The sequence below is a fragment of the Pleionea sp. CnH1-48 genome (assembly GCF_024124665.1).
Classification (GTDB): Bacteria; Pseudomonadota; Gammaproteobacteria; order Enterobacterales; family Kangiellaceae; genus JAMXSB01.
Genome location: NZ_JAMXSB010000001.1, coordinates 57,672 through 115,342, shown reverse-complemented (window position 1 = coordinate 115,342; position 57,671 = coordinate 57,672). Strand labels below are relative to the sequence as shown.

Genomic DNA, 57,671 nt, shown 5'->3' with positions numbered 1-57,671 from the left:
ATGCCTGTGCTGTCTTTTTTGCGGGCGTTTAAGAAGCCTTGCTCCTCGGCAATACGACGTACTTCAGGCTTGGCAATTTCACCAACCGGAAACAAAGTTTTTGCCAATTGCTCCTGTCCGAGAGTGTACAAAAAGTAGCTTTGATCTTTATTGTCATCCAGGCCGCGCAACATAAACTGTTGGCCTTCGATTTCTTGACGACGGGTATAGTGGCCTGTGGCGATGTAGTCTGCGCCCAGATGCATGGCGAAATCCAGAAACGCTTTAAACTTAATTTCTTTGTTGCACATAATATCGGGATTGGGGGTGCGACCCGCGCGATATTCCTGCAAAAAGTACTCGAAGACGCGATCCCAGTATTCTGCTGCAAAGTTAACCGTATGCAGCTCGATGCCCAAACGGTCACAAACGGCCTGAGCATCTTCCAGATCTTCGGCGGCCGAGCAATATTCGTCGGTATCGTCTTCTTCCCAGTTTTTCATAAACAGGCCTTCTACCTGATAGCCTTGCTGAAGCAGAAGATAGGCCGAGACGGAGGAGTCGACACCTCCAGACATACCGATAATAACTTTTTGTGATTGGCTCATTGAATGATGTACTACTTACCAATGACTGATTGAGGCAGGCGATTATAACACACTTCGGCCAGGTTCAACTCATCAGAACAAAAATGAAACTGGTCGAGAGAATAACGTTTGCCGCAGAGGTAGTCATCCAGACATTGCAGAACCAGTGCACTGCGCAGACTGCGTCCTAGCGCGCAAATGTCTTCGATGGTTTTCCAGTGAGTAGCGAGGATATCGCTATCAATCGGGGAGGGTTCTTGTTGGTCTGGGGTGGTCCCATAGAAACAGAAACGCAAATAATGTTTGCCGTTGGTGGCCGGGCTAAGAAAGTAATTACCAATCAAATATTCTGGCGTAAAGCTCAGGCCAGTTTCTTCGTGCACTTCGCGAATTACAGCGTCAATAATGGACTCATTGGGATCAACATGGCCAGCAGGCTGATTGTAGACAATATCGCCTCGACTGCTTTTTTCTTCGACGAGAAGGTACTTGCCATCGCGCTCAATAACGGCTGCAACGGTAACGTGAATATCCAGCATAAAGTATCCTAAATATCATAAGATCATTAAACTAATGAGTAATCGCCAGGCTGTAAATCACCCAGCGACCATTGGCCTATCTTGTAACGAATCAAACGTAGGGTAGGGTGACCTACGGCTGCGGTCATACGTCTCACCTGGCGGTTGCGGCCTTCGCGCAATGTGAGTTCCAGCCAACAGGTAGGAATGTTTTTGCGCTCGCGAATGGGAGGATGGCGGTCCCATACAGGAGGTTCATCCATAAGCCGTACTTTGGCAGGGCGGGTCATACCATCTTTAAGTTCTACGCCCTGTTCCAGCGCGGCCAGAGCCGCTGAGTCGGGGATGCGCTCAACTTGTACCCAGTAGACTTTGTCTTGTTTAAAATTGGGGTGAGCAATACGGTGTTGTAACTTACCGTCATTGGTCAAAACTAACAAACCTTCGGAGTCTTTATCTAGCCGTCCAGCTGCATAGACGCCTTTGATGTCAATATAGTCGGCTAGAGTAGAATCACCTGCTTCGCCAGTGAATTGGCAGAGGGTATTAAACGGCTTGTTAAAGAGAACTATCTTGCGTGATGATTGATGACTCATAAGAGTGTTGTCTAAAATTTAGTCTATACTTCAAACCCATCCAGAAGCGTTATTGTAACTCGCGTCATTCATTCACGTTAATAAAATCTTAACAAAACTCATAATGAAATGATGAGAGTCTTATATTCCAAATACATTAAGTGGTACTCAGTTAGAGAAATATGCTCAGTTAATAACCTTGTTGCTCAAAAGTGGGAGGATTACTCGCTTCAAGAGCCATAAAAAACGGTTTTTTGCAGCCGTTTGAGAGAGGGCTGAGTGCAGCCATGGGTTGTGCAGTGCAGAGTTCAGCATTTTAGCGTATAATGTGCGCCGCCCATTTAACCGGATGTGAAGGTTAAGGCCGCATACCTGTGTGACATACCAACTGATTTTCATCTTGTCTCACGCCGCTGTGCCGAAACCCTAAGATTATATTTCGTTGACTCGTTTAACTTAGGAAAAACAATGACAACATCAAAAATTATTTACACACTTACCGACGAAGCACCCGCGTTAGCTACGCAATCATTACTTCCTATCATCAAAGCTTTTACTCAAGCTGCTGGTATCGACGTTGAAACTCGCGATATCTCTTTAGCTGGCCGAATCATCGCTAACTTTCCTGAGAAATTAACCGACGACCAAAAGATTTCTGATGCCTTAGCAGAGTTAGGCGAAATGGCGAAAACGCCAGAAGCTAACATCATTAAGCTGCCTAACATCAGTGCATCGATTCCGCAAATGCAAGCGGCAATCAAAGAATTACAAGCGCAAGGTTTTGACTTACCTGATTACCCAGAAGAGCCAGCCACTGACGCTGAAGTAGACGCCAAAGCTCGCTACGACAAAATTAAAGGCAGCGCAGTAAACCCAGTATTGCGAGAGGGTAACTCTGATCGTCGAGCGCCTTCATCGGTTAAACAATATGCAAAGAAAAATCCTCACTCAATGGGTGAGTGGGTTGCTGACTCTAAGTCACACGTTGCGCACATGCCTTCTGGTGATTTTTACGGCAGCGAAAAGTCGATGACCGTTGCTGAAGCAGGTGATGCAAAGATCGAATTTGTTGCAGCCGACGGTGCCGTGACTGTATTAAAAGAAAAGACGCCATTACAAGCAGGTGAAGTGATTGACGCTGCGGTAATGAGTGCAAAAACATTACGTGAGTTTTTGGCGGCAGAAATTAAAGATGCGAAAGAGCAAGATGTGTTGTTCTCACTGCACTTAAAAGCCACCATGATGAAGGTGTCTGATCCAATTTTATTTGGACACGTTGTGAGTGTTTTCTACGCGCCTGTTTTAGAAAAACACGCTGCTGTTTTTGAAGAGCTTGGTGTTGATGTCAACAATGGTATCGGCGACGTTTACAGCAAAATCCAAAGCTTGCCACAAGCAAAGCGCGAAGAAATCGAAGCGGATATTAAAGCGGTTTATGCTGATCGTCCTCGTTTGGCGATGGTAGATTCTGATCGCGGTATCACTAACCTTCATGTTCCTAGTGACGTTATCATTGATGCGTCTATGCCTGCAGCTATTCGCTCATCAGGTAAAATGTGGGGCCCTGATGGTCAGTTGCATGATACAAAAGCGGTTATCCCTGATCGTTGTTACGCTGGTGTGTATCAAGAAACGATTAACTTCTGTAAAGAAAATGGTGCTTTTGATCCTCGCACCATGGGAACGATTCCTAACGTTGGCTTAATGGCTCAAAAAGCCGAAGAGTATGGCTCTCACGATAAAACCTTCCAGATGTCTGGAGCGGGTACTGTTCGTGTTGTGGATCACAAAGGCGATACTTTGTTGGAGCAAAACGTTGAAGCCGGCGATATCTTCAGAATGTGCCAGGTAAAAGACGCGCCGATTCAAGATTGGGTTAAGCTTGCCGTTTCACGTGCTCGCGCCACAGGTTCTCCTGCTGTGTTCTGGTTAGATGCAAATCGTGCACACGATGCGCAATTAATCGCAAAGGTAAACGCCTACTTGCCACAGCATGACACTGATGGCTTAGAGATCCACATCAAAGCACCTGTTGAAGCGACTCGCTTCTCTCTTGAGCGCATGAAAGCTGGTCAAGATACTATCTCTGTAACGGGTAACGTATTGCGTGATTACTTAACGGATCTATTCCCAATTCTTGAACTGGGAACCAGTGCAAAGATGCTGTCGGTTGTTCCATTGATGAACGGTGGCGGATTGTTTGAAACCGGTGCGGGTGGTTCTGCTCCTAAGCACGTTCAACAGTTCGAAAAAGAAACTCACTTGCGTTGGGATTCATTAGGCGAATTTTTAGCCTTGGCAGCGTCACTTGAGCATCTGAGTAATGTGACAAGTAATGCAAAAGCCTTAGTGTTATCAGAGACTTTAGATGCTGCAACAGGCAAATTCTTGGACAACAACAAGTCACCTTCACGTAAAGTGGGTGAATTAGATAACCGTGGTAGCCACTTCTATTTGGCAATGTATTGGGCACAAGCGTTAGCTGAGCAATCGAAAGATGCTGAGCTGCAATCACGCTTTGCTGGCTTGGCCAAAACCTTGACCGATAACGAAGACAAGATCGTTAACGAGTTAAACACGGCTCAGGGTCCTTCTGTGGATCTTGCGGGTTACTATCGTCCAGACTTGGCTTTAGTTGCTAAAGCGATGCGTCCAAGCGAAACATTCAATGTTGCGCTGGAAGCTATTGAAAAGTAATTCGGATTTACTTTTTAAACACAAACCCCAAGCTTTTCCTTGGGGTTTGTTGCTTTTCTAGGATAGTTTTACTCTTTTTCTCTCATATTCAGCGCAATCGAGCATACCTTCTTATTTTCTGCATATCTTAACTTTCCTTTTTTAAATTTATAAAAAACTGCAACTATTTAGTGCAGGCCGTTACCAATACTTAAATTGTGGTTAAATATAAGGAAACAAGACTATGCATACTGTTGGTACTCCTGTGCTTAATTCGTCTCAGGAAATTCAAGGAGTTAACATCGAAGAAGCTCAACCTTTGGTACTCGATGAAGTTGAACCCAAATATCACCACCTTGACGTAGAGACGGAATTACCTACCTTTACTCAGAAGCAAAAGTATCATTTGTTGGCTCAGAGCAATGTTCACTTGCGAAAAATGGAAAGCCTCTATTCTCGGGCGAATGAAAATCTTCAGAGAGCAGAGTCGACCTCGCAAGAAATATCTAAGTTGAAAAGCCAGATACAGCAAAACTTATCAACCATCAGCAGTTTGGAAAGCAAAAGCCCATCTGTTTCAAAGGAAACGGTTGGTACATCTCAGCAAAACTCCAATGAGTCAGAGTTGAAGGCTTCACAGTTAAAAAGCGAAAACATTCAGCTGGATAAAAAGATTCAGGAGTTAACCAAGTTAGAGAGTCAGCTGAGGAATGAAGCTGAATCCTTGTGCTCTTTAGCAAAAACAGAACAGCTAGCTATTAAAAAATTAGAGCAAGAAGTGGAAACGGGCTCTAACACTCCAAGATTAACCTTTCAGGGTATTGGACAAACGCAACTGAATCTTGCTGTTGATACGGAAGTGACACACGGAAATGATTTGCAGCAGCTGGTTGGGTTCCCACGTTCAGGGCATATGACTCCCAGAAGTCAGATTCCTATGTTTTCGTTGCTTCACAAAGAAAATGCAACGCTGGCCTTAAATGGATTAAGTGGAACCGAACTCAAACACTTTGAGACGTTACTAGAGAAGGCTGAGACTGCTGGTGGAAGTTCGGACGATATTAATGCTCGTAAAATGATCTTGTATAAAGGTCTTGCTTCGCAGTGTGCTTCATTCAATTCGATTAATGCATCATTACGTAATGAGGCAATGGAGCGAATGGATGCCCTGGCTGGAATGTTAGAAGGCATGAATAATTCCGAAATATGCGATCGTTTTTCTGTGATTAATCACGGTGGTTTGACCCGAGAGCCGATTGTAAAAATGGAAAATACATTAAAGGAAAATGTTGTTCCAAATTCTGGGCTTGGGAGCATGCAACAGTTTGAAGGGGGATGTGGACCAACATCACTGTTGACGTTATTAGCCGAGAATGATCCTTTTCTTGCGGCTCAGTTGACTGACCCCAAAACGGGACAAGAAACTTCGCTTAAATTCGAAAGTGATATGTGGGAAAAAGTGAAAGGCCCTGGGCTTGATGGATTAAAGATAGATGCCTTAAAAGTCGATGAAAGCGATTACAAGGTAATTAAGAATGCCTCGCAGAAAATCAGTGAAAGCAATTTAAAAGGCCATCAAGATTTGATGAAATATCTTGAAACCGCTCACAACACTGACATCGAGTTAAGTAACGAGGCTCTACAACAAATTGAATCTTTAAAACTGGTTGATGAGGGGGTATTAGAGCCCGTAATCGATCACTTATTAGATGTATTAGAGCAGAAGCGTCCTGTCAATGACGGAATGTCAATTGGTGGAGACATCGCTATCGCGACGTTGCTTTCTGATCATCAGCAGGAGATAGGCCTAACTCAATTTAAGAAAGAAGACATTTCTGGAGATTATTCAAAAACTGAAAAGTTCTACAAGAAATGTGAGTTAAGACAGGATATGAAACCTAAGCTTGAGTCTAGAATATCAGGGTTTAGTCCTTATAAGGCTGAGACTTTGGCTAGCCAGGCAGGAAAAGGTATCAACTCTATTTTTTCTACCAGCGGACACTATATGTGTGTGGTGGGTGTTTCAGATAGAATTTATCAAGCCCCTCTTAATGGAGTAGATACCAACCCTAATCGCTACAATTTTATGATTCATGATCCAGGAACTGGTAAGACAGCCCAGTTCTCGGAACAAGAACTCAGAGATTCCGACGGAATCGGCGCTCTGTTTGTTGAAAGATTTGGCTGGGAAGGAGGGCAGGATTTAGCCTCATTTATTTCTACAGACATTCAGTAGGGTTATTGTTTTGTTCTGTGTCAGAGAGTTTGAGCTTTTTGCCTAAACTCTCTGGCATTTATTTATACTTGGGATTTTTGATAACTTTTAGTTATTTAAATATTCTTAATTATTTTGTTTTGCAATTAGTAAAAAAGTCTTAATTATTTTTTCTGTAATTTAATAAATGATGCTGCGCACACAAAGCTACGATAACTTTTTTATAATCATGAAAATTTTGCTTTGCTTACAAAACGAACGGTGATGAAAGAATTATTCATTAAGAATTCAGGAGTAAAAAATCGATTGGAATTGTTTAGGCAAAAGAAGAGCAAAGCCCCTGATAAGGGGCTTCATGGGTTGTTAAACCTTTGTAAGCCGTTTTAGCTTTTTGAAATCAAGTGTCGGTTTGATTCTCCCTAGGAACCAACTCTGATGCATGGAGTCCTTTGGGTCCCTCTGTTATTTCAAAAGCAACTTCTTGACCTGCTTTTAAACTACGATATCCATCCATCTCAATGGTAGAGTAATGAACGAACACATCATCACCACCCGCTTCTGGGCGAATAAAACCATAACCTTTGGCGTTGTTAAACCATTTAACAGTTCCCGTAGGCATACGTCTTTTCCTCTGTCCACAATCAGTAATACATCTCGAATAGCGCTAACTTATTGTTGTAGAATACGCTTTCAAGAACCAAAACAATGTTTTGCACAAAAAATAGTCTCTGTCAAGTTTTCAACCAACTTCGACTTGAAATGACTATCAATCAACCCCAATAATGAAGATAATAGTCTCTGAGCCAGAATACTTGTGAGTCGATCACAAAATAGAGCAATTTTTGATTAATAAACTAAGATCAATAATATGAGTCACGAAAATGAGAGCGATTGGGACATCGATCACGGTGTCGCTACCCAGGAATCGGAACCTGAGGTAAAACCGCCGCCGATGTATAAAGTCGTATTACTAAATGACGACTTCACGCCGATGGACTTCGTAGTCGAGGTACTCATGAAGTTTTTCGGTAAGCATAAAGAACAAGCCACTAAAGTTATGCTACAAATACATTATGAAGGTAAAGGTATTTGTGGAGTGTTTCGCAGCGAAATTGCGGAAATGAAGGTGATGCAGGTGAACGAGTTTTCTCGCACGAACCAGCATCCATTACTCTGCATCATGGAAGAAGAGTGAGTTGTTTTGTCGTAGTTGAGTGGAAAAGTAAGGGGTTGTTATGTTGAGCAAAGATTTAGAGCTTACTTTGAATCAAGCGTTTAAAAAGGCACGTGAAAAACGTCATGAGTTTATGACCGTTGAACACCTGCTTCTCGCACTACTGGATAATACGATTGCAGCCAGCGTCTTGAAGGCTTGCGGTGCCGATTTGGAGCACCTAAAAAAACATTTGTCAGATTTTGTCGACGAAACTACTCCACTCATTCCGCAACACGATGAAGGCCGCGAAACACAGCCAACACTGGGTTTTCAGCGAGTTTTACAACGTGCTGTCTTCCACGTTCAGTCTTCAGGCAAAAAAGAAGTAACGGGAGCGAATGTTCTCGTCGCTATTTTTAGTGAGCAAGAAAGCCAGGCTGTTTACTTTTTGCAGCAACAAAAAATTTCTCGTTTGGACATCGTTAATTACATCTCACACGGCATTTCCAAAGTCGGTGAAGAAGAGCCAGACATAGGCAACCCCGAAGTGGAAGAAGAACCACTGCAAGAAGCGCCTGCCAAAACACCATTAGAGTCCTACGCAACCAACTTAAACGAACTGGCTAAAGAAGGTCGCATCGACCCGTTAGTTGGTCGAGCCGATGAGTTGGAACGTGTTGTTCAAGTGTTGTGCCGTCGCCGCAAAAACAATCCTTTATTTGTGGGTGATGCCGGTGTCGGTAAAACTGCTATTGCAGAAGGTTTAGCGAAACGTATCGTAGATAAAGAAGTACCCGAGGTCATTGAAGAAGGCGTTGTGTATTCTCTGGATTTGGGTGCATTGCTGGCCGGTACTAAATATCGTGGTGACTTTGAGAAGCGCCTGAAAGCACTGTTAGCGGACCTAAAAAAGCAGGATCATGCGATTCTGTTTATTGATGAAATTCACACCATTATTGGCGCCGGTGCTGCCTCTGGTGGCGTGATGGATGCATCGAATCTGATCAAACCCATGTTGGCCAACGGTGAACTGCGTTGCATGGGCTCGACGACTTTCCAGGAGTACCGCGGTATTTTTGAAAAAGATCGTGCATTGGCTCGTCGTTTCCAGAAAATCGACATTAACGAGCCAAGCATTGATGAGGCGGTTAAGATCCTGCAAGGGCTTAAAGAACGTTACGAAAGTCATCACTCTGTTAAATACTCCTCGCCATCGCTGAAAGCTGCGGTAGAACTTTCTGCGCGCTACATCAGTGACCGTCACTTGCCCGACAAAGCCATCGATGTGATTGACGAGGCAGGGGCAAATCAGCGCTTACAACCCGTTTCTAAGCGCAAAAAACTTATTGGTGTGCACGATATTGAAAACATTGTGGCAAAAATGGCCAAAGTGCCACCCAAAACCGTTTCGACTTCCGATAAAGAGTCGCTGCAAAATCTTGAGCGTAATCTTAAGATGGTCGTGTTTGGCCAAGATGAAGCCATCGACACCTTATCTGATGCCATCAAGTTAGCGCGTTCTGGTTTAGGAGTAGAAGAGAAACCTGTGGGTTCCTTCTTGTTTGCTGGCCCAACCGGGGTGGGTAAAACCGAAGTCACTCGTCAGTTGGCTAAGCAATTAGGTATTGAATTAATTCGTTTCGATATGTCGGAATATATGGAGCGTCATACGGTATCACGCCTGATCGGTGCGCCTCCTGGTTATGTTGGCTACGATCAAGGGGGATTGTTAACCGAAGCCGTTAATAAAAACCCTCATGCCGTGGTGCTTTTGGATGAGATTGAAAAAGCTCATCCGGATGTTTACAACCTGTTACTGCAAGTGATGGACCACGGAACGCTAACTGATAACAATGGCCGCAAAGCCGATTTCCGTAACGTGATTTTGGTCATGACCACCAATGCAGGTGCCGCTGAGTTGGTTAAGCCTTCTATCGGTTTCCAGCAGAATGATAAAGACCATGATAACTTTGAGGTTATCAACAAAACCTTCTCGCCGGAGTTTCGTAATCGTCTTGATACGATTGTTTGGTTTAAAGGGCTATCTGAAGAAGTTCTGCTGTATGTGGTGGATAAATTCATTGTCGAACTGCAAACGCAGCTCGATGACAAACATGTGAGTCTGGAAGTTGATCAGACCGCAAGAAAATGGCTATGCGATAAAGGTTATGATGCCAATATGGGCGCACGACCTATGGCCAGAGTGATTCGAGAGCATATCAAAAAGCCATTGGCAGACGAGTTGTTGTTTGGTCGCTTGTCACAAGGCGGGCAGGTTAAAGTGTCTGTTAATAAGACGGGTGATGCTTTGAGCTTTAATATTGTAGGCAAGAAAGAAGAAGTGTGTGTTGAGTAAGACTCAGAGTTACTCAATCTAGCGGCATAAAAAAAGCCCGAACATTGGTTCGGGCTTTTTTGTTATCGGATCCGGTATCTTAACGAGAGCGGAAGACGATACGCCCTTTAGACAGATCATAAGGGGTAATTTGTACGGTGACTTCATCGCCGGTTAAAATACGGATATAGTTCTTACGCATTTTTCCTGAGATGTGAGCTGTGACTTTGTGTCCATTTTCTAACTCAACACGGAACATGGTGTTTGGAAGGGTTTCCAAAACCGTGCCTTTCATCTCAATATGCTCTTCTTTTGCCATTTATCCGCTTTTCCTCGTTGTGTGTATCGTCTATAAAAATCAGCGCGTAATAATGCACTAAAGGCCGCCAATAATCAAAACAAATTGGCGTTAAATTACGCTTATCTGCATTTTCCTGGTCAAAATGTTTAAAAAAGACTCATTTCTAGCGTGCTATACACCTTGTTATGTAAGGCTATTCACACTGAGTGGCGGCTTTGGCAAAGGCAGCTCTTGAACGGTTCAGTTTAACTGAATCCAATGATTGCCGACAAAGCAGTCGAGGGGGCGGTATTCTGATTTATATTTCATTTTTTGGCAGTTGCGCACCAAAAAGCCTAGATAAACGTAGTCTAGCTCCCGCGTTTTAGCGATCTCTATCATGGTCAGTATGGCTAATCGACCAGGACTTAAATAGCTATAGTCGGGATTATAATAAGTATAGACCGCTGACAGTCCGCTGTTAAGCCAGTCAACCACAGCCGTAGCAATCAGCTCGCCCTTATCATAGAAACAGATAAACTCGGTTTGGCTCCAGTCACACAACAGGAAATCTTTAAACTGGCTTTCTGAAGGAGGGTACATATCACCGTCTGAATGACGTTCGTGGATATAACGTTCATACAGCTCGTATTGCTCTTGATTAAAAATGGCGGGCTGTATCTTAACCTCAAGGAAACTGCCGCGTTTTAAGCAACGTCGTTGATTGCGATTCGGTCGAAATTTTGCGGCTGGGATTCTAACGGGAACACAGGCTTCACATTGCTGGCAATAAGGCTTATAGACATGGGAGCCGCTGCGACGAAACCCTGACTCAGACAGGCGAGTATAAAGCTTCGAAGATATCTGTTTCTCTGGGTCCAAAAAAACCGTCGTTGCTTGCTGCTCTGTTAAATAAGAGCAGGTATGGGGAGGCGTTGCGTAAAACCTGAGTTTTAGTAATTCGTCGTTAGGATCTTGCTGCACATTGTATCCTCATCACCAACGATGTGTTGGCAACCATCTGGGCTGCCACATATCTGCGGGAACTGATTGGTCTCTCCATTGATAAAGATAGTCAAGAAATTCATTTCTTGAAACTGTCTCGGCACCCAGACTGCTGAGGTGAGGATTCGGCAGCTGACAATCAATCATCGGAAAGCCTGCACTACGGCATATACTGACGAGATAACACAAGGCGACTTTAGAAGCATCTGTTGCGGTATGAAACATGGATTCGCCAAAAAATAATCGGCCTAAGCTGACACCGTATAAGCCTCCCACTAGTTGTTCTTGTTGCCAGACTTCAACAGAATGAGCATAGCCAGCACGATGCAAATCAATGTAAGCTAATTGCATCTCTTCGGTGATCCAGGTGCCACTTTGATCTTTGCGAGGATCAGAGCAGCCTTTGATCACTGCAGCAAAGTTTTGATTGATGCTGACTTTAAAATCCGCTTTGCGTAATTGTTTGCGTAAGCTTTTGGACGGCGAAAATTGTTCGGTAAAAAACGCTGCTCGCGGATTGGGGCTCCACCATAAAACCGGATCACCATCGCTATACCAGGGAAAAATGCCTCGATAATAGGCGCCTAATAACAACTCAATGGACAGAGTAAAGCCATAGGCAAGCAGCCCATCTGGATCGTCCAATGCGGTTTCTACTGGCGGAAAATGTTCGGGGCTCTCAATTAATGGTAGAGATAACAAAATGATTTCTCTTGGCTTTCAACTACAATAAACACAAGAATATGAAATTTAGGAGTGCATGACTAGATGCGGTTTCAAGATTTGGGACTAAAAATGGGCGATGCCATGCAAGCGCAGCTCTCGTCTGATTCTGAAGCGCGTTATCCGGTCAAGTTATTAGGCTTTATCCCCGAACACAGTGTGATTATCTCTGCGCCCAAAACCAGCAAAGGCGGCATTGTTCTTGTGCGCGAAGCGCAAGTGATGACTTTGCGGTTTGTTGCCAACGGTGTTGCCAGTGGCTTCAGCTCAAAGATTCTGGCATCACGCGCCAGCCCTTATCCTTATCTTCATCTAGAAATTCCTGATGACATACAGACCGTTGATGTTAAGCAGGCAGTGAGTGTGCAAACCAACATTGCAGCCACCATGATTAACGAAACTCGCAAGAGCTCTTCACTTAAAGTCATGATGACCAGTTTAAGCGTATTAGGTTGTCAGATTGAATGCGAAAAGAAAATTGCATTGATTAACGACGAAATGAGTTTGACCATGACTTTGGAGCTTGAGCGTGCGCAACGGGTCGCGACTCTAGAAGGGAAAGTGGTAAAAAAACAACGACGATCACTCGATGATTCTGTTAGCGAAGAGGAGGATGAAGAAGGAGAGTTTATGAATATCTATCAGCTGGAGTTTCTTAACAGTGATGAAGAAGATGAACTCCTATTGCGAGCATTTGTTTATCAGGAAATATTACGCTCGCTGAATATGATTTGAGCACTGGCTAAGCAGTGCTCAAATCTATTTTCGCTTTTCAAAAATGCAGCCTGTCGGTTGCACTTTAAAATGCTTTTGGCATTACATCGATGTTAGTCTAGGTCATCCAGGTATTTTTCTGCGTCCAGAGCAGCCATACAGCCGGAGCCTGCAGAAGTAATTGCCTGACGATAAACATGATCCGCCACATCGCCCGCAGCATAAACCCCTTCGATACTGGTTTGTGTCGCGTTACCTTCCAGTCCGCCTTTAACAATGATGTAACCATTGTTCATTTCTAGCTGACCTTCAAAGATACCCGTGTTGGGCTGGTGACCAATAGCGATAAACACGCCGTGCACATCCAACTCTTCGGTGCTGTCATCTTGAGTGCTTTTGATACGAATGCCAGTTACACCCATGTCATCACCCAGAACTTCATCAAGAGTGCGGTTCCAGTGCAGGTGGATGTTGCCATTTTTGGCGCGCTCTAATAATTTATCACGCAAGATTTTTTCGGAGCGAACGTCATCACGGCGGTGAATAACATGAACTTCACTGGCGATGTTAGACAGATAAAGTGCTTCTTCAACAGCGGTATTACCACCACCGACAACAGCGACTTTACGATCACGATAAAAGAAACCATCACAGGTTGCACAAGCCGAAACCCCTTTACCCATAAAGGCTGTCTCAGATTCTAAACCAAGATATTTTGCTGAAGCGCCAGTACAAATAACTAAAGCGTCACAGGTGTAAGTTCCCGAATCGCCAGTAAGGCGGAAAGGGCGCTCTTCTAACTGAACTTCGTTGATATGATCAAAAACAATCTCAGTACCAAAGCGCTCGGCGTGCTTGCGCATACGCTCCATGAGTTCTGGACCCTGCACACCAGCATCATCACCTGGCCAGTTATCAACATCGGTGGTGGTGGTTAACTGACCACCTTGCTGCATACCTGTAATAATGACAGGGTTAAGATTAGCTCGTGCGCCATATACGGCAGCGGTATAGCCCGCTGGGCCTGAACCTAAAATAAGCAATTTACAATGCTTAGCATCGCTCATGGATCTACTCCAAATAAAACTGATAGAAATGTCCGCTAGTGTAATGAAGATAACTGTAGACTGTCATCCTCTTTTTCAACCATTTTGAAAGACGACGAGTCTAGAATCTAATGGTTATTAAAGTGACGGACTAGCGATTGTGAGCAATAGACGGATAAGACCCCAAAATATTACAAATTTGGTTGCGAAGGAGCAGAGTGATCAAAATATAAACAAAAAGGAGAGAGCAAAGAAAAACGGTGCTTAGTACTCAGTACTAAACACCGTTTTATTCTGGATAAGGCTTGCTGGGTTCTTAGAGACCTAGAGCAACCTCTGGCGCTACAAAGTCCAGATTCTGGGCATCGGCAACGCTTTGATTTGTGATTTGACCACGGTAAACATTCAAGCCGTTTAACAGATGCTTATCGTCTGCCAGTGCTTGCTTGTAGCCTTTGTTAGCCAAATTAATGATATAAGGCAATGTGGCATTGTTAAGAGCAAAGGTTGATGTGTGAGGCACAGCGCCAGGCATGTTTGCCACACAGTAGTGAACCACATCGTCAACCATGTAGGTAGGCTCTGCGTGGGTAGTCGCTTTAGAAGTTTCGAAACAACCGCCCTGGTCGATAGCAACGTCAACAACCGCAGCACCCGGCTTCATTTGATGAACCATTTCTTTAGTGACCAGCTTAGGCGCCGCTGCACCTGGAATTAATACGCCACCAATTACCAGATCCGCTGCCAGTACATGCTGTTCTAACGCGTCTTTGCTTGAGAAAACGGTTTCTACCGAGCTACCAAACTGAGCGTTCAAACGACGTAATACGTCAATGTTACGATCCAGAATAGCGACATGAGCACCCATTCCTACGGCGATTTGAGCAGCGTTAGAACCTACCACACCGCCACCGATGATGACGACTTTCGCTGGAGAAACACCGGGTACACCACCCAATAACATTCCGCGACCCATTTGAGATTTCTCAAGGCACTGAGCGCCTGCCTGAATTGACATGCGGCCAGCAACTTCTGACATAGGCGCTAACAGAGGTAAGCCGCCCGTATCGCTCGTTACGGTTTCGTAAGCGATACAAACTGCGCCACTTTTAACCAGGTCTTCAGTTTGTGGGGTATCGGGAGCTAGGTGTAGGTATGTGAACAAGATCTGACCTTCACGAAGACGAGCGCGTTCTTCTGCAAGAGGCTCTTTAACTTTGACGATCATTTCGGCTTCAGCGAAGATTTCATCGGCTGTTTGACGAATGTCAGCTCCAACCGCTTTATAGTCATCGTCAGTAAAGCCAATGCCAATGCCTGCATTGTGCTCAACAATCACTTGATGGCCATGAGCAACCAGCTCACGAACACTTGCGGGAACCATGCCTACTCGATATTCATGGTTTTTTATCTCTTTTGGTACACCGATTAACATTGTCAAATTCTCCGATTCTCATCGTGTAAAAATATCGCGAAAGTATAGTCTGAAATTAACAGGGTATTTATCTGTATTTGGAAGTATATTGGTGATAAATACTGTGTTATATTTTTTACATAGTGAAATACACTGAATCAGGCAGAATGACCAGTCGAAAGCTCGATCGCATCGATAAATCCATTTTAAGAGAGATGCAAAAAGAAGGGCGCATCTCAAATGTAGAGTTGGCACGCCGTGTGGGCCTTAGTGCAACACCTTGTCTGGAGCGGGTTAAGCGGCTTGAGCAGGATGGCATCATCTTGGGGTATCAGGCGCGGGTCAGCCCCAATTACCTTGCTGCGAGTCTGTTGGTCTTCGTTGAGATCACATTAAAGCGGACCTCTCCTGAAGTGTTTGATGAGTTTAAAGCGTCGGTACGCGATCTTCATGAAGTGTTGGAGTGTCACCTGGTATCCGGTGATTTTGATTATTTATTAAAAGCGCGTGTGGCCGATATGGTCGCTTACCGTAAGCTGCTGGGTGAAACACTGCTTACGTTGCCCGGGGTGAGCGAATCTCGAACCTATGTGGTAATGGAAGAAGTGAAGGAATCTACCGAGATTCACATTGTCTGAATGAGAGTGGGCAGCGTTTTTCAAATAGCATCGACCCTGGCTACATGTGATACCCGTCGCCTTTCAAGTTGCAGCGCTGCGAGTACTCTCCCCAATCACTTAGTGCGTCTAAGTTCAGGGGGCCGCTTGCTGGCCGCCTACCTGCACTTTGAAATACTATGGGTATAGACAGTAGATAGATGCCGGATAGTAATGATTTTTAAGGGATAAACCCATTTTTAGGCGGCTGAGACATGTTAAACTAACGCTCAGTTAAGGGTGAAGAACCACTGTTTTATTGCAAGGTGTGCTAACTTGGCCAAAAAAGAAACAAAAAAGAAACCAACAACGACCGAGAATAACCCTGCCCTCAAGCAACGTTTACGCGAAGGGGGAGTCATTTGTCTGGGGACCATGGCGCTGTTTTTATTCATTGCGCTGGTCACTTATCATCATACGGATCCAGGTTGGAGCTTCAGCGGCAAAGGGCTGACGATACAAAACTCGGCAGGGCGAGCGGGTGCCTGGCTGGCGGATGTGTTCTTGCAGTTGTTTGGCTATCTGGCTTACGTTTTCCCTTTCATGATTCTTTATTTTGCCTACCTGCTGTTTCAGGAGCGCAAGCTGGTACAACATCATGACTGGCAGTTCTGGTTGCTACGTATGACGGGCTTTTTGCTGACCTTATTTTCTTGTGCGGCTATTTCTAGCCTTAATTTTCTCGACCCAGCGATTCAGCCAAGCTACACCTCTGGCGGTGTGTTTGGTCGTATGTTAGGCGACAACCTGTTTGATGCTTTCAATGCCCTGGGCTCGTCACTCATATTGCTGGCTTTGAGCTTGGCAGGCATTACGCTGTTTACGGGTCTTTCCTGGTTTAAATTAATGGATCAAATTGGCGCTGCGGTGTTGGGTGGTGGCGACTGGCTGAAAGAAAAGTGGGAAATCGCCCGCGAAAATCGAGCAGAGAAAAGAGCCGTTGAAAAAGCACAGGAATCGCGCAAAGTCGCCATTCATGTAGAAAACAAAAAGCAAGAAAAGCGCGAACCCGTACGAATTGAGCCATCGGTGCAGGCAATTACGCCAAGTTCACGTGTGGTTAAGGAAAAACAGAAGAAACTGTTTGATGAGCCCGTTGTAGGAGAGTTACCGCCTTTGGACTTATTAGACGAACCACAAGAATCGACGCATAAAATATCCGAAGATGCCTTACAGGCTATGTCGCGGATGGTTGAGTTAAAGCTAGCAGATTTTTCTGTCGAAGCCCGTGTTGTGGCGGTTCATCCAGGCCCGGTAATCACGCGTTTTGAGCTGGACTTGGCGCCCGGTGTCAAAGTTGGAAAGATTGCTAACTTGTCAAAAGATTTGGCTCGCGCCATGTCGTCGGTCAGTGTGCGAATTGTCGAGGTCATTCCTGGTAAACCTTATGTCGGTCTAGAAATTCCTAATGACCATCGTGAGTTTGTACGGTTACGCGAAGTCTTGGGCTCAAAAGAATTTGATGACTCCAAGTCGGGTCTCACCATGGTGTTGGGTAAAGATATTGCGGGCTTACCTATTGTTGTCGATCTAGGAAAGATGCCGCACTTATTGGTCGCAGGTACAACAGGCTCAGGTAAATCGGTCGGGGTGAATGCGATGCTGTTGAGTATCTTGTATAAATCCGGTCCAGAAGACGTTCGCTTGATCATGATTGATCCTAAGATGCTGGAGCTATCGGTTTATGATGGTATCCCGCATTTGTTGGCCCCTGTGGTTACCGACATGAAAGAAGCGGCTAATGCGCTTCGCTGGGGCGTCGCCGAAATGGAGCGTCGCTATCGTCTGATGGCTGCCATGGGTGTACGAAATCTGGCTGGTTTTAACCGCAAAGTCAAAGACGCCGAAAAAGCAGGTGAGCCACTGATTGATCCTTTGTGGCAACCGACGGATGGTCTAGAAGAGCAAGCGCCGTACTTAGAAAAACTGCCGCACATCGTGATTGTCATCGACGAGCTGGCCGACATGATGATGATTGTTGGTAAAAAAGTGGAAGAACTTATTGCGCGTATCGCTCAGAAAGCACGGGCAGCGGGTATCCATTTAATTCTGGCAACTCAGCGACCATCGGTAGATGTTATTACGGGTTTGATTAAAGCGAATGTACCATCGCGAATTGCTTTCCAGGTTTCGTCGCGTATTGATTCGCGAACCATCCTGGATCAGATGGGGGCAGAGCAGCTATTAGGTCAAGGTGACATGTTGTTCTTACCTGCCGGAAAAAGTATTCCGACGCGGGTCCACGGAGCCTTTGTTGATGATGACGAAGTGCATCGTGTGGTTGCAGATTGGAAACGTCGTGGTGAGCCTGTATTTGAAGAGGCGATCACCAGCGGTGTTTCTGAAACAGAAATGATGGGGTTACCACCCGGCACAGAAGATGACGCGGGTGGTGAAAAAGACGAACTTTATGATCAAGCTGTGGCTATTGTTACCGAGTCTCGCCGAGCGTCGATTTCGGGCATACAGAGACGTTTAAAAATCGGTTATAACCGAGCAGCACGAATGATTGAAGAAATGGAAGCGGCGGGCATTGTGACCCCCATGCAATCGAATGGGCAGCGCGAAGTGATCGCGCCACCGCCACCAAAATAATCGCTTTGGAGTCGATATGAAAAAGTTATTAATGGCAGCCATTGCCAGCTGTAGTTTATCAATGAGTGTATTGGCTGATGATTTAACCGAGTTGGTTACCATGACCGCTAAGGTCAACACTTATCAGGCAAAATTTGAGCAAACCATTACCGATTCAGCCGGATTAATTAAAGAAAGCGCCAAAGGCGAATTCTGGTTAAAGAAGCCACAGCAGTTTATTTGGAAAACGCAATCGCCTTATGAGCAAGAAGTGATTTCGAATGGTGAAACTTTATGGATCCATGACATCGATTTGGATCAAGTCAATATTCAATCGTTAAACAAAGCATTAGGTACAACGCCTGCTTTATTACTGAGTGCCAGTGCAGAAACACTGGGAGCCAGCTTTATAGTGAAAAAACTGGTCAGCGGCAGTGAGCAGTCAGCGACCTTTGAGTTGCTACCTAAAGATAGCGAAGGAGTGTTCGAGCGCTTGTTATTATTGTTTAAAGATGATGTGTTAAGGGAAATTGCACTTTATGACTCTTTAGGCCAGCAAACGATTGTACGCCTTAAAGATGTGAAAGCGAATCTTGAACTCGACGACAAACAATTCGTTTTTGTGATCCCAGAGGATCTCGACGTCGTCGATTCTAGAGCGCAGGCTGACGGCGAATAATGGCCGATCTGTTTTCTCAAGTAGAAAGTTACCAGCCATTGGCCGCGCGCATGCGGCCTACTTCTTTGAGTGAATACGCTGGGCAAACGCATCTATTGGCAGAGGGAAAGCCACTACGTAAAGCTTTGCAACAGGATCTGATTCACTCAATGATTCTGTGGGGACCGCCGGGTGTCGGCAAAACCTCATTGGCACAAGTGATAGCGCAAGAAACTCAGGCACAGTTTATCAGTGTGTCAGCCATATTAAGTGGCGTAAAAGATATTCGTCAGGCTATTGATCAGGCAACACAATTTAAAACCACAGGCCAACGAACGCTGTTGTTCGTGGATGAGGTTCATCGTTTTAATAAAGCGCAACAAGATGCGTTTTTACCCTATATCGAAGATGGCACCGTCATTTTTGTTGGCGCGACGACAGAAAACCCATCCTTTGAGCTCAACAACGCACTTTTGTCTCGTTGTCGAGTGTATAAATTAAAGCCCTTACAAACCGATGAGTTAGCTTTACTAATTGACGCCGCCTTGACCGATGACAAACGTGGCTTGGGTGAGTTGAAACTTCAGTTAGAGCCTGATGCGCGAGAGCTGTTATTGCAGTCATCCAATGGTGATTCGCGTCAACTGCTTAACTATTTAGAGATTATTGCTGATACCGTCGATGCGCAAGAAGAGGGCGCCAGAATCACGGCTGATCACGTCAAAGAAGTGATTGGCGATCGCGTGCGTCACTTTGATAAAGGTGGTGATTTATTTTACGAGCAAATCTCTGCTTTGCATAAGTCATTACGCGGTTCTAATCCCGACGCCGCTTTGTATTGGTGTTGCCGCATGCTAGACGCAGGGTGCGATCCTTTATACGTCGCCCGCAGATTAGTTCGAATGGCCAGTGAGGACATTGGTAACGCCGATCCTCGAGCCTTGCAGATTGCACTTAATGCTTGGGATGTGCAACATCGCCTAGGTTCTCCCGAAGGTGAGCTCGCCATTGCTCAAGCAGTGCTGTATTTAGCCTCTGCTCCAAAGAGTAACGCAGCCTACATGGCCTATAAAAAAATGCGTCAGGTGGTGGCAGAAGATCCTGGTCATGATGTGCCTGTGCATTTGCGCAATGCGCCCACCAAGTTAATGAAAGAAATCGGTTATGGTGAAGCCTATCGATATTCTCATGATGAACCGGATGCGTATTCTGCTGGGCAAACTTATTTCCCTCCCGAAGTGGGAGAGCTTGAAGTCTATCAACCAGTGGAGCGTGGGCTGGAAATTCAGATTGGTAAGAAGCTGGCTCATTTGCGTGAGTTGAACCATGGTAACTAACCTGGCTACAGAAGGTTACTTGACGTCTTTGAATAAAGGCTATAAAAAGTGATGTCGACCCAGTGGATCTATGTCTTTGCCGTGGCTATTGGCGGTGCATTAGGTGCGGTAACCCGGTTTCTGGTGCGAGAATATCTGCCACTACTGGTTCCCGTCAGTTTTCCTTTGGCGACTCTGTTGGTGAATGTGGTGGGCTGTTTTTTGGCTGGGTTGTGTTTGATGTATTGGCAACAGGCGATGGTTTCTACCGCAATGAAACTGGCCATTATGATAGGCTTTTTTGGCGCACTGACCACGTTTTCGTCATTTTCTGTGGACACTCTGGCGATGATTGAAAATGATCAGTGGCTAGCAGCGTTAGCTAATGTGCTATTGAATGTCATATTGAGTTTAATTGCTGTTTTCGCTGGGGCCTGGCTTGGTGTTAAAATAGGACAGTAGTATTCGCCGTCAATTTTACTTTGACGATATTTTGTACAAGCTATAATGAGTATTAAAAACTGGGCAACTATTGCTCAAATAATGATTAAGTGGGAATTTCATGATTGATCCTAAGTTACTTCGCAACGATTTAGAGAAAGTTGCTGCGAATCTTGCGCGACGCGGTTTTGAATTAGATACAGCAATGATTGCTGATCTGGAATCGCAACGAAAAGGTTTACAAATAAAAGCGGAAGAATTACAAGCTCAAAGTAAATCCAAAGCCAAAGAAATCGGCAAAATTAAAGCGCAAGGTGGAGATGCTCAATCGGTACTTGATGAAGTTGCCAGCTTAAAAGAACAAAAGCAGGAAGCCGAAAACCAATTGCGCGATCTGCGAGAAAAAATTCTGGATGCCCAGTACTCAATCCCTAACTTGATTGATGACTCTGTGCCCGATGGTGCCGACGAAGACGATAACGTCGAAGTTTCTTTATGGGGTGAGCCGACTCAATTTGATTTTGAGCCTAAAGATCATGTTGAACTAGGTGAGCTCAATGGTGGATTGGACTTCGGTGCTTCGGCAAAAATTACTGGCGCACGTTTTGTAGTCATGAAAGGTCGCTTGGCTCAATTACACCGAGCGCTTACTCAGTTCATGTTGAACACTCACACTCAAGAGCATGGCTACGAAGAAGTTTATGTTCCTTACATGGTCAATCGTGACAGTTTGATGGGAACAGGCCAGCTACCTAAATTTGAAGAAGATTTGTTTGCGGTAAAAGGCAGCACTGACGAAGATAAGAAAAGCTACTATCTGATCCCGACTGCGGAAGTACCCGTAACCAATCTGGTTCGCGATGAGATCGTTGAGCGCGACCAGTTACCTTTGCGTTTTACGGCACATACGCCTTGTTTCCGTAGCGAAGCGGGTTCGGCTGGGCGCGATGTAAAAGGGTTGATTCGCCAGCATCAGTTTGAAAAAGTCGAGATGGTCCAGATTGCGCATCCCGATGAGTCGATGCAAGCTTTGGAAGAAATGACTGGCCATGCCGAAAAAATTCTTCAGTTACTGGAGCTTCCTTATCGCAAGGTGATTTTGTGTGCGGGTGACATTACTTTCGGTTCTACCAAAACCTACGATCTTGAAGTTTGGTTGCCAGGCCAGCAGGCCTATCGCGAAATCTCTTCGTGCAGTAATTTGCAGGACTTTCAGGCTCGTCGTATGCAGGCTCGTTTCCGTAACCCAGAAACAGGTAAACCTGAGTTAGCTCATACCTTGAATGGCTCAGGATTGGCAGTAGGGCGTACTTTAGTGGCTCTGCTAGAAAATTACCAAACCGCTGAAGGGAAAATTCGTATTCCTGAAGTGTTGCGTCCTTACATGGGCGGTGCCGAAACGCTATAAGATGGGACTGCTCTCTAGATAATAAAAAAGCCGTGTTTATCACGGCTTTTTTAATCGCTGTTCTAATTTGATTTCATTTTTTACTAGTTTATCCAGTACGCCTTCAAAACCTACCTCGTTAATCTGGCGTTTAAACTGACTGCGATAGCTTAGCACCATGCTAACGCCTTCAATGGCTACATCAACCACGCGCCACTCATTGATGCCTCTTGGCTTCTTTAGAACGTAGTCTATACGAATAGGGGCACCGTTGTTCTGCTCCATGTGGCTTTTTACCCACACTGTTTTTCCATCACGGCTAAAGCGAGTATCGGTGAACTTAAAGCGTTGACCATTAAACTTTGCCAGACCAGAGGCATAGGTATTGATGATCAGATTGACGAACTTTTCGATAAATAGCTGCTTTTGGGCAACGGTGGCGTCGTTCCAAACGTTTTTCGCCAATACGCGTCTGCCAAGGCCCTGTTTGTCAATAAATGGCAGCAACTCTTTGATAACTGTGTCTTTTGCCAGTTGTTCATTGCTTTCTAACTCATGGCTGTGCTTTTCTAAAAAGCTCACCATGCGCGAGGCAATGTCTTCTAACATCTGTTGCGGCTCTTCTGTTGCAGCCCAGGTGTTGATACTTACCAGTGATATCAACAACAACAAGACATGATGTATTTTTTTCATTCTTTTGTCCTTTCCCTATTTTCAGACATCATGAGCATATGAGGGGAACCTTATAACTGGCAGTTTAATCAACATTTTATGAATATAAACTGAATGTTACCACGAAAACAAAGTAAGAAGGTTAGGAGCTGTTGGGTAATATTAGGTAACTACCCATAAAAAAAGCCGTGATGAACACGGCTTTTTTATTACACCGCTAACGAGTTATTTGGCTGCTTTAATATCCAGCTCGTTGTTAGAAAGCTTGGCGATAATAGAATCCAATCCTTCTTTCTTGATCTGTTGATTGAACTGATTGCGATAGCTCTGAACCATGCTGATGCCTTCAATGGTGACATCAACCACACGCCACTCATTGAGTCCTTTTGGCTTCTTTAGCAAGTAATCAATCTTCACTGGGCTGCCAGACGTCTGTTTCATTTCGCTACGAACACGAGCTGACTTTTTGTTCTTGCTCAACTGGGTATCTGAGAACTCAAAGGTTTGACCATCATACTGACTCAAGCCTTTGGCGTAGGTATCGATAACCAAATTAGTAAACTTTTCAACAAATACCTTTTGCTGCTCTGGGCTGGCTTTTTTCCAATTGCTGCCGAGCACTCGGCGACCTAAGCCGACTTCATCAACATAAGGTAGTAATTCTTTGCGGACAAGATCCTTTGCCAGCTGCTCGTCTTCGGCCATTTTGTCTTTGTTTTTCTTGAGGTAGTCGACAATGTTGGTTGCTACGCCTTCGAGCATGGCACGAGGATCGGTCTCTGCATGAGCCGTAGACAAAGCAAACGAGAAAAAGGTGAGAAGAAAACCGCTTAGCAATTTTTTCATCAGTTATCCTTATTATTTGATGGATAAAAATAATTGGCCTAAGTATGGGGACCAATGACAAGAGTTTCAAGATAATGACGTGTTATTTCACACTTTGTTACTCATCGATTGACTCTGTCTGCCCCAATCCGCATGCAAGCCAGTTTAAGAAAGATTAGATGAATTTAACCTGAACCGTCTTTGGTTAAATACAACGTTTAGGCTTGGGCAAACCCGCAATTTTAGTGGCCTGCTTGGCTGGCCCCTTGGGAAACAACTTATACAAATACAGACTGTTGCCTTTATCGCTGCCTAACTCCTTGCCTAAATACTTAACTAAGGGGCGGATTGCTGGGCTGGTGTTAAATTCTTCGTAGAATTTTCGTACATAATTTACCACTTCCCAGTGTTCATCAGTCAGCACAATGTTGTCAATCTGGGCAATGGTTTCTGCTAGCGACTCGTTCCAGAGGTTGGAGTCGAGCAGGTAGCCTTCTTTGTCGGTTTCAATATCCGGTGGAAGCTCGGTCATGGCTAAAAGGTCCAGGTCAAATTGGTTTGATGTTGCAGCACCAGTTCTACCATGGCTCGATGATTTCGTAGAGCTTGGTAAGAGGGTGAGGGGAGCATGACTCCGCGAGATTGCGCATCAGTTTGTAGAAAGTAAGCCTGTTCTTCGGCAACAGGAGATGCTGGCTGGGCTATCAAATAAACAGCATCTTCAATCAGCAGCAGAGAATCTTGGCTACCCATTGCATTGATCACCACTTGCCAGTGTTCCTGTGGCAGTGGCTTATTAACAATATGTAAGCAGTTTTTCATAAACAGATAACCTGGGCAAAGCGCTGAATAAACTCAGCATCACAGTGAACTGATTGAATGGGTATCATCAAGTTTTCCTCTGTAAGCTGATAGTTTTCTAGTGCTGTTTGTTCTACATAAAGCTCTTCGATATCGTAGAGATCCAGTCCTTTATAAAGGCGAGTAAACTCTTTCATACCTTGTTGTTTGGGCGCTTGATCTTCGACCAGATTCCAGACGCCATCGCCTGCAAATAGTAAGGCTACCCGACTATCAAAGGCAGCCAGTGATAGGGCCATATCCAGCGCTTCTTTTGTCTGCTCCGACTGGTAGGGTGGTTTGTTCAAAATAAATAAGGTTGTCATAGGCTTTTATCAGGCAAAATGAACCACACGATCACCGTTAATCGAACTTTCGGCCCATTCTCCAAGGCCTGAAATATCGAAAGGTGCACTAACATTGAACTGGTTGAGTTCGTTCAGCTCTGCTTCTTCAGCACTTAACAGACCACGCTTGAGACTTACAGAGACACAAGCTTGTAATTTGAACTCATATTTGGCCGCAAGCTCTTTCCACCGTAGGTGCCAGTTGGGCTCATCGTTAGGAGGTGATTGCAGATTGTTGGCAACATAAACCGCATCGCTATAAAAGAACACTCGACTGACTTCCTGGCCCTCTTGATAGAGTGCTTCAATAAAGGACTGGGCCGACAAGTGAGCTTGGGAAGTATAAGGACTTCCACTAACAAGGATGGCGAAACTGGCAGACATAAATCGCTGAAAATAATGAATAATGTGGCTATTTTAGCAAAAACTGATGATAGAAGGGACTTAAAAAACGTGGGATTTACTGACAAAGAGGCACAAAAAAGCCCGATGCAAAGATCGGGCTTTGGATTTCGTTGATTGAAATATCTATCAATCGTCGCCGCCAAACGCCATCAATAATTGAAGCAAGCTAACGAAAATGTTGTACAGAGATACAAAGATACCTACCGCTGCAACAATGTAGTTACGCTCACCGCCGTGGATGATCGCGCTGGTCTGCCACATAATAGCTGCAGAAGAAAACAGCATGAAGGCAGCAGAGATAGCTAGTGATAATGCTGGGATCTGCAAGAACAGGTTAGCAACTACGGCTACCATCAGAACAATCGCACCAGCAACCATGAAGCCACTCATAAAGCTCATGTCTTTCTTGGTGGTTAAAACATAGGCCGAAAGACCGAAGAAGATAAGGCCTGTACCGCCTAGCGCCATAGCTACAATCTGTGGTGCATTGGCCATGATCATGCCAAGGATGGGGCCTAAGGTATAACCCATGAAGCCAGTTAAAGCGAAAGCAGAGAAGATACCTGCTGGGCTATTTTGAGTTTTGTGAACTAAAAATAACAGACCATAAAAACCAGCCAAAATGATCCAAACATTAGGGCGTGGTAGGCCCATTGCCGCGGCAGCAAAGGCTGTCACGCCACTGAATAATAAAAGAGCACCTAAAAGCATGTAGGTATTCTTTAAAACCTTGTTAATCTCAATCGCGCTGCCAGTAGGCTGGGCGACGGCATTCGTGTTGTATTCCATAGTGGACTATTCTCCGGACAAAAATAAAACTTAATGAATATATAGGTCTAAATATACCAAAATCAAGGGCTGGGACAAGTGTTTTCGTCGTAAAACACTACTTAAAGCGCTGCCATTTTGTGTCATTTTATGTCAATTGTTTGTCTTTTGCTACCTAATGTTTGGAAGTGGTTTTTGTTCTTATCGAATAATTTTTGGGGTTGGTAGCATTGTCAGTACTATTTACCATCACTTGGAGTGATAATTGCTCGATTTTAAAGCCTTTTTAAAAAAATTCCTCTTCGGACTTGACCCGAAAAATAGATCCTGTAATATGCTCGCCCAGCTGGAGGGATGGCAGAGCGGTTGAATGCACCGGTCTTGAAAACCGGCATGGGTTAATAGCCCATCTAGGGTTCGAATCCCTATCCCTCCGCCATATAAGTTAAAAGGCTCTCATACGTGGGGGCCTTTTTTGTATCTGCGTTGTGTAAATAAAATATAAGGATAGGGTTCGTACCCGTAAAAGGGGTCGACAAAATGGCCGGGAGCCATTTTGAATGCCGGAAGTATGACGGCGGCCCGAAGGGCAAAATATAGGGATATATTTTGTAATCCTATCCTCCGCCATATATCGAAAGGCCACTCAATTGAGTGGCCTTTTTTTGAGCTTTTAAAAAAGAGTGGCCGAATACGTTCTGAGCAAGTGTTCGTGGTAGTGTTATGCTCATGCTCTTTATATGTTGCTTTGTTTAGAGGTGGCTAGGTAAGGCTTTGGAAACTAGTTAAAGTAATCTGGTGTAGCTATTTTTCTCGTTAAGTGAGTTTCCTAAATCGCGTATCTTGGCCATGGTGAGCGACAAACGAAAGTAATTTAAAGATATAGTTCTAAATGATCTTTTAATATTTAAAGCATTAGATAATGGAAGAGATATTTTAACCCTTTTGTGAGTCCAGATATTCTAAATTGTACTATCTCATTAAGCGTCAAAAAGTTAATGCTTTCTTAGAATAAAGTAAGCACTCAATAAAGCAATTACCTGTCAGTGTCTGGAAGTAAATGGGTATGTTTGTTAGAGATGAAGTCTGGCAGTGTTAAATGATGTGGTACGAGCATTTTTAAGAGTCAGTAAGTTCTAAAATCTTCTGCAAGGTATCTCGAAAATTGATTGCTACCTAGAATTAAAAAGTCAGTTCATAAAGTTCTTTTGAGCTGCTTCAAATAGAGCACTCTGTTGTTAATGTGATCTCTACCTGTGTTCTTGATAGAGTTCGGACTACAAATTATCCCTAAACTTTTCAAATCTTTATTTGTAAAACACTCATTAAACCATGGCTATATTTCCCTCTAATATTCAGTGATATAGACTATACTTAGCGAGTTATCTCGATTAAGGAATATCATGCTGCTCAATCTCGTCGCGCGAAGTTTGTTAGCTAAGTTGTTACTTATATTTATCTGTGGCCTGGCAGCGGTCTTGGTATTGCAGTTGACTATCAGGCAGTACAGCATTTTGCCTCAACTGGAGTTACTAGAAAAACAGAGTGACTTAAAAGACTTGCAACGAATTGTGTCGTCAGTGGATCGTCTTTTCGATGAGCTTGATTCAGTTGTTTATGACAATGCTGTTTGGGATGAGATGTATAAAGTAGTAGAGCAGAAGGATATTGATTATTTGAAGCAAAACTACTTTATTAAGGAGTCCTACTTAACACTGAATATTAATGGCTTCTATTTTTATGACAAGCAGCATGCCTTAATAACTGGCCTAAGTACCGATGGTCAATTTACCCCCTTATCTGCTAACGTTTTTGATGCACCAAATGAACAGATAGTCAGTCTGATTTTGACCACGGAAGAAGAAAGTAAAGCCAGCCAACTAGCTCAGGTTAAGAAACGAGGATTTATCGAAATTGATAAAAAGTTAGCTATGTTTGTTAGCTCAAATATTATTCCGTCAGCAGGACGGGGAGAATCCCGCGGAACGATGCTGGTTTGGCGTTTTGTGAACCAAAAAGTACAGAGTCAACTTTCTGATTTAACTCAGTTAAAGGTTGTTCTTTCAAAAGGCTCGGATAGAAACGTCAGCTTATCTGCACAAAGCATTCGAGAAAACAAAGTGGCTTTAGAGCGCTTTCATAGAGATGAACAAAGTAATCTATCTTTGACCTTCAGTGATATCTATCATCAGCCGCTGCTGGCAGTATCTTATAAAGCACCCAAGCGGATGTTTGACGACCGGTTGTTTGATACAGCTCTAATAGGCGCATCAGCGGGTATATTAGTTATTCTTGCTTTAATGTTTTGTACTTTAAATAAAATTGTTGTGCAGCCTATCTTAGAATTGCAAAAAACCATTCGAAGAGTGCTAAATCTAGGGGATTACACTCAAACTACGGGCATGAAAAGAAATGATGAAATAGGGCGTCTCGCCTTTATGGTAGACACCTTGTTTAACAATGTTTTCACACAACAAGCTGAACTTATTAAGCATAATATTAAACTTAAGGAGTTAAGTGATACTGACGAGCTTACAGGTATCGCCAATCGCCGATCCTTAGAGAATTATTTAGGCCACTTATCCGAAGAAACACTTTATGTACCAGAAAGTTTAAGTGTTTTAATGATTGATGTGGACCATTTTAAACTTTATAACGACCACTATGGTCACGCGGCAGGAGATGAGGCTCTTAAAGAAGTTGCATCTACAATTGAGGACTTAACGAGAAGTCATTACGACATGGTTGCCCGTTATGGTGGAGAGGAGTTTTCTGTACTACTACGAAAAGCAAACAAAAGTAGAGCAGTAAAAGTCGCCAATAAACTATGCCAGAGTATTTTCTTACTTCGTATTCCTCATGAAAGCTCGCCAACCAGTGAGTATTTAACCATATCAATTGGTGTCGCCTCTTGCCCTCCCAAACATAAGTGCAATAATAAGCAACTCTTTGAAGCTGCTGATGAAGCACTGTATCAAGCAAAGTCAAATGGCAGAAATCAAGTAGTGAGCCGAGAATGTGATTAGAGTGTGTGACTAAAGTTTTAAGTTTAAAATGAGAAGGGGCAGCAAGGAGTTATCACAGACTGGTAGGTTTGATTGCTGAGATGTTATCTTTGATATAAAGTCGATGAAAGTATTATCACAAGTGATATGCCAGTAAAGGCGAGTATTTGAACTGTCAATATAAGTGTTTTTGAAATATAAGGATGTTTTTTTCGACAAGAAATTTCGAGATTTTTTTACTCTTGTTAAGTTGTGATTTTACATAAGGAATCTCCCTTTGGCGATATTATTTTTATTGAGAATAAAAAAATTATTCATTAACGTAATAATGCAAGTGAAAGTAATGCAATATTTTTTATTTTGTATATTAAATATAGTTAATGTATTAAGAGGTAGTGCGTTATGAAGTTTAAGTTGTCTCATTTTATTCCTTTGTTAGTTCTATTTTTCTCTGTCTCATTAGCCGCGAAACCACCCCAAAACCCTGTTAGAGTGACACAAACATTAGTACCCCCACCAGCTCTTCCTGAACATACGCAGATTGCTCAGGGGCCACCTAAAATTGTCCAGATCACACTGTCTATTGAAGAAAAAGAAATCGAAGTAGCCGATGGTGTTTATATTCAGGCCATGACATTTAATGGCAGTGTTCCTGGCCCCATGATTGTTGTACATCAAAATGATTGGGTTGAAGTGACTCTCAAGAATCCAGCCACTAATTCAATGCTTCATAATATTGACTTTCATGCCGCAACGGGTGCGATGGGAGGTGGGGAGCTTACTCGAATTAATCCCGGCGAGCAGGTTACTTTAAAGTTTAAAGCGACAAAAGCGGGAGTGTTTGTCTATCATTGTGCTCCGGGCGGTAGCGTTACACCTTTTCATGTTGTTGCTGGTATGAGCGGCGCGATTATGGTGCTGCCTCGCAATGGATTAAAAGGAGCGTCAAATCATTCGGTGCGTTATGACAAAGCTTTTTATATTGGAGAACAAGATTTTTATATTCCCCGGGATTCGAGTGGTCAGTTCATTCGTTACGCCAGTATCAGTGATGCCGTTGCTCCAACAGAAGCGATTATGAAGACATTAACACCTTCATTTGTTGTATTTAACGGTCGCGTGAATGCGCTGACTGGTAGCAATGCTATGACGGCCGATGTAGGCGACAATGTACTGGTGATTCATTCTCAAGCCAATCGAGATTCTCGCCCTCATATTATTGGTGGCCATGCTGATTTGGTCTGGCCTGGTGGTGCATTTGATAATAAACCGATTAAAGATTTGGAAACCTGGTTTGTTGCCGGTGGGTCGGCAGTGGCTGCTATCTATAAGTTTCGTCAGCCAGGGATCCATGCTTATGTAAACCACAATTTGATTGAAGCCGTGTTACTGGGCGCTGCCGCTCACTTTCAAATTAATGGCGAATGGGACCATGATCTAATGACTCAGGTATCACCGCCTTCTCCTATTCCATAAGGCTTTCACGATTATGATTACGACTACGATTGGAGCTTAGGCTCTGATCGTAACTTTATGATTAAGTGATACTGAACTAAACGCTTAGATGTTCATGCAATAAATCCATCAGTCGCTCTCGATTAATTGGCTTAGTTAAATAGCCATTCATTCCAACGTTAAAACACTTTTCTTTATCTCCTTTCATTGCGCTGGCGGTGAGAGCAATAATTGGTATGTCTTTTTGCGCGTTGCCAGCTTCGCCAGATCGAATAGACTTTGTTGTTTCAAATCCATCCATTTCTGGCATTTGACAATCCATAAGTATGAGCTGATAAATATGCTTTTGGTTTTTTAAAGTGTTCAGGGCTTCAAGGCCATTGCCGGCTATGTCGATGTGGCAACGGAGAGGTTTTAATAACCCTTTAATAACTTCCTGGTTTACTCTGTTGTCTTCTACCACCAAAATTGATGTTTGTTCACTAATATTTTCTGACTCCTCATTTTGAGGGGCTTCATTGTGTTCACCACTTTTATGAACATGACCTTCTGATGTTTCTTTATGGGTAAGATAATGCACGATGCTTGCAATACTTCTATGAGACAATGGTTTGGGAATAAGTAAAGTGTCTTCCTGAGGCTTTTCTTGTTCTACAGAGTGAGTTAGGACGATAAGTTGAGGCGGGTTTTGCTTGATATTTTTAGTGAGCTCAGATATTTCTTTGAAGATATTTTGAGTTTCTTCTCCGTCAATAATGATGGCATCTAATGAATTATTTTGATCAAGGAGGTCACCTAAAGAGTGAATGGTTTCATAATGTATTATGTCTGCTTTTATAAGCTTAAGATAGGCTTCAAAAGTTTTATGAAAATAAGTGTTTTGGGTGACTAATGCTAATCGGTGACTTTCCAAATTCGTGAGCTTTGGCAATGAACCTATTACTTTTTCTGCATGCAGTGTCACATTAAAAACACTGCCGCTACCATATTCACTGGAGACTGAAATATCTCCCCCTAACGCATGTATCAGATGTTCACAGATCACTAACCCTAAGCCAGTTCCGCCAAAGCGTCTTGTGACCGAGGAGTCTGCCTGACTGAATTTATCGAAAAGTTTCGGCAGTTGGCTAGCTTCGATTCCTATACCCGTATCAGCAACCGATAGTGTAAGTTTTACAGCTGACTCCGAGAGCTCCTCACTGCTTACTGTGATGACAATGCTGCCTTCTTCTGTAAACTTGATAGCATTGCCGATTAAGTTATTACAGATTTGCCTTAAGCGAATAGGATCTGTGCGAACTTTATTATGTTTGAGACCCGATGTATCCAGATAAAGCTCTACAGGCTTATCTTGCAGGTTGTAGGCGAGTATTTCTGATACTTCATGAAAAAGATCGAGTAAGGCAACTTCAACATGCTCAAGTTCCAGTTTTCCGGCCTCTATTTTAGATAAGTCCAAAATGTCATTGAGAATGGTTAGTAAAGAGGTCGCGCTAGAATAAGCAAGACCTAGCTGTTTCTTTTGTTCTTTTTTTAACTCTGAATTCATGACCAGCTCAACCATCCCTAGAATACCATTCATTGGCGTACGAATTTCGTGGCTCATGTTGGCTAAGAACTCCGATTTCAGGCTGGATAGTTCTTCAGCTTCCTTCTTAGCTTTGAGTAGTGCTCTATGAACATCTCTTCGGGTTTGTTCGTAAGCATGAGTGACTAGCGCAACAAAGGTGCAGGCGGCCATGTAAGCAAACAGTCTTCCGATTAATGGCGTCGAACTGGCAGGTGTCTCGATAATCCCTTTGGTCTGTACAATATAGATGGTCGTTAGCCCCACTAAGGTGAGTAATAAAGTGGCTGCTCCCTTGAGCCTTCTTGCAACAAAATTAGAAAACAGGATGATGGGAGGTAACCATATATTCACTCGCGACAACAGTCCACCGTCGTTCCAAGCCATCGAAAAAATCAGCAGAAGCAATATGATGACAGTGATGTCTGCAATCAGAAAGACATCCTGGATCATGTAGTAGGCGACAATAAGAGCAAAAATAACGACGGCAATAATAATGGCGATTAACGAGCCTGCGATCAGTCCTTCTGAGGAGACTCGCACAATAGCCATCAATAGAGATCCCAGGAAGCTATAGATCAACAGCCCAGTAAGTACTCGGGCGCGCCGTAACATGCGCTCGTCCATGGGACTATCGCTGCGGTTCAGTCGATCCAGTAGCCCTGCATGGAAATCGTTAAGCTTTTTGAGATATTTTCGAGGTGGGGTTTCCATGTGCTATTGATGGATTGGCTTTATCATTAAGTATAAGAGAGATTCTGAATTTCGCGTGCTGGGCCAGTAAATTAAGTCAGAAGTGGTAGAGATTGACTATGGAAATCTTGTTTGGAGATTTTTTTTGCGAGTTGTTTAAGCCTTGGGAAGAACTGAATCGAACCAAGTGTCACAAAACAGGCTTCGGTGTAACACAGAAACTGAGCGTGCAGAAGGTTAACCCTTATTTTGGGGGCTTGGCTCAAGAAATGCAGCCGATGAGTCAGGTCGCTGTCGCGCGCTAATTTGTTATTTTTGAACGGGAAAAAGGGCTGTGTTAAGGTTGCATTTTTGTGGCTATCTGTGGCCAGCTGAGATAAGTAACTGGCTAGAATACAGGCTAAAAGGGTAACTGAAAAATGTTGCCATTGAAAGACTAGGGTTTACCCAAATGAAAGAAAAATGGTTAGCAACGCTCTCACACAATACGCAAGCGGAGCAGCATCTATTATGCATTCCCTATGCTGGAGGAAACGCGCATGCCTTTCGTCCCTGGACTGAGTATTTACCTCCGACTGTGGCACTGGCTTCCACTTTAGGGCCGGGTAAAGGTGCCAGGGTGTTAGAGCCTCCCTGTAAGACAGTTGAAGAAATCGTTGCTGGGCTGCTGCCTGAGTTGATTCCATGGATAAGCTCTAAACCTTACTATTTGTTTGGCCACAGCAATGGTGCATTGATCAGCTTTGAATTGATGCAGGAGTTACGCAAGCGGCAGTTGCCGATGCCAGAGCATTTCTTTTTGTCTGCCAGTGCGGCCCCGTGGACGAGAGAGGTTGAAGAAAGCTACAGTCAAATGTCTGATGCCAGATTTAAAGATGAACTTAAAGATCTCAATGGAACACCGCCCGGTATTTTAGAGAACGATGAGCTTCTTCAATTGTTGCTGCCGGGTCTCAAGGCTGAGTTTGCATTAGTTGAGCATTATGATGGTGTTAACAAACCTGCGCTTGATGTTAAAACCAGTGTTTTTTATGGTGCCGAAGATGCCATTGAATATTCTCAATTGGAAGCTTGGCAAGAGAAGTTTTCTTCGCCATTAACCTATCACCGATTTGAGGGTGACCATTTCTTCCTTGAGCAACAAACAGAAGAAATGGTGAACTTAGTGACACGAATTATGTTTGCACCCAAATACGCTACCAGCTCTGCTTACTAAGTGAACAAAGCGCTTGATCAGTATACCGCTTGGAGTGGTTAGTAGAGTGCAAAAGAAGCACCTTTGATCACTGATTGGGTGGTCTTATTTTTTGAATTTCAGTGCCTTGGGGCTTGACCCGAAAAATAGATCCTGTAATATGCTCGCCCAGCTGGAGGGATGGCAGAGCGGTTGAATGCACCGGTCTTGAAAACCGGCATGGGTTAATAGCCCATCTAGGGTTCGAATCCCTATCCCTCCGCCATATAAGTAAAAAGGCTCTCATACGTGAGGGCCTTTTTTGTATCTGCGTTGTACAGATAAAAGATCAAGATAGGGTTCGTACCCGTAAAAAGGGTTCGACAAAATGGCCGGGAGCCATTTTGAACGCCGGAAGTATGACGGCGGCCCGAAGGGCAAAATATAGGGATATATTTTGTAATCCTATCCCTCCGCCATATAAGTTAAAAGGCTCTCATACGTGAGGGCCTTTTTTGTATCTGCGATGTACAGATAAAAGATCAAGATAGGGTTCGTACCCGTAAAAAGGGTTCGACAAAATGGCCGGGAGCCATTTTGAACGCTGCAAGTATGGCGGCGGCCCGAAGGGCAAAACGTAAGAATGTATTTTGTCATCCCTATCTCTCAGCCATGAAATTTAAAAGGTTCTCATACGTGAAGACCTTTTTTGTTTTAGATTTAGTTCTTTTCTTATGCGCTATCTTATTCGAGATAAAGTTCTTCGCTGATTTTTGCTAAATATTTTTTATATGATATTTTTGCTCACAAAAGCTTATCTAATTTATTTTATTCATTGTTAAAGTGCTGTTTTACTTTACCCGTTTAAACCGTAATTAAATGTCGGGCAGTCGATAAAATAAGAACTTCTCGTTTTTATCTGACAGAATAGCGGCCAGATAAAATCGTTTTTAATATAGGAAACTGCCTTCGTGAATGATATTGAGCGCGACAAACTCATTAAGACTGGTTGGGAAATTCACAGTGCTGTTGAGCCCGCTTATTTGAATATGAGCGCAACCAAAGGCGATGCCGATTGGTTAGAAAAACAAAGAATATTACTGGCCGATATGGCGATTCACTTGCTTCAAACGGCATTGAAGCCAGGTGATATTGAGCTGGATAAGTTGCAGAACAATCTGTACTCAATCTTAACCATTACCGATCAGTTTATTCCTAATGCAGAACTTAAGGATACCGCTAGCAAGTTGTATCAATGATTTGAGTTAATCGGCCAGCTGAATTTTATGTTCAGCTGGCCATGATTTCCGTAAGTCATGACACCTTCCTCGGTGTCGTTAAAACACTATTACTGGGCTTCTCCAATAAGGTTGACTCCTGAATAACTACTGTAAGCTCGAACACTGATATACCAGGTTCCTGCGCTAGGGCTGGTTATTCGACAAGATTCATTGTTGCCATTTTTGTAAGGACGGCATTGATAGCTGCTCGTCGTTGGCTGTGAGCCATAGCGAACATAAAGATCGGCATCGCCTGAACCACCAGACATGGTCGCGAGTAGTTCGCTCATATTGTCTGGTACTTCTAATGTGAAGTGCTGCCATCCGCCACGTTGATCAGACAGGTCGACTTCTTCAAAGCGAACATCATCAATAGAGCCTTCGGTATAGCTTGCGACCAGGGAGGCGCCTGAGTAACTTCGGTAGGCTCGAATCATAACGTAGTAGCGTCCTTCTTGAGCCGGGCTAAAGGAGCAGGTTTCCGTATTGCCACTTTTGTAAGGGCGGCAGTCGTAGCTACTGGTCGTTGGCTTGCTGCCAAACTTCACGTAAATATCGGCATCACCGCTACCGCCTGACATTTTAAAAGAGACCGAACGTGCTTCTGCCGGAACATCAAAGTAAAATTCTGTTTGATCGCCCGTGGATGCCGATAAATTCTCGACGGGAACGTCTCGAACCAGTAGACCATCTAACTCGTTTTCTACAGTGATGGTTTGTTTGTAAGTGTCAGTCAAACCATCATTGTCAGTGACCGTGAGAGTCACGGTATAGTCCCCTGAGCTGGCAAAGGTGTGTATGGGGTTTGCCTGATTACTTTGCTGACCGTCACCAAAGTCCCAGTCGTGACTGGCAATGTAGCCATCATCATCCTGGCTCTTATCTGCAAAAGAAACACTCAGCGAGTTGGCTGTGTAGTCAAAGCTTGCAATCGGTTTGCCTTCGACAACGGTATTGTCTCCAACGGGGATTTGATTATTAAAGTGCTCGGCGACTTTGGGCCAAATTTGATTAATGAGAACGCCTTGATTAGGGCAACCGCCAAAGTGATGGAGGGCGATAACGTTGTTGCTACTAGCGGCTAAGACAGGGGAGCCAGAGCTTCCACCAATGGTGTCACACATGTAACCCATATCGGTATTAGGAGCTGAGCCATCTGCCAACGTTACGTCGACTCGACACAGGCCGTCGCTGTTTTGATCGCTGACAATCGAAAGCTGCTTAGGCTGCCCACGACCATGTTGGGGAATAAAGATCCGCTCTTGCTCAACAGGATCTCGAACATCCAAACCAAAGTGACCAAACGCCTGTATCTGCTCAAACTTTTTGACAGTAAACAGTGTGTAATCCAGATCTTTGTTGGTCGAAAGTAACTGGTCGCCAGTAACAATAACGCGGCCAGATGTCGAGCCTGAGTTACAACCCGATTTTTGATAGTTGAACCAGACTTCTGTTTTGCTTGGTCCTGTTGCCGAAGAAATACAGTGGTTGTTGGTAAACAAACGATTATCAGCACCAACACGCCAGGCAGTACATGAACCTGAGCCATTAATTAATAGACGAGCGACTGGACGTGAACGCTCAAATTCTGTGGGATGAGAATCGGCAAAACATTGAACGTCACGACGCTCGTTGACACCACAAGTCGACATGGGAGCGACATCGAAAGTCAATGGATTGAAAAATGGATCTTCTAGCTGCTCTTCGGGCAGCCCTTCCATAATGGAGTCAACTTCGACGTGATAAGAAGCCGTTGGGTTAGCCGAACCTACCAGCTCAACAATGGTGGTATCACCAAAGATAGTCAAAGCCGAAAAGGAACTGCTACCATCGTCGCCATCTCGTAAGGTGTAAAGCGAAGGATTATCATTGCCATATCGATGAACTTGACTTCCATCTGGGCTTTTCACTTCGATGTGAATGCCTTCAGGGAGTGTTAATTGACTAAAATGAATCTTAATAAAGGCGGCACCTTCACGTTCGATCTTCATCTTGCGTTGGTTCACAAGATGATACTTTGACATCTCCACGGCATTTTTCATGGCTTTATTAGTAATAAGACCACTAAAGTTAATCGGTTTCGCTGCCTGTGTCATTTGTTGGTTTAGATGTTTCAACGAAGGCATAGGCAGGTTTGCTTCTGAGTAGGATGCGAGCGAAAAGCTTACTCCAAAGAGTAAGGCCCCCCACCGTAATTTATTAAGCGTCATAGTCAACCTCATTTTATTTTAATAATCTATAGGTAATTTTTTTGTGTTCTTAATGTGGTTGCACTCCACCCTTAATTTTATTGAGCACAGAGATTAAGAACGAGCTTCAATCTACCATAGGGGACAGTGGGTAATATGATTGAAAGTGCCAATTGCTTGGCTGGAGATTCCAGTTTATAAGTTGAGCTTTTCACTGCATCCTCGAAATTATCAGAGAGCCGCAGGCTTTATATTGAGTAAGATAAACTCAGCCAGATAAGTCTTGTTATTTCACCTCGATTTTACTTCATCTCATTATCCTGCCTAGAGAATTGTTGGCATATTAATGGTAAAAAAGAGGAGAGGGCGCCATGAGATTCGAGTTCATTCGTTTACTAAAGTTGGTGTTGAGCATATTGGTAGCTTTTTCTCTGAGCGGGTGCAATGTGGTTAACTCTCTGCGCTTGAAGTATGCAAACGATGATGTACTGCCTCAATGGAATCATACTCAAACGTCATTCGATCTGGTCACCGACTATATCGGCGAAAAAGCGTATGTCTATGGCTCGGTTAATGGTGTCGATGGGTTTAAGTTTATGATTGATACAGGGGCATCCTATACGATTCTGTTTGATACCCCACGAGTGAAGCAGTTAACTCTAAAGGAAGGTTATCGATTGGCTCTGTCGGGATGGGGAGATGAAGAAAGTAGCCCTTCTTATCAAACCGTCGTGGAGCGTTTATCATTTGGTAAAATTGACTTTGAGCATATTGCTGTGGCGTTTATGCCTGTGAGTACCAGCCGTTATTTTTTACGTGAAGACGAAGTCATTTATGACGGCGTGATTGGTTATGACACTTTGAGACACTTCGTGTGGCAGTTCGATAAAAAAGCTGAACGAGTCACGGTTTTCAATCAACCTTATCAGCAGGGCAAAAGCGAAACGCTAATACCCTTTGATGAGTTTATGGGAAAAATCAGCATTGATACTCAAGTTGATTTTGGTGATAAACAGATGGTTGATCATGATTTTATTATTGATACAGGCAGTCGCCACTATATTAAGATCAGTGCTACCTATGTAGGCAATCATCAACTTCGTTTGCCGGGCACACAAATCACTGCCGCTGACTTTGGTTTGAATGGCAAAACAGTGCACAAAAGAGCTTCTTTACCAGTTTTTAACCTTGGTGAGCTTCGACTTGAAGATGTCAAAACCAATTTTATTCATACCGATGATGAAGATGACTTTTGGGTGATTGGTAATGCGTTGCTAGGGCAATACGTTACCACCATCGATTACATGCAAGGCAATCTTTATCTAGCGCCATACCAAGATTCTGAGTTTTCATCTCGCTACAATTTACTCGGATTAGAATTGCGTAAGCTGCGTAATCAAAACTTTGTTGTTCGTTATGTTTTTCCTCATTCGCCTGCGAATGACAGAGTGATTCAAGTCGGAGATGAAGTCTATTCTATTAATGGAGTGAAAGCTGAAGCAATCAGTCATGACCAGTGGCTTAGCATAAGTAACACGCCGGGCGAATATGTCCTGTGTTTTGTGGCTGCGTCCTGTGTCTCTTTAACATCAACAGAGATCAGAGGGTATTCTATGTAAGTGTGAGGGACGTAAGAACAAAGTTCTTAGAGTCAGTTCTAAAAATTTAGGCAAAAAAGTTGAAACGTCGAGATATTTCGCTTAGAGTTCGTATCTATACAGGATGGATAAGTATTCAGGACAGGGAGAGAGCTTTATGCCAGAAGCCGGCGTAGTGATTCTTATTGGGTTTATTCTATTTTTTATCTGGTTGTTACCCTTTATTTTCATTTTGAAATCGAAGAAAACAGAAGCGGAAGAGAAGCTCGCTTGGGCTATTGCGGTTTTTCTTTTTTGGCCCCTGTGTATTCTCTATATGCTCGTGGCCCCGGTTAAGAAGAAAACCGTGGTTCAACGTAAATTTTAAACGGCAAGGTTCATGAATAAGCTTGTCGGAATCTCGTTTTCGACAGTAACGCTTTGTTAATGAGCCTGCCTGATTTAAGGTTGTTCATTCGTTGGTGCAGGTGAGAGTTTTCATTGGGGTAAGAAAAGAGGCTCTGGCAAGATTTTGCTAAGAACAAATTCGATTGTGAATGTTTGTTTTCAAAACCATCTGCATTATAGCTATAGAGCGATTGTGGCAGCCGTCTTTGGCGTGAAAGAAGTGGTAACCTTATGAAATGCAGTTGATTTATGGGCAGGTTAGAGGCCATGTTAAATCTCTGGATATTCCATAAAGAGTGCCAAATTCTTCACAGCTTTGAGCGATTTGTTAGAGATTATCGATTGCCTTATTGCAGTTTCGTGGTAAGCTTTAGTAAGCAGGTAAACTTTCTTGCAAATCAAAACCTTGGCCAAGATTTAAGCACAAATCAAGGCCGGTTGATAATGATAATAGAAGAGGTCGAGATTTGATCAAGGTTCTAATTGTAGACGATCATGATCTGGTTCGTACCGGCATCACCCGTTTGCTTTCTGATGTACAGGGGATTGAAATCATCGGTGAAGCGGCGTCCGGCGAAGAAGCCATATCCTTAGCGCGCGACAAAGTACCTAATGTTGTGTTGATGGATGCTAACATGCCAGGTATTGGCGGGTTAGAAGCGACGCGTCGACTGTTGCGATATGATCCAGATGTTAAAGTTGTCGTAGTCAGTGTTCATTCTGAAGAACCCTATCCGTCACGCTTTATGCAAGCCGGAGCTGCGGGGTATCTCACCAAAGGCGCTGATATTGAAGAGATGGTGATTGCCATCAAACAGGTAGCACGCGGAAAACGTTACCTGACTCCCGAAATTGCCCAGCAAATGGCACTCAAGCGTTTTGATGATAAAGACGAAGATCCCTTCGATATCTTATCTGAGCGCGAAATGCAGGTCATGATGATGATCACGCAAGGGCAGAAGGTTCAAGATATATCTGACAAGCTGTGTTTGAGCCCAAAAACGGTGAATAGTTATCGTTATCGTCTGTTTGAAAAACTAAAAGTCGAGAACGACGTAGAATTAACTCACATGGCTATTCGGCACGGTTTAATTAACACCGACAAAGTACTGTAATCTTCTCAATGGGGCTGTTTCTGGCCCCTTTCTATATATGTCTAATCAAGAATCTTCAGCTTTCGATATTAAGGCTTTTCTAAAGCAACTTACCGAGCTTCCGGGCGTTTATCGTATGATCAATGCTGCCGGAGAGATTATTTATGTCGGTAAGGCCAAAAATCTAAAGAAACGGGTGAGTAGCTATTTTACTCGTGCCGATAATACGCCTAAAACTCGAGTGATGGTGTCACAGATTGAGCGAATTGAAGTAACGGTAACCAATACCGAAACCGAAGCGTTGCTGTTAGAAAACAATCTCATCAAGAAATTAAAACCGCGATATAACGTGGTGTTTCGAGACGATAAAAGTTATCCCTACGTCTATCTATCCAAAGAAGACTATCCGCGCCTGGCTTATCATCGTGGCGCGCGTAAGAAGCCTGGTGATTATTTTGGGCCTTTTCCTGGAGCTATGGCCGTTAAAAACAGTTTGTCGCTGCTGCAAAAACTGTTTCGAGTGCGTCAATGTGAAGATTCGGTTTTCAAAAATCGTTCGCGTCCGTGCCTTCAGTATCAAATAAAACGCTGTACGGCTCCCTGTGTTAATTACATCAGTAAAGAAGAATATGCGCAGGATGTTGAACTCACTCGTCTGTTTTATCAGGGTAAAAACGAGGCGGTGATTGATGTATTAAAAGCTCGTATGGATCATGCCTCTGAGACTTTAGAGTTTGAACAGGCTGCATACTTCCGTGATTTGATTGCTTCTTTAAGAAAGCTGACCGAGAAACAAGTGATCAGTGGTGGCCGCCGTAACCTTGATGTCTTTTCATTTGCTATTAAAGCTGGCATCGCGGGCGTGGTTGTGCTGTTTATTCGTCAGGGCAAAGTGTTAGGCAGTAAGTCTTACTTCCCTAAGTTTCCGAAGCATGCGACAGAAGCTGAGCTGATTGACAGTTTTATTATGCAGTTTTATATGGCGGGCAGGGAGGTGCCAGAAGAGATTGTACTTAGCCATGATTACGAAGGTATTCCATTGCTGCAGGCGACCTTGTCGGATTTTGCCGATAAGAAAGTTAAGGTCTCCAATAATGTACGGTCAGAAAGAGCAGACTGGGTGCGTTTGGCAAATAGTAATGTCGAGCAGGCGGTGATGTCCAAATTGAACCTTCAGACGGGGCAATTAGATAAAATCAAGCAGCTACAAAAAGCATTGGATCTGGATGAAGTGCCTAATCGAATGGAGTGTTTTGATATCAGCCATACGATGGGTGAGGGGACGGTCGCCTCATGTGTGGTTTTTGATCAGGGCGCGCCCGCTAAGTCACTCTATCGTCGTTTTAATATTGAAGATGTTGAGGCTGGTGATGACTATGCGGCGATTAAGCAAGCCGTATCTCGTCGATACGCTCGGTTATTAAAAGAAGACCAGTCACTACCAGATTTAATTTTGATTGATGGCGGCAAAGGCCAGTTGAATAAAGCGTTAGACGCATTGGGTGAGCTGGGCTTATCGAATGTGCAATGTATCGGGGTGTCCAAAGGTTCGGATCGTAAGGCAGGGCAGGAGCTAATCCACCGACCAGAGCAGGAGCATCCGTCTATTATGGCGGCTGACTCATTAGCGCTGCATTTGATTCAGCATATTCGTGATGAAGCTCACCGCTTTGCTATTACAGCTCATCGTCAACGTCGTGGAAAAGCGCGAACTCGTTCGTGGTTAGAAGAGATCCCTGGCATTGGTCCTAAAAAGCGCCGAGAGCTATTGCGCCACTTTGGCGGGCTGCAAGGGGTAGAGCGAGCCACGCACGAAGAGCTATGTAAAGTAGCTGGAATTAATCGGGATCTGGCGCAGAAGATAGTGGATTATCTATCCGATTAGTAATTGAGGAGCATGGAGCTGTCACTATCTGCTATATTTGAGGTAGTTTGAGACCTTGCTTTGTACGATAAATAATCAAAAAAGCTCCGGTTTTTAATTTTCTAGGATTATTGTGGAGCGCGCCATTTCTTATCGTCTGGCTTTCTATTATGATCGCTAGCAATTCGTAAACCTGACGACTAATCGAGCCTGCTTCTATCGGTATGAATATCCCAAATATATTGACCATTTTTAGAATCGTGATGATTCCATTTTTTGTTCTGGCTTTCTATCTCCCTGTTCATTGGAACCATCTCGCAGCTGGATTAATTTTTGCTGTAGCAGGGTGGACTGATTGGTTTGATGGGTATATTGCTCGACGATTTAATATGACCTCGCCTTTGGGGGCCTTCTTGGACCCAGTAGCAGATAAGCTCATGGTGACCATTTCGCTGGTTTTGATCGTGGAATATTATGAGACACCCTGGATAGCAATCCCGTCGATTGTCATTATCGGGCGTGAGATTACGGTTTCTGCACTGCGAGAATGGATGGCCGAATTAGGCAAAAGTGCCAGCGTAAAAGTGGCATTTGTGGGTAAAGCAAAAACCCTGATGCAGCTCTCTGCAATCTTCTTTTTGATCTTGGGTGATCCGGTTGGGCCATTCTTTGTACCGCTGGGTTATCTGGCTTTGTACATAGCGGTAGCACTAACACTTTGGTCTATGGTTATTTACCTAAAAGCTGCCTGGCCGTACTTGACATCGAAAGAAATATAGGGATAATACACACCCATCGAAACGCAGCTAACAGATTGTTTTTGAACGAAAAATAAACGTCAGCTAAGTTTTCGAAAAAAACAAAAATTGGTGCTTGACAGATTTTTTACAGCCTGTACAATGCACCGCACTAAACGACGCGGGAATAGCTCAGTTGGTAGAGCACAACCTTGCCAAGGTTGGGGTCGCGAGTTCGAGTCTCGTTTCCCGCTCCAGTTTTTAGGTTAAGAACTGGATAACGGTTGTTTGGTTGGCCTTGTCAGTAATAGTTACTGTACAAAGGCTGGGTGGCAGAGTGGTCATGCAGCGGACTGCAACTCCGTGGACGCCGGTTCGATTCCGACCCCAGCCTCCATTATTCTAAAAGCCCGGGTGGCGAAATCGGTAGACGCAGGGGACTTAAAATCCCCCGGAGGCAACTCCGTGCCAGTTCGAGTCTGGCCCCGGGCACCATTTATTCTAAAAGGTTGACTATCATGTCAGCCTTTTTTTATACCTGAAATTTAATACTTTTAGTTGTTGTTTCTAAGCTGGCCTAAAGGAATAGGTTGAGCGTGTTTTTAATGACTTAACTTTATCATTTCATTTTTGATATTTGTTTTATATTCAATATTTTAAAGGATTTTTACTTAATCAATTTTTCATGGGAGAAAATAAATTATGGATGCAGAGGATTACAATGTTCTGCTTTATTTAATCGATAAGAAAGTGGTTTCTTTTGATCAGGTTATGAGCTGGGCTTACGCTCAATATTCAGATGACGGAATCGATCCTTTTATCGAAGAAATTTCTTTTGCGCTTACTATTGGTGATGTTCGAGATTTAATAAAAGATAATTTTTCTGTTGGTGGCGAACCTAAAGATGATTTTCTTTCTGGTGAGGCAGTAAAGAATTTCGTAAAGGGTGTATTAAATATAGATCAGTAGTGATGTCAGATAAAGTACAGGCACTCTTCAGAAATGTACCGCCTCCAATAACGCTGGCATTGGCTATGACAGAAAAGCATGAGAAACAAGAGAGAGTTAAGCTGATGCACGAGTTAGAAATCACAGAGTTGGAAGCTGTGTTTAGTATTGCGGATAAAATATCTAATAAACAGTTGGCTGTTCAACCTAAAAATATTTGAATCAAAAATGGTTGTAGAGTGATTTATGGTAAGTCAAGATTGCTTTCTTTACCGACGCTGTGTCTATTTGGATTTGTTTTGTTTGTAGTTCGATGGCTCCTGAAAGCATTGAGAGTTCTAGAAATAATAGAATGCTTATCCTTTAGTATGGTTTAGCTCTTTTTTGAGATATTTTGTTTGTTGAAATTGTAGGCTCGTTTCTATATTTTCTATGAAAATAGAGGCCCGCAAGAATTGTGCTTGATATGTCTCTAATAATGGAATGCATTGGAATAATAATTAGTACTGGAGCGAAAAATGAAACATAAAATATTTATGATTGGGATATTGTCGTTAATTTATTTTGGGAGTGCAAGTGCGGATGGAGATAAAAACGATCTCCTGCTCGGCGATCTAATTAATACTCAGAGCAATACAATCGATAGAAATGTGTTTTCTGATTTTAGGGAATATGTTTCGCGCTTATATTTTTTTAATAAATCGAAATCTGAGCATCTAATGCCTGGACAGTCAATAATAACGTTTAGTCAAGATGAGGTTGTGCCTTTAGGTATGTCGCTGAAGTTTTTGAGTGATTCATTTGCAGCTGACGAACTTAGGATTTTATCTATTTCTAAAACCAGCCTTTCAGGTACTATTGACTCTAAGCATGTTGTTGAGCAGTTTTTTGTTACTTTTTCTGATGATAATCGTATTCAACTAGGGGAAATTAGTTTTAGCCCTGAATCGGAAAAGGGTATGAGTGTCACCTTGGTTTCTGACAAAGATCATATTTATATTAATGACTTTAATCCAGCGCAAGAACTGGTTCTGCAATCAAAGAAAAATATGAATGTAGAATCAAAGAGCTATTATCCGGGTAATGATATTGTATCCGAACACTTTGTCGATAGCTTGAGAGGTAATCCTAAAAAATATATTGTTAATACACAGCAGGAAACAGCTGAGCAAATATATGAGGAGTATAAATTAAATAAAGGGTTTAAAAATATTAAGACTTCTCCAACAATGATAAATGTGCTTTTTGTCGCTGAAAGAAATTATATCAAGCATTTTAAAAGTCTAGAAAATGCGACTAATACTCTGTCAAACAAGTCTGTACTAATATTAAATGAGATGAATCGAATTATGCAGCGTCATAATCGATCTGACCTCATGTTTAGTTCTACTTATGTAACCGAGACAGGTACTAATGCGTTAGGTCTTACGTTTGCGCCAACAACAATTGAATGTATAGGAGATCAAAGTTCCGCATGCCCGACTTCCTATTCCTATGCATTATCATTAGCCCATACTACTTTAGACCCCAATATCATAGAGCTACGTAAAAACAAAAAATTTGATATTGTCATTGTATTTCGACAAAATCCGTATGTAAATGGAGTTGAGTTAACTGACGGTGCCGCAGTCCCACCAACACAAATTGATGATAACAATGCAATAAACAGGTATGTAGGTGTTGTTCATCTAAAGTGGTCCTATCCGTGGAATGGGCCTTATATGCATAGAAATATTCGCCATGAGATTGGGCATTTATTATCCGCTGGCCATAGTGAATATAACGCTCAACCTGGGGCTATTCCTCGTCGTGCTTTTATTAATGAATTCTTTATGGACTGGAAAGGAACATGGCGTCCTTTTTCCACAATTGTTGGGTATGGCTATGTATGCGAAAGAGTTTTACCGCCACACAGTAGAAGGCAAGATTGTCATTATATGACACAGTATTCTGATCGGTTTCTTAGCATCTCATGGTCGGATGTCCATGGAGTGAGAACTGGTGATTCGACACATGATAATTTTGGTAGTATGGCAACTTTTTTTGGTCACGTAGCAAATTACAGCGATATTGTGAACAAAAACTTTCCACCGACCGCGCGAATTAGCTCTGATGACTATCCAACTTGGAATGGTGAATCCTTATTGACAGTGCCTCCACAACAAGTCGTCACATATAATAGCAACCAAAGTAGTGACCCAAATGGTGATCCATTAACTTACTATTGGCAGATTAAAACCGGACCTAAAACGGTAGCTAGTTCGCGAAATTCATCAATCTCTTACAGTTCTCCTAATGAGACCACTTATCAAGTTTTCTTAACTGCGACAGATAGTAAAAATCTTTCGCATAGAAAAGAAGTCAGTATACAGGTCAAAGGCGACATAACTACAAGCAAACCGAATTTAAGAGTGACAATTGATGGGGGAACATTAAACCAAAAACCAAACTATAAGCTTTATTGGGAGCCAGTTGTTGATGCAACAAGATATAAGATATATAAAGATGGTCAATGGTTCTCACAGACAAGCTTATTACAATATCTTGTTAAATATACCGACCTGCCAAAAGGTAGTACAAACTATCAGATACAAGCATGTAAAGGAGTCGTTTGTGGCTTGCTTTCGAATGCTGTCACTCTTAAGAAATAGTATGAAAAGTGTTTTAGTTTATAATTCGGGGCTCTATCAAGAATGGAATTTGTTAGTGGTTGGGCACTTGTACGCTTGATGGAACATCTGATTATGAGTTCAACTTTAACTAGAGATAATTGTGTTTTTAGTTAAAGTTGATATTTGTTCATAGGCTTAAACTAAACTGTGATGTTAGTGTTCTGAAAGCTCAGTGTTTCACAACTAAACCTGCTGTCCTATGATTAACCCCGCTGGTTTGCGGGACTAATTAATTTCCGTTTGGTTTTAAATTAAAACGATTGTCCAATTGTCGAGTATTGAAGCTTTTCTAACAGGAACGTTAGAGACATCCTTTTAGTAAAGATGTCTTTCTTCATAAGCATATTCATTATTTAAACGTATTAGTCATATATGGCTAACGGCTTGACAAATATATTTTTACTTAAGAGTACTTATTGAAAGCCACTTCAAAGAGCAAGCTGGGTGTTTCATACCGATTCCAAAAAAACGTTTTTCGTAGATTCGGTATGTTGGTCTGAATTAGGATAGGCCAGAATGCATTCAATCAGCGATTGTTGGATACTTACAAGGCTCAGTTTTTCTCTATCAAGTATGGTATCACTCAATATCCGGCTGTAGTTTTTTAGGAATGTCGCCAGACCTTTCTAAAGGTTGTTGAAGTTAGGCAACCATCAATAAAATCCTTATTAGGATGTTCATCAACATAATCATTTGATTCTATCAATGAAATGATAGCGCTATTGTCAGTGTTGTCATGGTCTTCAAAAACAAACCACCTCAAATGCTCGGTATTTTCGTGCTGTGGCCGTCATCCGTCTATCCCTTGGGATTGATGGCTGACTTAATTCATCCTTTCCGTATAGATAGGGAAAAACCAGAGTCCAACTGGATTAAAAAAGTGGGTTATTGAGAAACAATCAGTATGAACAAACATTGTGAAAAACTTTAACGATACAACGATAAGGAGCGTAAACGAACGATAGAAAACAGTCGTTATGGTGTTGATACCCCTTTGATGGCAGCGTATTTCGAATCGCGCATCATTACCGCAAGGTTATGCGGTGTTTGAATGTTGGATTAGTGCCCGAATACCTCGTTGTTAGCTTGACTAACTTTGCCCATTCTTCGGAACGCAAAAGAGGATGTTCACTTACCAGAAATATGACACTCGGTGGCGAGAATGTATTGCTCGGCCACAGAAACATTCAAACTCAACACAGCGTTTTCTAGGTTTCATTAATTGTAGGAATTCAATAAAACGTTTTTGCGTTCTTCGGTATTTTAATCGGATTATGCTTTGCCTTCATTCATAAGGTGGAGGAAAGGCGATGAAAGATATCGTGTCTGATTTTACTCAGTTATGTAACAGAAATAAGGATGGCAGCTTTGATACACAAGCGAAGCGTGTCCGAGAATTGAAAGCGATGGGCAAGCTTTTGGTGGGAGAGCTAGGCTTTCGGAAAATGCGTGCGCGTTCAATAAAGCCGAAGCATATTGTTGCCTTGGTTGAGCATTGGAAGGCTCAAGGTATTGCGGTGAGTACGATAAAAACCCGTATGAGCTATGTTCGTTGGTGGGCTCGGAAGAAGGACCGCCAAGGTGTGGTCTACAAAACGAATGCACAATATGGCATTTCGAATCGACAGTATGTGACGAACGAGAGCAAGGCATGGCGACTGGATGAGTCCAAGCTCGAAGGTGTCAAAAGCGAGCATGTACGTATTAGTATCAAGCTGGCAGCAGTTTTTGGGTTGCGAACCGAGGAAGTGTTAAAAATACAACCTGGTATCGCTGACCAAGGTTGTGAACTCTGGTTAAAGGCGTCCTGGTGCAAAGGCGGTAAACAGCGATTTGTCCCAATTCGAACCGAACAACAACGTGACATTTTGAACGAAGCGAAAGCGATTGCGGGTAAAGGTTCGTTAATCCCCCCAAGTAAAAGTTATTCCCAACATCAGAGACACTATTATTATGCATTGCGCACTGTTGGTTTAATCAAGCCGCATGGTTTGCGGCATCAGTATGCCCAAGACCGATACTTTGAACTGGCAGGTTGGCACTGTCCGGTTATGGGTGGTGCTCGTCGGAAGGAACTGACCCGAGAACAAAAGCAAATTGACAAGAGAGCAAGAAAGGAATTAGCTCTCGAATTGGGTCATGAGCGCATTAACGTGGTGGCAAATTATATCGGGGTGTAATGCGCCTAATCACTTCTTACTTCAATCAAACATTTCTCAAAAAGCTGGCAGTCACTGCCTGCTTTTTGTTGTCTTATTTTTCCTAGATAAGTTTTCGAAACATTGCGCAACCTTTCTGAAAGGTTGCTACGCATGAAAAGCATTACATGATTCAATTTTATTCGGTGCATGATGTGGTGGATGGAAACCTATAAAAAGCCTTTAAAAATCAATCATAAAAAGGTTTCGGAAAGGTTTTCCGTCTTTTGAAAAAGGTTTTGGAATAGCTCTTCCCAAGTTTTTTGTTAATTGTGGAGGTCAGTTGATTAGCATGCCGGAAATAAGTATGGGGTATGTGGGTGAGTCTAGTAATGGAAACGGTAAGACAGTTGTCATTTGCGTCGAAATTGACTGCAATCATTAAGCTCTAAAGTAGTAGTTATCGTCTAACTATCACTGTGTGAAATATTGGTGTTTGCTATTAATATTTCCGAACAATATTAATAGCTTAGGTATTTTAATCTCAATACGATTTATTGTTGAAAAAGTAGGGTAAAATTGACTTCAATCACTTGAAACCGTGGTTATATTCAGTGATAGTGTGGTCCACATTTGCTTGTGATTAGAGGGTGATTGCGGGTTCGAGTGTGTTGTGATAGGACTGCTTTCGACCCAAAGCGGACATAGCAATGAGAAGCATCAAGTAGAGTTAATATAATTGTATGAATTTACAAATACAGAAATAAATAACAAAAAAGCCTCTGAGTTTGAAACTAAGTCCCTGCTCTATCTAATAGGGATGCGTGCAGACAGTAAAGAAATTGAAATCCTTACTGTTGATTGCTTCAATGATATTACAGGAGCCAACGAAAGTTTTTCTAAGCTATGGGATGTCCAAAGTAAAAATCACAAATATCTTCCCCCATCCAGAATCGGCGAGAGCCTTTTAACATTATATAAAAATTTTATTTCCAGCTTTGATTTCGCAGAATATATTCTATTTATTCCGAAGTTAAAGCGTGACTATCTCATAGACCCCAGCCTAAATGTATATGGTTATAGCAATATACATGAAAAGCAAAGGAAAGGGATAGAGAGGTACTTAATTAAAGAGCTATCTGATAAGAAAGAGAAAAGTGTAAGGCCAGCATTGCTGGACGATTTTTTTGATGAAGTAGTTTTTGTCGAAGACAATAAAAAAATAAGCACATACATAAAAAAGATAGCTCGCTTCAAAAACAAAAGGTTGGTTACTGAAGAGCTCTACGAAAGTATTTTTAACGATATTCGAGACGCACAATCTGTCCTTAAAAATTCATATATTGAAAACGAGGAGATAGAGCATCCTTCAGAAGTTCTAAAGTTCAATCGGCATATCACTAAAAAACAAATTAATACCCTTTTGATTAGCAGGTTGGTTGGAGTCGAGGTTTTTTCTTTTTCTGGTGTTCCAACTCCATTTTTACCTGTGGTCAAAAACCTTGATATCGAGGACGTTAAAGACCTACTTCAAGACTGTAATGAAAATTTAAGTAGAGCATTTTTTGACAAAAATGGATGCGCAAATTTCTGGAAGATATCAGAGTTTATTATTCAGCATGTAAAGGGTAACGGTGATGATGACGTAAACACTGTATATGATGCCCTTTTGTCTTCGGTTAAAGTCACAACCAACTATCTAACTAAAGATACCATTCTCTATATGATATCTTTGATACTTACAGGAGTAGAAAATGAGAGTTAAAGTCATTGCATTTGGTAATGACACGGAATCATTTATAGAGAACAGGATTAATGATGGTGTCAATGTAATCTATAGCGACGATAACAATCGAGGAAAAACCCTTGTAATGCAAGGGCTTATGTACTCTCTAGGGAACGAGCAAATATTTCCACATGGATTCAAGTACAAAGACCAGTACTTCTATTCAAAAATAGAGTTAAATGGAGAGCTAATTGAGTTTTTAAGAAAAAATAGCTCCTTTGTAATTAAGTCTCAGGGCATCATACAGCTGTTTAATTCTGTCCGAGATTTTCGCTACTTCGTTGATAGTAATCTATTCAAACTCCCTAGAATTATAAAAGACAATAAACTAAAGATGGTTGACCTTAGTCTGTTCTACGAAATGTTTTTTATTGGTCAGGATAATAGGTCTCCGTCAAACCTAATCTCAAAGGGGCAGTTTAATAAATCAGACTTTAAATCAATGATTTTCGCAATTGAAGATGTCTTAGGAAGTTTGAACGCTGGTGATGAAATTGATGATCTTAAAAGTCGTATAAAGTCTCTAAAAGTTAAACTTAAATCAATTAAGAAAAAGATTAGCGTTATTAAGTCAAACCCAGATATAGCAGAAATTGCATCGAAAAGTTTTGATGCAGAAGTAACCCAAAAAAAGATGAGGTCTTACAGAGAATGTTATCAACGGATTTCAGAGATTAAACGTTCTAGGCAAAACGAAATAAATAGATTGTCAAAGCTTCGTGTATTGATCTCAGAATTAAACTCTCTCAACAGAGGGCTAAGTGAGGGAAATGTAAAGTGTGGAGAGTGTGGTAGTGAAAAAATAGTTTATACGAATAACGATCTTACCTTTGAGGTGAGTAATACAAAAGTGAGATCCAGTATTATTGACTCAATCGAGAGCAATATCCTGCAAAAGAGCGAAATAATTGATGATCTGACAGAAGAAATTAATAAAGAACAGGATAACCTTACAAAAGAGATGGAGACAGCACCTCCAAACTTCCAAGAAATGGTCTTATATCAAGATAGCATTCTTTCTGAGAGAGAAATAGACAATGAGGCCTTGAGCGTAAACAATGAGATCGCAGCTTTAGAGCGGGAGTTAAAGCTTAGGGAGTCATTAAAAGATGATCACAAAGAAGCTCAGAAAGAGCTTATGGGACGTATTTTAAACGAGATGTTGAAAGTCTATAAGATAGTAGACTCCAATGGTAATCTTCTGTTCGATGATTTGTTTACAAAAAAAGATGCAACGTTTTCAGGCAGTGATGAACAGGAATATTATTTTAGTAGGGTTATCGCTTTAAATAATATTTTAGAGCATGAATTTCCAATTATCATAGACTCATTTAGAGATGGGGAGTTATCGACTCCTAAAGAAATGAAGATGCTTAAAATATATAAGAAAACAAATAAACAAGTTATATTGACATCGACTTTGAAGAAAGAGGAATACGAGGCTCAAAAATACACTTCAGAGGAAGGTGTAAACGCACTTGACTACAGTAATCATGTGGATTGCAAAATAATGCAAAACAAATACAGCAAAGAGTTCATGAGCATCATTAATTCTTTTGAAGGAATTGTTATTTAGAGCGTAGTTTTCATTTAAGAGAAAAGACATTATTCTAATGTCCGCTTATGGCCGAAAGCGGGCCTACCAATATACTACTGCGTGTAATATAGCGTATTTAATATGAAGCCTTGCAGGATTATCTCTATCAAAAATAAAAGCGAAAATAATCCTTTCCTGAGTTCGTTATTTATTGATCGACTACCTCTAATTCGATAGTGTGCTTACAAGCAGCCGAATGGTTTAAGTGCTGCTTATTTCTATAAGTCGAAGTGTGGCTTTAAGCGCTTATTGAGCAATTCGATAAGCATTTCTTAAAAGCAATATCTGGACATTTTTTCGCTGAATTCTTTCTTACATTGTCAGCTTTTGTTTGTCGGGTATTTCATTTTAAAAATGGAACTTCAGGAGTTTTTTCTACATGAAGCGTTTTATCAAACGCCCTCTGCTCATGGGGATAGTGAGCGGTGCGGCATTGCTTTGCCAATGGAATGCGTTGGCGTCTTCTCCCACTAATGGACAAACGGGTAAACCAGAAACCCGCTCTCAGTATTCTCAAGATGTTTTAAAACAAGTTCGCCCCTCACTAAAAGCGGTAGGTGAACTACGAAACCCCACTGTCAATGATGTCATGGCCTCCGGCCAGTTAGGTGGGATTCTTCACCCTAATATCGATACTTCTCAGAATGCAGAGTCTCTAGCCTTGTCTCGTGGCGGTGGCTATGCATTGCAAAACAGCGCCTTTGCTAAAGCCATGGATGAATGGAATCAGCATAACTATAAAGAAGCCTTCTCCATGATGGAGGACTATCTTAAACGTTACCCTAATGGCCTTTGGGCTGGGGAAGCTGATTTACACATGGGTTGTGAAGCGCGTTTCAATGGCCGATATCGTGAAGCGAATGAACGCTTTTCTCGCATTGTTAAGAAGTATGAAAACCATCGCTTTGAAGGGGCACGTAAAGTCGCCGAAAAAGCCAAGAGTCGATTAGCCGTTCTGCGTGTGATGGAAAATAATTTACCTGCCGCCGAAAAGCTTTTTGCAGAACTACACAAAGAGGGAACAGACTGGCGACAACGTACTTATGCCAGTCAGTGGGTTCAGCGGATTGCTCGATTAAAACAACAAGGTAAAAGTTTAGCCGACTGTGGAACGCAAGCCTTAAGCCATGTCTTGGCTCAAAAAGGGCTAGATAAAGAAGCCCAAACCGTCAGTGAGTTAAAACCCAGTGTGAACCAAGGATTCACGATTCAGTCGCTTAAAGAGATTGCTGGAAGATATGAACAACCTCTAACGGCGTTACACGTTCAATCAACTGACCTGGAACGAATACCGCTACCAGCGATTGCACATATTGATAGACAAGACACAGGTGGCCTTGGTCATTATTGGATTGTTGAATCAGCCGACGATAAAGAAGTGGTCGTTTTCGATAAACAAAAGCAACGTCGCTTTAAACAAAGTTTGGCGGAATTCGAGCGCGAATGGTCCGGTCGAATGTTGGTGTTTGCCGAAGCGAAAGGATTGCCAGGTACTGAGTTGTCACTTGAAGAAGCATTAAGCGCTTACGGTGGCTGCTGTGGTATTCAACGACCCGAGGATGAATTAGGTTCTTCCTGTAAGGTAGGGGCAAGAGGGTGTCCTAGATGGAGCATTAACCCTATTAATATGAACCTGTTCGTAACGGACACGCCACTTTGGTACGAAACACCTTATGGCCCTGATGTGGACATTACGGTGAGCTACAACGCGCAATCAGCCCTCGCGCAACATGAACCCGTTGGCAATAAGTGGATGCTGAACTTAAGCTCCTATGTGGTAGAAGACCCTGGCAATACAGTAACGGTCTTTATGCCGGATGGTGAACGTAAAGTGTTTACCAAAAATCACAGCACAGGACACTATGATGCCGCGTTAGGAGGCTTTGAAACGCTCACCAAGATTTCTGAGCAACATTATCAATTACGCTTTAAAGATGGCACAACGTATCACTATACCATTCCCGCTGGCACGCAATCACAGCAGCCTTTGCTGACCAAAATATCCGATGTCCATGGTTTTGCTTTAACGCTGGGTTACAACTCGGACATTCAACTCATATCATTAACTGATGCTCAACAGCGCGTAACAACCTTTGAATACTATCCGTCTGGAAAAGTTAAAAAGGTGACTGACCCATTCCAACGCAGTGCTTTGTTTGGGTATTCAAACGATGGAGACTTAACGGCTATTACCGATATGGGCGGCTACACCTCAACCTTGCAATATGATGCCAACAAGTACGTGACTTTAATTGACTTCCCTGATTTAGGCGCTTATCAATTTGTTCATGAGCCCGCCGATGGTGACCGTTCAGGGGGCACTGTATTTTATCCTGCGCCTGGTCAGCCTATGTGGGAAGCTTACAGAGTGACGGTGATTGATCCTGAGCAACGAAAGACGGAATACCATTTCAATGGCTCTAGTAATTGGTGGATGGTTAGACCCGAGCACTACATTGAATATGTTGATCAGCAAGTAAACAACGGCAATAACCCGAATAAAGTTAGCTTTAGCGTTCGCCCCTTAACCGACAGTGACTCAGAAATTGACCGACGCCAATACCCTGATGGCCGTCAAGGAGGGCGACACTTTGATGATAAAGGCCGTGTCATTGCGGTTTGGCGTTCTGATAAGGTCGATAGAGGATTTGAGTACAATGCCAATAATCAGGTGGCAGTTATTAAGCCTGATAACCAAACAGAAAAAAGCATTACGATTACTTATGTTAATGAGACGTTGAACCTTCCGGCTACGGTGACGTATCCGGTGAATGGAAACGGTTATCAGCGTGTGGTGGAATATGCTTATGATGCAAACTTCTTTATTGAACGCATTACTGAGAAAAGTATTAAAGGGGATGCCGTTGACACTCGCGTTACTGACTTTACGGTAAACGCTGACGGTCAAATCATTTCGGTAGATGGGCCACGTTCCGATGTGCAGGATATTTCTTACTTTACTTATTACGATTGCACGCAAGGGGTTGCCTTCTGTGGTCAGGTTGAAACCATTACGAATGCCTTAGGGCATGTCACTCGCTATTCCAATTACACTCTGGAAGGCAAGCCACAGACCATTGAGGAACCTAATAATTTAACCACTCAACTTACTTATGATGATTTAGGGCGCATTGAAACCTACACGCAGACGGATGCTTCGGGAGGCAGCGAAACACTGACCTTAACGTATCATGGTGTAAAGCGAATAAAGAGCATCGTGCATTCGAGCGGTTTATCGATGCACTACACCTATAAGGCCAATGGTGAGATAGACAGCATCACCAACAACACAGGCGAAAAAGTAGCATTAGGTTTTGATAAGAACGGTAACGTTACGGATGTAGATTTGTACGATGCGTTACATACTAAGGTCGGTAACCTTCGTTATCGTTACGATGTAGGCGATAAACTTCAATCGATACTTCGAAGTGATTCGCCTGAAGAAAAGATAGAGTATGATGCCGCAGGGCAATTTGGTGGCGTCACCGATGCATTGGGAAATCGTGTTAATGTGTCCATTAATGGCTTGAATCAAATCACCAAGTTCGATGTGGATTACAAAGAAGAGATTACATTCGATTATGACCGTACCAATAACTTGGTCGGTGTGACTGACGGTGAAGGCTATTATACAGATTACACCTACAATGGTTTTGGTGAAGTCATTAAGCGTCAAAGTGATAACACTGGAATAACGCTTTACCAATACGATGAGGCAGGCAATCTCACTCAGATTACCGATGCTCGAAACACTCAAGCCACATTTACCTATGATGCATTAAACCGAGTCACTCAGGTTGACTATCCTGGAACCGCAGAAGATGTTGTCTATACCTGGGATAACACAGATAACGGGAATTTTGGGGTAGGGCGCTTAACGTCTGTTCAAGATGAGTCTGGTGTTCAACATTATATCTATGACTCCGTCGGGCGTGTGATTCAACAGAGCCACACATTGTATGGCGTGACCTTAACCACGCAGTATGCCTATAACGCTAGGGGGCAGCTTGAAGTCTTAACCTATCCGAGTGGCACAGCGATTCAGTTTTATTACGATGCATTGGGTCGCGTTGAATCGGTTAAAAAAGGGAATCAAACACTCGCTAGCGACATTCGTTATTTACCCTTTGGTCCCATGCTGTCTATGACCTACGGTAATCAGCACACATTCAATCGAAATTACAACAGTGACTATCGAATGGAAGGGCTGACGCATTCCGATATTAGTGCTCAAAGCTTCTCCTATACTGCTCGAAACAACATGGCATCGATCAATGATTCCATAAATGCTGCGTACAATCGACATTTTCACTACGATGTCATGCACCGTTTGACAGGTATTGAATACCCTGATCATTACCAATCATTACGTTACAACCAAGTGGGTAACCGTTTGGGATTGGCTGAATGTATAAAAAACAGTACTGATATGCAGAGCTATCAACAGTGTGCGACCTTTTACGATACGCAATATGAAAATTGCATTAGCTCCGGCGAATGTGTTGCTATTCCTCCCTGCGACCCAGCACAAGACCCCAGCTGTATGCCAGATGGCTGCGATCCCATTCAAGACCCAAGTTGTATTCCTGATTGCGACCCACAAATTGACCCGGATTGCGGAGCTGATGGTGGCACAGGCAATGGTGATGGTGGGGGCGATACACCCACACCTGATGAAATTTGTCCTAACCTGGATACCTTATGCACTATGGTGCCTGCTGATGTTTGTCAGTCTTATCAAGATTTTTGTGCGGCAAATGGTTATAGCGCAAGCTCTAATCCTGTGGATGCGCTCATTCAGAAAGCGAATGCTCAAACCGCAATTACCTCTGCTCAATCTACTGCGGTTAATCATCGCTACACCCACTATGACTATGCGCTAATGGGGCAAGCCTTGAGTGCAGCGAGTCAAAAATTGATGACCTATGACGCGGCGGGTAATTTGTTAACTCGTGAAAATGAAGTCTATGAGTATAACCATCATGGTCGAGTACAGCGTATAACGACAGATACCGATGTTTTGGAGTTTGTGTATAACGCTCAAGGATTACGTATCGTTAAAATCGCTAATGGCGTGGCGACACTGTATACCTATGACTTAAACGGTAAACTGCTGGCAGAGTACAATGCTCAGGGACAAGTCATCAAAGAATATGTATATTTGAACGATGAGCCATTGGCATTAATCGAGAATGGTCAGCGCTATTTCTATCACAATGACCATCTTGGTACTCCCATTGCACTCACGAACAGTCAAAAGGCGATAGTCTGGCAAGCCCAATATGATGTTTTTGGGCAGGCGAATATCTCAAATCATGGGATTGAAAATAATCTACGATTCGCGGGACAATACTTCGACAGCGAAAGTGGATTGC

Annotated in this window: 46 protein-coding genes and 5 tRNA genes (2 of these 51 cut by a window edge); 33 read left to right on the top strand and 18 right to left on the bottom strand. The window is 42.9% G+C overall.

Annotation, left to right across the window (positions count from 1 at the left end):
• The 3 genes in view from mnmA to NH399_RS00525 are tightly spaced (at most 26 nt apart) and all read right to left on the bottom strand, a layout consistent with a single transcriptional unit that may run on beyond the window.
• Positions 1-587, bottom strand: the 5' portion of a protein-coding gene (mnmA, locus tag NH399_RS00535) for a tRNA 2-thiouridine(34) synthase MnmA (RefSeq protein WP_253036454.1). The gene continues 511 nt to the left of window position 1, outside the view; only the first 587 of its 1,098 coding nucleotides appear in the window; its start codon is at positions 585-587; its stop codon lies off the left edge, out of view.
• Positions 588-598: 11 nt separating this feature from the next.
• A complete protein-coding gene (locus NH399_RS00530) occupies positions 599-1,105 on the bottom strand; it encodes an NUDIX hydrolase (RefSeq protein ID WP_253036453.1) in 507 nt (168 codons plus the stop codon).
• A gap of 26 nt (positions 1,106-1,131) precedes the next feature.
• Complete coding sequence (locus NH399_RS00525) at positions 1,132-1,680, bottom strand: pseudouridine synthase (RefSeq protein ID WP_253036452.1); 549 nt, start codon at positions 1,678-1,680, stop codon at positions 1,132-1,134.
• A gap of 447 nt (positions 1,681-2,127) precedes the next feature.
• On the opposite strand from NH399_RS00525, the gene NH399_RS00520 reads away from it, so the two are divergent.
• Positions 2,128-4,356, top strand: coding sequence for an NADP-dependent isocitrate dehydrogenase (locus NH399_RS00520; protein ID WP_253036451.1), 2,229 nt, complete (start codon positions 2,128-2,130; stop codon positions 4,354-4,356).
• Between the two features lie 223 nt (positions 4,357-4,579).
• Complete coding sequence (locus tag NH399_RS00515) at positions 4,580-6,571, top strand: hypothetical protein (protein ID WP_253036450.1); 1,992 nt, start codon at positions 4,580-4,582, stop codon at positions 6,569-6,571.
• A gap of 376 nt (positions 6,572-6,947) precedes the next feature.
• Here the strand turns inward: NH399_RS00515 and cspD are convergent, their stop codons facing one another.
• A complete protein-coding gene (cspD, locus tag NH399_RS00510; RefSeq protein WP_253036449.1) occupies positions 6,948-7,169 on the bottom strand; it encodes a cold shock domain-containing protein CspD in 222 nt (73 codons plus the stop codon).
• A gap of 249 nt (positions 7,170-7,418) precedes the next feature.
• Between cspD and clpS the strand changes: the two genes are divergently transcribed.
• The gene (gene clpS, locus NH399_RS00505) at positions 7,419-7,745 is read left to right on the top strand and encodes an ATP-dependent Clp protease adapter ClpS (RefSeq protein WP_256489179.1); all 327 of its coding nucleotides are present in this window, start codon (positions 7,419-7,421) and stop codon (positions 7,743-7,745) included.
• 40 nt (positions 7,746-7,785) lie between these two features.
• Entirely contained in the window at positions 7,786-10,062 is a 2,277-nt protein-coding gene (gene clpA, locus NH399_RS00500) for an ATP-dependent Clp protease ATP-binding subunit ClpA (protein ID WP_253036448.1), read from the top strand.
• A gap of 79 nt (positions 10,063-10,141) precedes the next feature.
• On the opposite strand, the gene infA is transcribed toward clpA, so the two are convergent.
• The 3 genes from infA to aat all read right to left on the bottom strand — a co-directional run bounded on the left by infA (position 10,142) and on the right by aat (position 12,028).
• Positions 10,142-10,360: a translation initiation factor IF-1 gene (gene infA, locus NH399_RS00495; RefSeq protein WP_253036447.1), complete on the bottom strand. Its 219-nt coding sequence runs from the start codon at positions 10,358-10,360 to the stop codon at positions 10,142-10,144.
• Between the two features lie 222 nt (positions 10,361-10,582).
• Entirely contained in the window at positions 10,583-11,305 is a 723-nt protein-coding gene (locus NH399_RS00490) for an arginyltransferase (protein WP_253036446.1), read from the bottom strand.
• 12 nt (positions 11,306-11,317) lie between these two features.
• Complete coding sequence (gene aat / locus NH399_RS00485) at positions 11,318-12,028, bottom strand: leucyl/phenylalanyl-tRNA--protein transferase (protein ID WP_253036445.1); 711 nt, start codon at positions 12,026-12,028, stop codon at positions 11,318-11,320.
• Positions 12,029-12,094: 66 nt separating this feature from the next.
• Between aat and NH399_RS00480 the strand changes: the two genes are divergently transcribed.
• The gene (locus tag NH399_RS00480) at positions 12,095-12,784 is read left to right on the top strand and encodes a flagellar brake protein (protein ID WP_253036444.1); all 690 of its coding nucleotides are present in this window, start codon (positions 12,095-12,097) and stop codon (positions 12,782-12,784) included.
• A 92-nt stretch (positions 12,785-12,876) separates the two neighbouring features.
• Here the strand turns inward: NH399_RS00480 and trxB are convergent, their stop codons facing one another.
• A complete protein-coding gene (gene trxB, locus NH399_RS00475; RefSeq protein ID WP_253036443.1) occupies positions 12,877-13,830 on the bottom strand; it encodes a thioredoxin-disulfide reductase in 954 nt (317 codons plus the stop codon).
• Positions 13,831-14,125: 295 nt separating this feature from the next.
• Entirely contained in the window at positions 14,126-15,244 is a 1,119-nt protein-coding gene (gene ald, locus NH399_RS00470; RefSeq protein WP_253036442.1) for an alanine dehydrogenase, read from the bottom strand.
• A gap of 146 nt (positions 15,245-15,390) precedes the next feature.
• On the opposite strand from ald, the gene lrp reads away from it, so the two are divergent.
• The 6 genes from lrp to serS all read left to right on the top strand — a co-directional run bounded on the left by lrp (position 15,391) and on the right by serS (position 22,276).
• Positions 15,391-15,861, top strand: a complete 471-nt coding sequence (gene lrp, locus NH399_RS00465; RefSeq protein ID WP_253036897.1) for a leucine-responsive transcriptional regulator Lrp — start codon at positions 15,391-15,393, stop codon at positions 15,859-15,861.
• 294 nt (positions 15,862-16,155) lie between these two features.
• Complete coding sequence (locus NH399_RS00460) at positions 16,156-18,474, top strand: DNA translocase FtsK (protein WP_256489178.1); 2,319 nt, start codon at positions 16,156-16,158, stop codon at positions 18,472-18,474.
• 16 nt (positions 18,475-18,490) lie between these two features.
• Complete coding sequence (gene lolA, locus NH399_RS00455) at positions 18,491-19,132, top strand: outer membrane lipoprotein chaperone LolA (RefSeq protein ID WP_253036441.1); 642 nt, start codon at positions 18,491-18,493, stop codon at positions 19,130-19,132.
• A complete protein-coding gene (locus NH399_RS00450) occupies positions 19,132-20,448 on the top strand; it encodes a replication-associated recombination protein A (protein ID WP_253036440.1) in 1,317 nt (438 codons plus the stop codon). Before lolA ends, NH399_RS00450 begins: the two co-directional genes overlap by 1 nt.
• A gap of 51 nt (positions 20,449-20,499) precedes the next feature.
• Positions 20,500-20,889: a fluoride efflux transporter CrcB gene (gene crcB, locus NH399_RS00445; protein WP_253036895.1), complete on the top strand. Its 390-nt coding sequence runs from the start codon at positions 20,500-20,502 to the stop codon at positions 20,887-20,889.
• Between the two features lie 100 nt (positions 20,890-20,989).
• A complete protein-coding gene (serS, locus tag NH399_RS00440) occupies positions 20,990-22,276 on the top strand; it encodes a serine--tRNA ligase (protein WP_253036439.1) in 1,287 nt (428 codons plus the stop codon).
• Positions 22,277-22,315: 39 nt separating this feature from the next.
• Here the strand turns inward: serS and NH399_RS00435 are convergent, their stop codons facing one another.
• From NH399_RS00435 to NH399_RS00405, 7 genes are all read right to left on the bottom strand, one after another.
• Positions 22,316-22,948: a phospholipid-binding protein MlaC gene (locus NH399_RS00435; RefSeq protein WP_253036438.1), complete on the bottom strand. Its 633-nt coding sequence runs from the start codon at positions 22,946-22,948 to the stop codon at positions 22,316-22,318.
• Between the two features lie 204 nt (positions 22,949-23,152).
• Positions 23,153-23,773: a phospholipid-binding protein MlaC gene (locus tag NH399_RS00430; RefSeq protein WP_253036437.1), complete on the bottom strand. Its 621-nt coding sequence runs from the start codon at positions 23,771-23,773 to the stop codon at positions 23,153-23,155.
• Between the two features lie 184 nt (positions 23,774-23,957).
• Complete coding sequence (locus tag NH399_RS00425) at positions 23,958-24,284, bottom strand: TusE/DsrC/DsvC family sulfur relay protein (protein ID WP_253036436.1); 327 nt, start codon at positions 24,282-24,284, stop codon at positions 23,958-23,960.
• Positions 24,285-24,286: 2 nt separating this feature from the next.
• A complete protein-coding gene (locus tag NH399_RS00420; RefSeq protein ID WP_253036435.1) occupies positions 24,287-24,574 on the bottom strand; it encodes a DsrH/TusB family sulfur relay protein in 288 nt (95 codons plus the stop codon).
• On the bottom strand, positions 24,571-24,918 hold the full coding sequence (tusC, locus tag NH399_RS00415; protein WP_253036434.1) for a sulfurtransferase complex subunit TusC: 348 nt from the start codon (positions 24,916-24,918) through the stop codon (positions 24,571-24,573). The genes NH399_RS00420 and tusC overlap by 4 nt, the downstream gene beginning before the upstream one ends.
• Positions 24,919-24,927: 9 nt before the next feature.
• Positions 24,928-25,323, bottom strand: a complete 396-nt coding sequence (gene tusD, locus NH399_RS00410; protein ID WP_253036433.1) for a sulfurtransferase complex subunit TusD — start codon at positions 25,321-25,323, stop codon at positions 24,928-24,930.
• Positions 25,324-25,470: 147 nt separating this feature from the next.
• On the bottom strand, positions 25,471-26,133 hold the full coding sequence (locus NH399_RS00405; RefSeq protein WP_253036432.1) for a Bax inhibitor-1/YccA family protein: 663 nt from the start codon (positions 26,131-26,133) through the stop codon (positions 25,471-25,473).
• A gap of 327 nt (positions 26,134-26,460) precedes the next feature.
• Here NH399_RS00405 and NH399_RS00400 point away from each other — a divergent pair.
• The 3 genes from NH399_RS00400 to nirK all read left to right on the top strand — a co-directional run bounded on the left by NH399_RS00400 (position 26,461) and on the right by nirK (position 30,593).
• Positions 26,461-26,551 (top strand) — tRNA-Ser (locus NH399_RS00400).
• Positions 26,552-27,515: 964 nt separating this feature from the next.
• A complete protein-coding gene (locus NH399_RS00395; protein WP_253036431.1) occupies positions 27,516-29,138 on the top strand; it encodes a diguanylate cyclase domain-containing protein in 1,623 nt (540 codons plus the stop codon).
• A gap of 381 nt (positions 29,139-29,519) precedes the next feature.
• Positions 29,520-30,593: a copper-containing nitrite reductase gene (gene nirK, locus NH399_RS00390; RefSeq protein ID WP_253036430.1), complete on the top strand. Its 1,074-nt coding sequence runs from the start codon at positions 29,520-29,522 to the stop codon at positions 30,591-30,593.
• Between the two features lie 76 nt (positions 30,594-30,669).
• On the opposite strand, the gene NH399_RS00385 is transcribed toward nirK, so the two are convergent.
• Positions 30,670-32,853, bottom strand: a complete 2,184-nt coding sequence (locus tag NH399_RS00385) for an ATP-binding protein (RefSeq protein ID WP_253036429.1) — start codon at positions 32,851-32,853, stop codon at positions 30,670-30,672.
• Positions 32,854-32,951: 98 nt separating this feature from the next.
• On the opposite strand from NH399_RS00385, the gene NH399_RS00380 reads away from it, so the two are divergent.
• The 4 genes from NH399_RS00380 (at position 32,952) to NH399_RS00365 (ending at position 35,265) form a co-directional block, all read left to right on the top strand.
• Complete coding sequence (locus NH399_RS00380; RefSeq protein WP_253036428.1) at positions 32,952-33,137, top strand: hypothetical protein; 186 nt, start codon at positions 32,952-32,954, stop codon at positions 33,135-33,137.
• Between the two features lie 146 nt (positions 33,138-33,283).
• Entirely contained in the window at positions 33,284-34,048 is a 765-nt protein-coding gene (locus NH399_RS00375) for a thioesterase II family protein (RefSeq protein WP_253036427.1), read from the top strand.
• 153 nt (positions 34,049-34,201) lie between these two features.
• Positions 34,202-34,292, top strand: a tRNA-Ser gene (locus NH399_RS00370).
• Positions 34,293-34,977: 685 nt separating this feature from the next.
• Positions 34,978-35,265: a hypothetical protein gene (locus NH399_RS00365; protein WP_253036426.1), complete on the top strand. Its 288-nt coding sequence runs from the start codon at positions 34,978-34,980 to the stop codon at positions 35,263-35,265.
• Positions 35,266-35,354: 89 nt separating this feature from the next.
• Here NH399_RS00365 and NH399_RS25730 read toward each other — a convergent pair whose 3' ends face one another.
• Positions 35,355-37,496 (bottom strand): pre-peptidase C-terminal domain-containing protein, encoded by a 2,142-nt coding sequence (locus tag NH399_RS25730; protein WP_305885082.1) that lies wholly within the window; start codon positions 37,494-37,496, stop codon positions 35,355-35,357.
• A 350-nt stretch (positions 37,497-37,846) separates the two neighbouring features.
• On the opposite strand from NH399_RS25730, the gene NH399_RS00350 reads away from it, so the two are divergent.
• The 15 genes from NH399_RS00350 to NH399_RS00280 all read left to right on the top strand — a co-directional run.
• Positions 37,847-39,094 (top strand): aspartyl protease family protein, encoded by a 1,248-nt coding sequence (locus tag NH399_RS00350; protein WP_253036425.1) that lies wholly within the window; start codon positions 37,847-37,849, stop codon positions 39,092-39,094.
• A 136-nt stretch (positions 39,095-39,230) separates the two neighbouring features.
• Entirely contained in the window at positions 39,231-39,440 is a 210-nt protein-coding gene (locus NH399_RS00345) for a hypothetical protein (RefSeq protein ID WP_253036424.1), read from the top strand.
• 487 nt (positions 39,441-39,927) lie between these two features.
• Positions 39,928-40,575, top strand: a complete 648-nt coding sequence (gene uvrY / locus NH399_RS00340; RefSeq protein ID WP_253036423.1) for a UvrY/SirA/GacA family response regulator transcription factor — start codon at positions 39,928-39,930, stop codon at positions 40,573-40,575.
• A gap of 37 nt (positions 40,576-40,612) precedes the next feature.
• Positions 40,613-42,439 (top strand): excinuclease ABC subunit UvrC, encoded by a 1,827-nt coding sequence (uvrC, locus tag NH399_RS00335; protein WP_253036422.1) that lies wholly within the window; start codon positions 40,613-40,615, stop codon positions 42,437-42,439.
• 203 nt (positions 42,440-42,642) lie between these two features.
• The gene (gene pgsA, locus NH399_RS00330) at positions 42,643-43,197 is read left to right on the top strand and encodes a CDP-diacylglycerol--glycerol-3-phosphate 3-phosphatidyltransferase (RefSeq protein ID WP_253036421.1); all 555 of its coding nucleotides are present in this window, start codon (positions 42,643-42,645) and stop codon (positions 43,195-43,197) included.
• 139 nt (positions 43,198-43,336) lie between these two features.
• A tRNA-Gly gene (locus NH399_RS00325) sits at positions 43,337-43,412 on the top strand.
• A 66-nt stretch (positions 43,413-43,478) separates the two neighbouring features.
• Positions 43,479-43,552 (top strand) — tRNA-Cys (locus NH399_RS00320).
• A gap of 11 nt (positions 43,553-43,563) precedes the next feature.
• Positions 43,564-43,650 (top strand) — tRNA-Leu (locus NH399_RS00315).
• Between the two features lie 207 nt (positions 43,651-43,857).
• The gene (locus NH399_RS00310; RefSeq protein WP_253036420.1) at positions 43,858-44,124 is read left to right on the top strand and encodes a hypothetical protein; all 267 of its coding nucleotides are present in this window, start codon (positions 43,858-43,860) and stop codon (positions 44,122-44,124) included.
• 2 nt (positions 44,125-44,126) lie between these two features.
• Complete coding sequence (locus tag NH399_RS00305; protein ID WP_253036419.1) at positions 44,127-44,324, top strand: hypothetical protein; 198 nt, start codon at positions 44,127-44,129, stop codon at positions 44,322-44,324.
• Positions 44,325-44,621: 297 nt separating this feature from the next.
• Positions 44,622-46,754, top strand: coding sequence for a PKD domain-containing protein (locus tag NH399_RS00300; RefSeq protein WP_253036418.1), 2,133 nt, complete (start codon positions 44,622-44,624; stop codon positions 46,752-46,754).
• A gap of 1,331 nt (positions 46,755-48,085) precedes the next feature.
• Positions 48,086-48,955, top strand: a complete 870-nt coding sequence (locus NH399_RS00295) for a phage integrase N-terminal domain-containing protein (RefSeq protein WP_253036417.1) — start codon at positions 48,086-48,088, stop codon at positions 48,953-48,955.
• 697 nt (positions 48,956-49,652) lie between these two features.
• On the top strand, positions 49,653-50,678 hold the full coding sequence (locus tag NH399_RS00290; RefSeq protein ID WP_253036416.1) for a hypothetical protein: 1,026 nt from the start codon (positions 49,653-49,655) through the stop codon (positions 50,676-50,678).
• Positions 50,668-52,275: a hypothetical protein gene (locus NH399_RS00285; protein ID WP_253036415.1), complete on the top strand. Its 1,608-nt coding sequence runs from the start codon at positions 50,668-50,670 to the stop codon at positions 52,273-52,275. Before NH399_RS00290 ends, NH399_RS00285 begins: the two co-directional genes overlap by 11 nt.
• Before the next feature lie 400 nt (positions 52,276-52,675).
• On the top strand, positions 52,676-57,671 hold the 5' portion of the coding sequence (locus tag NH399_RS00280) for an RHS repeat-associated core domain-containing protein (RefSeq protein WP_253036414.1). 695 nt of this gene lie beyond the right edge of the window; only the first 4,996 of its 5,691 coding nucleotides appear in the window; its start codon is at positions 52,676-52,678; its stop codon lies off the right edge, out of view.

What these genes read in the sequence shown, in the direction of transcription:
- lolA (WP_253036441.1), top strand. Translation starts at nt 18,491, where the DNA reads ATGAAAAAGTTATTAATGGCAGCCATTGCCAGCTGTAGTTTATCAATG.
- trxB (WP_253036443.1), bottom strand. Translation starts at nt 13,830, where the DNA reads ATGAGCGATGCTAAGCATTGTAAATTGCTTATTTTAGGTTCAGGCCCA.
- tusD (WP_253036433.1), bottom strand. Translation starts at nt 25,323, where the DNA reads ATGTCTGCCAGTTTCGCCATCCTTGTTAGTGGAAGTCCTTATACTTCC.
- NH399_RS00310 (WP_253036420.1), top strand. Translation starts at nt 43,858, where the DNA reads ATGGATGCAGAGGATTACAATGTTCTGCTTTATTTAATCGATAAGAAA.
- NH399_RS00350 (WP_253036425.1), top strand. Translation starts at nt 37,847, where the DNA reads ATGAGATTCGAGTTCATTCGTTTACTAAAGTTGGTGTTGAGCATATTG.
- nirK (WP_253036430.1), top strand. Translation starts at nt 29,520, where the DNA reads ATGAAGTTTAAGTTGTCTCATTTTATTCCTTTGTTAGTTCTATTTTTC.
- pgsA (WP_253036421.1), top strand. Translation starts at nt 42,643, where the DNA reads ATGAATATCCCAAATATATTGACCATTTTTAGAATCGTGATGATTCCA.
- NH399_RS00295 (WP_253036417.1), top strand. Translation starts at nt 48,086, where the DNA reads ATGAAAGATATCGTGTCTGATTTTACTCAGTTATGTAACAGAAATAAG.
- uvrC (WP_253036422.1), top strand. Translation starts at nt 40,613, where the DNA reads ATGTCTAATCAAGAATCTTCAGCTTTCGATATTAAGGCTTTTCTAAAG.
- NH399_RS00395 (WP_253036431.1), top strand. Translation starts at nt 27,516, where the DNA reads ATGCTGCTCAATCTCGTCGCGCGAAGTTTGTTAGCTAAGTTGTTACTT.
- cspD (WP_253036449.1), bottom strand. Translation starts at nt 7,169, where the DNA reads ATGCCTACGGGAACTGTTAAATGGTTTAACAACGCCAAAGGTTATGGT.
- NH399_RS00285 (WP_253036415.1), top strand. Translation starts at nt 50,668, where the DNA reads ATGAGAGTTAAAGTCATTGCATTTGGTAATGACACGGAATCATTTATA.
- NH399_RS00430 (WP_253036437.1), bottom strand. Translation starts at nt 23,773, where the DNA reads ATGAAAAAATTGCTAAGCGGTTTTCTTCTCACCTTTTTCTCGTTTGCT.
- NH399_RS00515 (WP_253036450.1), top strand. Translation starts at nt 4,580, where the DNA reads ATGCATACTGTTGGTACTCCTGTGCTTAATTCGTCTCAGGAAATTCAA.
- NH399_RS00380 (WP_253036428.1), top strand. Translation starts at nt 32,952, where the DNA reads ATGGAAATCTTGTTTGGAGATTTTTTTTGCGAGTTGTTTAAGCCTTGG.
- NH399_RS00405 (WP_253036432.1), bottom strand. Translation starts at nt 26,133, where the DNA reads ATGGAATACAACACGAATGCCGTCGCCCAGCCTACTGGCAGCGCGATT.
- clpS (WP_256489179.1), top strand. Translation starts at nt 7,419, where the DNA reads ATGAGTCACGAAAATGAGAGCGATTGGGACATCGATCACGGTGTCGCT.
- NH399_RS00345 (WP_253036424.1), top strand. Translation starts at nt 39,231, where the DNA reads ATGCCAGAAGCCGGCGTAGTGATTCTTATTGGGTTTATTCTATTTTTT.
- NH399_RS25730 (WP_305885082.1), bottom strand. Translation starts at nt 37,496, where the DNA reads ATGACGCTTAATAAATTACGGTGGGGGGCCTTACTCTTTGGAGTAAGC.
- lrp (WP_253036897.1), top strand. Translation starts at nt 15,391, where the DNA reads ATGACCAGTCGAAAGCTCGATCGCATCGATAAATCCATTTTAAGAGAG.
- infA (WP_253036447.1), bottom strand. Translation starts at nt 10,360, where the DNA reads ATGGCAAAAGAAGAGCATATTGAGATGAAAGGCACGGTTTTGGAAACC.
- NH399_RS00385 (WP_253036429.1), bottom strand. Translation starts at nt 32,853, where the DNA reads ATGGAAACCCCACCTCGAAAATATCTCAAAAAGCTTAACGATTTCCAT.
- NH399_RS00420 (WP_253036435.1), bottom strand. Translation starts at nt 24,574, where the DNA reads ATGAAAAACTGCTTACATATTGTTAATAAGCCACTGCCACAGGAACAC.
- serS (WP_253036439.1), top strand. Translation starts at nt 20,990, where the DNA reads ATGATTGATCCTAAGTTACTTCGCAACGATTTAGAGAAAGTTGCTGCG.
- NH399_RS00305 (WP_253036419.1), top strand. Translation starts at nt 44,127, where the DNA reads ATGTCAGATAAAGTACAGGCACTCTTCAGAAATGTACCGCCTCCAATA.
- NH399_RS00300 (WP_253036418.1), top strand. Translation starts at nt 44,622, where the DNA reads ATGAAACATAAAATATTTATGATTGGGATATTGTCGTTAATTTATTTT.
- NH399_RS00375 (WP_253036427.1), top strand. Translation starts at nt 33,284, where the DNA reads ATGAAAGAAAAATGGTTAGCAACGCTCTCACACAATACGCAAGCGGAG.
- NH399_RS00450 (WP_253036440.1), top strand. Translation starts at nt 19,132, where the DNA reads ATGGCCGATCTGTTTTCTCAAGTAGAAAGTTACCAGCCATTGGCCGCG.
- crcB (WP_253036895.1), top strand. Translation starts at nt 20,500, where the DNA reads ATGTCGACCCAGTGGATCTATGTCTTTGCCGTGGCTATTGGCGGTGCA.
- NH399_RS00435 (WP_253036438.1), bottom strand. Translation starts at nt 22,948, where the DNA reads ATGAAAAAAATACATCATGTCTTGTTGTTGTTGATATCACTGGTAAGT.
- NH399_RS00525 (WP_253036452.1), bottom strand. Translation starts at nt 1,680, where the DNA reads ATGAGTCATCAATCATCACGCAAGATAGTTCTCTTTAACAAGCCGTTT.
- tusC (WP_253036434.1), bottom strand. Translation starts at nt 24,918, where the DNA reads ATGACAACCTTATTTATTTTGAACAAACCACCCTACCAGTCGGAGCAG.
- NH399_RS00520 (WP_253036451.1), top strand. Translation starts at nt 2,128, where the DNA reads ATGACAACATCAAAAATTATTTACACACTTACCGACGAAGCACCCGCG.
- NH399_RS00425 (WP_253036436.1), bottom strand. Translation starts at nt 24,284, where the DNA reads ATGACCGAGCTTCCACCGGATATTGAAACCGACAAAGAAGGCTACCTG.
- ald (WP_253036442.1), bottom strand. Translation starts at nt 15,244, where the DNA reads ATGTTAATCGGTGTACCAAAAGAGATAAAAAACCATGAATATCGAGTA.
- clpA (WP_253036448.1), top strand. Translation starts at nt 7,786, where the DNA reads ATGTTGAGCAAAGATTTAGAGCTTACTTTGAATCAAGCGTTTAAAAAG.
- NH399_RS00480 (WP_253036444.1), top strand. Translation starts at nt 12,095, where the DNA reads ATGCGGTTTCAAGATTTGGGACTAAAAATGGGCGATGCCATGCAAGCG.
- NH399_RS00530 (WP_253036453.1), bottom strand. Translation starts at nt 1,105, where the DNA reads ATGCTGGATATTCACGTTACCGTTGCAGCCGTTATTGAGCGCGATGGC.